Annotated in this window: 50 protein-coding genes and 1 riboswitch (2 of these 51 only partly in view); of the genes, 29 read left to right on the top strand and 21 right to left on the bottom strand. The window is 65.5% G+C overall.

The genetic code is table 11. From position 1 onward, the window contains the following. The 3 genes from BMY06_RS05575 to BMY06_RS05565 all read right to left on the bottom strand — a co-directional run. Positions 1-866 carry the 5' portion of an ATP-binding response regulator gene (locus BMY06_RS05575; protein ID WP_074981951.1) on the bottom strand. It extends 1,792 nt beyond the left edge of the window, so the window shows 866 of its 2,658 coding nt (coding positions 1-866); its start codon is at positions 864-866; its stop codon lies beyond the left edge, outside the window. Between the two features lie 28 nt (positions 867-894). Then, positions 895-1,911, bottom strand: coding sequence for a 3-oxoacyl-ACP synthase III family protein (locus BMY06_RS05570; protein ID WP_244144269.1), 1,017 nt, complete (start codon positions 1,909-1,911; stop codon positions 895-897). A gap of 393 nt (positions 1,912-2,304) precedes the next feature. Then, on the bottom strand, positions 2,305-2,712 hold the full coding sequence (locus BMY06_RS05565) for a hypothetical protein (RefSeq protein WP_124263105.1): 408 nt from the start codon (positions 2,710-2,712) through the stop codon (positions 2,305-2,307). 410 nt (positions 2,713-3,122) lie between these two features. Here BMY06_RS05565 and BMY06_RS05560 point away from each other — a divergent pair, with 410 nt between their 5' ends. The 4 genes from BMY06_RS05560 to BMY06_RS05545 are packed head-to-tail and all read left to right on the top strand — an operon-like array spanning position 3,123 to position 9,423. After that, the gene (locus BMY06_RS05560) at positions 3,123-6,683 is read left to right on the top strand and encodes a response regulator (RefSeq protein WP_074981946.1); all 3,561 of its coding nucleotides are present in this window, start codon (positions 3,123-3,125) and stop codon (positions 6,681-6,683) included. 3 nt (positions 6,684-6,686) lie between these two features. Then, on the top strand, positions 6,687-7,532 hold the full coding sequence (locus BMY06_RS05555; RefSeq protein ID WP_065060916.1) for a CheR family methyltransferase: 846 nt from the start codon (positions 6,687-6,689) through the stop codon (positions 7,530-7,532). A 14-nt stretch (positions 7,533-7,546) separates the two neighbouring features. Further along, positions 7,547-8,278, top strand: coding sequence for a chemotaxis protein CheB (locus tag BMY06_RS05550; protein ID WP_080180784.1), 732 nt, complete (start codon positions 7,547-7,549; stop codon positions 8,276-8,278). Positions 8,279-8,283: 5 nt separating this feature from the next. Next, entirely contained in the window at positions 8,284-9,423 is a 1,140-nt protein-coding gene (locus BMY06_RS05545; protein ID WP_065061034.1) for a hybrid sensor histidine kinase/response regulator, read from the top strand. 67 nt (positions 9,424-9,490) lie between these two features. Here BMY06_RS05545 and BMY06_RS05540 read toward each other — a convergent pair whose 3' ends face one another. Further along, positions 9,491-10,660, bottom strand: a complete 1,170-nt coding sequence (locus BMY06_RS05540) for a porin (protein WP_065060917.1) — start codon at positions 10,658-10,660, stop codon at positions 9,491-9,493. Positions 10,661-10,873: 213 nt separating this feature from the next. Between BMY06_RS05540 and BMY06_RS05535 the strand changes: the two genes are divergently transcribed. Both BMY06_RS05535 and BMY06_RS05530 read left to right on the top strand, forming a co-directional pair. After that, entirely contained in the window at positions 10,874-11,524 is a 651-nt protein-coding gene (locus BMY06_RS05535; protein ID WP_313903824.1) for a TetR/AcrR family transcriptional regulator, read from the top strand. Between the two features lie 93 nt (positions 11,525-11,617). Then, positions 11,618-12,580, top strand: coding sequence for an alpha/beta fold hydrolase (locus BMY06_RS05530; protein WP_074981944.1), 963 nt, complete (start codon positions 11,618-11,620; stop codon positions 12,578-12,580). Positions 12,581-12,585: 5 nt separating this feature from the next. Here BMY06_RS05530 and BMY06_RS05525 read toward each other — a convergent pair whose 3' ends face one another. The 5 genes from BMY06_RS05525 to BMY06_RS05505 all read right to left on the bottom strand — a co-directional run bounded on the left by BMY06_RS05525 (position 12,586) and on the right by BMY06_RS05505 (position 19,043). After that, positions 12,586-13,407, bottom strand: coding sequence for an ATP-binding cassette domain-containing protein (locus BMY06_RS05525; RefSeq protein ID WP_065060920.1), 822 nt, complete (start codon positions 13,405-13,407; stop codon positions 12,586-12,588). Between the two features lie 8 nt (positions 13,408-13,415). Then, positions 13,416-14,561, bottom strand: coding sequence for a FecCD family ABC transporter permease (locus BMY06_RS05520; RefSeq protein ID WP_065060921.1), 1,146 nt, complete (start codon positions 14,559-14,561; stop codon positions 13,416-13,418). Between the two features lie 64 nt (positions 14,562-14,625). After that, positions 14,626-15,543: a heme/hemin ABC transporter substrate-binding protein gene (locus BMY06_RS05515; protein ID WP_074981942.1), complete on the bottom strand. Its 918-nt coding sequence runs from the start codon at positions 15,541-15,543 to the stop codon at positions 14,626-14,628. Next, positions 15,540-16,643 carry a hemin-degrading factor gene (locus BMY06_RS05510; protein WP_074981940.1) on the bottom strand — a complete coding sequence of 368 codons (1,104 nt, stop codon included), beginning with the start codon at positions 16,641-16,643 and terminating at the stop codon, positions 15,540-15,542. The genes BMY06_RS05515 and BMY06_RS05510 overlap by 4 nt, the downstream gene beginning before the upstream one ends. 24 nt (positions 16,644-16,667) lie before the next feature. Then, positions 16,668-19,043 carry a TonB-dependent hemoglobin/transferrin/lactoferrin family receptor gene (locus tag BMY06_RS05505; protein WP_074981939.1) on the bottom strand — a complete coding sequence of 792 codons (2,376 nt, stop codon included), beginning with the start codon at positions 19,041-19,043 and terminating at the stop codon, positions 16,668-16,670. 748 nt (positions 19,044-19,791) lie between these two features. Between BMY06_RS05505 and BMY06_RS05500 the strand changes: the two genes are divergently transcribed. Then, complete coding sequence (locus BMY06_RS05500) at positions 19,792-21,579, top strand: tannase/feruloyl esterase family alpha/beta hydrolase (RefSeq protein ID WP_074981937.1); 1,788 nt, start codon at positions 19,792-19,794, stop codon at positions 21,577-21,579. Positions 21,580-21,672: 93 nt separating this feature from the next. Here the strand turns inward: BMY06_RS05500 and BMY06_RS05495 are convergent, their stop codons facing one another. Further along, positions 21,673-22,677, bottom strand: coding sequence for an AraC family transcriptional regulator (locus BMY06_RS05495; protein WP_080180783.1), 1,005 nt, complete (start codon positions 22,675-22,677; stop codon positions 21,673-21,675). A 94-nt stretch (positions 22,678-22,771) separates the two neighbouring features. Between BMY06_RS05495 and BMY06_RS05490 the strand changes: the two genes are divergently transcribed. After that, positions 22,772-23,611, top strand: a complete 840-nt coding sequence (locus BMY06_RS05490; protein WP_074981935.1) for an oxidoreductase — start codon at positions 22,772-22,774, stop codon at positions 23,609-23,611. Between the two features lie 16 nt (positions 23,612-23,627). On the opposite strand, the gene zigA is transcribed toward BMY06_RS05490, so the two are convergent. Continuing rightward, a complete protein-coding gene (zigA, locus tag BMY06_RS05485) occupies positions 23,628-24,881 on the bottom strand; it encodes a zinc metallochaperone GTPase ZigA (protein ID WP_080180782.1) in 1,254 nt (417 codons plus the stop codon). 115 nt (positions 24,882-24,996) lie between these two features. Further along, a riboswitch (adenosylcobalamin (AdoCbl) riboswitch) is annotated at positions 24,997-25,143 on the top strand. Between the two features lies 1 nt (position 25,144). On the opposite strand from zigA, the gene BMY06_RS40460 reads away from it, so the two are divergent. The 5 genes from BMY06_RS40460 to BMY06_RS05465 all read left to right on the top strand — a co-directional run bounded on the left by BMY06_RS40460 (position 25,145) and on the right by BMY06_RS05465 (position 30,468). After that, positions 25,145-25,267, top strand: a complete 123-nt coding sequence (locus tag BMY06_RS40460; protein WP_260696526.1) for a hypothetical protein — start codon at positions 25,145-25,147, stop codon at positions 25,265-25,267. Between the two features lie 139 nt (positions 25,268-25,406). Then, on the top strand, positions 25,407-27,611 hold the full coding sequence (locus tag BMY06_RS05480; protein ID WP_080180781.1) for a TonB-dependent receptor: 2,205 nt from the start codon (positions 25,407-25,409) through the stop codon (positions 27,609-27,611). A gap of 24 nt (positions 27,612-27,635) precedes the next feature. After that, positions 27,636-28,442, top strand: coding sequence for an ABC transporter ATP-binding protein (locus BMY06_RS05475; RefSeq protein ID WP_065060928.1), 807 nt, complete (start codon positions 27,636-27,638; stop codon positions 28,440-28,442). After that, positions 28,439-29,437, top strand: coding sequence for an ABC transporter substrate-binding protein (locus tag BMY06_RS05470; protein ID WP_074981933.1), 999 nt, complete (start codon positions 28,439-28,441; stop codon positions 29,435-29,437). Before BMY06_RS05475 ends, BMY06_RS05470 begins: the two co-directional genes overlap by 4 nt. After that, positions 29,434-30,468 carry a FecCD family ABC transporter permease gene (locus BMY06_RS05465; RefSeq protein ID WP_080180780.1) on the top strand — a complete coding sequence of 345 codons (1,035 nt, stop codon included), beginning with the start codon at positions 29,434-29,436 and terminating at the stop codon, positions 30,466-30,468. Before BMY06_RS05470 ends, BMY06_RS05465 begins: the two co-directional genes overlap by 4 nt. 48 nt (positions 30,469-30,516) lie before the next feature. On the opposite strand, the gene BMY06_RS05460 is transcribed toward BMY06_RS05465, so the two are convergent. Continuing rightward, positions 30,517-32,055, bottom strand: coding sequence for an amino acid permease (locus BMY06_RS05460; RefSeq protein ID WP_074981930.1), 1,539 nt, complete (start codon positions 32,053-32,055; stop codon positions 30,517-30,519). A 65-nt stretch (positions 32,056-32,120) separates the two neighbouring features. After that, on the bottom strand, positions 32,121-32,897 hold the full coding sequence (locus BMY06_RS05455; protein ID WP_074981929.1) for an SDR family NAD(P)-dependent oxidoreductase: 777 nt from the start codon (positions 32,895-32,897) through the stop codon (positions 32,121-32,123). Positions 32,898-33,130: 233 nt separating this feature from the next. On the opposite strand from BMY06_RS05455, the gene BMY06_RS05450 reads away from it, so the two are divergent. From BMY06_RS05450 to BMY06_RS05440, 3 genes are all read left to right on the top strand, one after another. Next, the gene (locus tag BMY06_RS05450) at positions 33,131-34,105 is read left to right on the top strand and encodes a helix-turn-helix domain-containing protein (RefSeq protein WP_065060933.1); all 975 of its coding nucleotides are present in this window, start codon (positions 33,131-33,133) and stop codon (positions 34,103-34,105) included. A gap of 170 nt (positions 34,106-34,275) precedes the next feature. Next, positions 34,276-35,181, top strand: coding sequence for an intradiol ring-cleavage dioxygenase (locus BMY06_RS05445; RefSeq protein ID WP_074981927.1), 906 nt, complete (start codon positions 34,276-34,278; stop codon positions 35,179-35,181). A 143-nt stretch (positions 35,182-35,324) separates the two neighbouring features. Beyond that, positions 35,325-36,137 (top strand): phosphodiesterase, encoded by an 813-nt coding sequence (locus tag BMY06_RS05440; RefSeq protein ID WP_080180846.1) that lies wholly within the window; start codon positions 35,325-35,327, stop codon positions 36,135-36,137. Between the two features lie 16 nt (positions 36,138-36,153). Here BMY06_RS05440 and BMY06_RS05435 read toward each other — a convergent pair whose 3' ends face one another. Next, the gene (locus BMY06_RS05435) at positions 36,154-37,914 is read right to left on the bottom strand and encodes a methyl-accepting chemotaxis protein (protein ID WP_074981923.1); all 1,761 of its coding nucleotides are present in this window, start codon (positions 37,912-37,914) and stop codon (positions 36,154-36,156) included. A 669-nt stretch (positions 37,915-38,583) separates the two neighbouring features. Between BMY06_RS05435 and BMY06_RS05430 the strand changes: the two genes are divergently transcribed. Further along, on the top strand, positions 38,584-39,168 hold the full coding sequence (locus BMY06_RS05430; RefSeq protein ID WP_065060937.1) for an ATP phosphoribosyltransferase regulatory subunit: 585 nt from the start codon (positions 38,584-38,586) through the stop codon (positions 39,166-39,168). 197 nt (positions 39,169-39,365) lie between these two features. Beyond that, positions 39,366-39,698, top strand: a complete 333-nt coding sequence (locus tag BMY06_RS05425; RefSeq protein ID WP_074981922.1) for an H-NS family nucleoid-associated regulatory protein — start codon at positions 39,366-39,368, stop codon at positions 39,696-39,698. 306 nt (positions 39,699-40,004) lie between these two features. Here the strand turns inward: BMY06_RS05425 and BMY06_RS05420 are convergent, their stop codons facing one another. Further along, complete coding sequence (locus BMY06_RS05420; RefSeq protein WP_065060938.1) at positions 40,005-41,189, bottom strand: GGDEF domain-containing protein; 1,185 nt, start codon at positions 41,187-41,189, stop codon at positions 40,005-40,007. A 420-nt stretch (positions 41,190-41,609) separates the two neighbouring features. On the opposite strand from BMY06_RS05420, the gene BMY06_RS05415 reads away from it, so the two are divergent. The 11 genes from BMY06_RS05415 (at position 41,610) to BMY06_RS05365 (ending at position 51,398) form a co-directional block, all read left to right on the top strand. Next, positions 41,610-42,221: a sigma-70 family RNA polymerase sigma factor gene (locus BMY06_RS05415; protein WP_074981920.1), complete on the top strand. Its 612-nt coding sequence runs from the start codon at positions 41,610-41,612 to the stop codon at positions 42,219-42,221. Further along, complete coding sequence (locus BMY06_RS05410) at positions 42,218-42,979, top strand: anti-sigma factor (RefSeq protein WP_074981918.1); 762 nt, start codon at positions 42,218-42,220, stop codon at positions 42,977-42,979. The genes BMY06_RS05415 and BMY06_RS05410 overlap by 4 nt, the downstream gene beginning before the upstream one ends. A gap of 121 nt (positions 42,980-43,100) precedes the next feature. After that, positions 43,101-43,925: a DUF1295 domain-containing protein gene (locus tag BMY06_RS05405; protein ID WP_074981916.1), complete on the top strand. Its 825-nt coding sequence runs from the start codon at positions 43,101-43,103 to the stop codon at positions 43,923-43,925. Continuing rightward, positions 43,922-45,067, top strand: a complete 1,146-nt coding sequence (locus BMY06_RS05400) for an SAM-dependent methyltransferase (protein ID WP_080180779.1) — start codon at positions 43,922-43,924, stop codon at positions 45,065-45,067. Before BMY06_RS05405 ends, BMY06_RS05400 begins: the two co-directional genes overlap by 4 nt. A gap of 47 nt (positions 45,068-45,114) precedes the next feature. Further along, the gene (locus BMY06_RS05395; protein ID WP_074982189.1) at positions 45,115-45,723 is read left to right on the top strand and encodes a lipocalin family protein; all 609 of its coding nucleotides are present in this window, start codon (positions 45,115-45,117) and stop codon (positions 45,721-45,723) included. A 129-nt stretch (positions 45,724-45,852) separates the two neighbouring features. Continuing rightward, on the top strand, positions 45,853-47,187 hold the full coding sequence (locus tag BMY06_RS05390; protein ID WP_074981915.1) for an NAD(P)/FAD-dependent oxidoreductase: 1,335 nt from the start codon (positions 45,853-45,855) through the stop codon (positions 47,185-47,187). After that, entirely contained in the window at positions 47,184-48,044 is an 861-nt protein-coding gene (locus tag BMY06_RS05385) for a DUF1365 domain-containing protein (RefSeq protein WP_065060944.1), read from the top strand. The genes BMY06_RS05390 and BMY06_RS05385 overlap by 4 nt, the downstream gene beginning before the upstream one ends. Beyond that, the gene (locus BMY06_RS05380) at positions 48,041-49,318 is read left to right on the top strand and encodes an SAM-dependent methyltransferase (RefSeq protein ID WP_074981913.1); all 1,278 of its coding nucleotides are present in this window, start codon (positions 48,041-48,043) and stop codon (positions 49,316-49,318) included. The genes BMY06_RS05385 and BMY06_RS05380 overlap by 4 nt, the downstream gene beginning before the upstream one ends. A gap of 142 nt (positions 49,319-49,460) precedes the next feature. Continuing rightward, the gene (locus BMY06_RS38475; protein ID WP_065060946.1) at positions 49,461-49,688 is read left to right on the top strand and encodes a hypothetical protein; all 228 of its coding nucleotides are present in this window, start codon (positions 49,461-49,463) and stop codon (positions 49,686-49,688) included. A gap of 224 nt (positions 49,689-49,912) precedes the next feature. Then, positions 49,913-50,977 carry a polyamine ABC transporter substrate-binding protein gene (locus tag BMY06_RS05370; protein WP_074982188.1) on the top strand — a complete coding sequence of 355 codons (1,065 nt, stop codon included), beginning with the start codon at positions 49,913-49,915 and terminating at the stop codon, positions 50,975-50,977. 58 nt (positions 50,978-51,035) lie between these two features. Continuing rightward, entirely contained in the window at positions 51,036-51,398 is a 363-nt protein-coding gene (locus BMY06_RS05365) for a cupin domain-containing protein (RefSeq protein WP_074981911.1), read from the top strand. Here BMY06_RS05365 and BMY06_RS05360 read toward each other — a convergent pair. From BMY06_RS05360 to BMY06_RS05335, 6 genes are all read right to left on the bottom strand, one after another. Continuing rightward, positions 51,388-52,902: an amidase gene (locus BMY06_RS05360; protein WP_074981909.1), complete on the bottom strand. Its 1,515-nt coding sequence runs from the start codon at positions 52,900-52,902 to the stop codon at positions 51,388-51,390. The two genes, BMY06_RS05365 and BMY06_RS05360, sit on opposite strands and share 11 nt — an antisense overlap. A gap of 12 nt (positions 52,903-52,914) precedes the next feature. Beyond that, a complete protein-coding gene (locus tag BMY06_RS05355) occupies positions 52,915-53,580 on the bottom strand; it encodes a GntR family transcriptional regulator (protein ID WP_074981907.1) in 666 nt (221 codons plus the stop codon). 46 nt (positions 53,581-53,626) lie between these two features. Beyond that, positions 53,627-54,952, bottom strand: a complete 1,326-nt coding sequence (locus tag BMY06_RS05350; RefSeq protein WP_074981906.1) for an amidase — start codon at positions 54,950-54,952, stop codon at positions 53,627-53,629. A 61-nt stretch (positions 54,953-55,013) separates the two neighbouring features. Continuing rightward, complete coding sequence (locus BMY06_RS05345; RefSeq protein ID WP_065061040.1) at positions 55,014-55,982, bottom strand: ABC transporter substrate-binding protein; 969 nt, start codon at positions 55,980-55,982, stop codon at positions 55,014-55,016. Then, the gene (locus BMY06_RS05340; RefSeq protein WP_074981903.1) at positions 55,979-56,797 is read right to left on the bottom strand and encodes an ABC transporter permease; all 819 of its coding nucleotides are present in this window, start codon (positions 56,795-56,797) and stop codon (positions 55,979-55,981) included. Before BMY06_RS05340 ends, BMY06_RS05345 begins: the two co-directional genes overlap by 4 nt. Continuing rightward, positions 56,794-57,432: the 3' portion of an ABC transporter ATP-binding protein gene (locus tag BMY06_RS05335; protein WP_065060952.1), read on the bottom strand. It continues 216 nt past the right edge of the window; 639 of the gene's 855 nt are visible here — the last part of the coding sequence; its start codon lies off the right edge, out of view — the gene reads right to left on this strand; it ends in the stop codon at positions 56,794-56,796. Before BMY06_RS05335 ends, BMY06_RS05340 begins: the two co-directional genes overlap by 4 nt.

The following is a 57,432-nucleotide window of genomic DNA, read 5'->3' as shown; positions in this document are numbered from 1 at the left end:
GCGGCCGCCGCGCTCGCGTAGGTGAGATTGTCGGAACGCACGGGCTTGGCGCTCACTTCGTCGAGCGTCATGGCGATGATGCGCAGACCGCGATCGATCGCGAGCTGGCCATGTTCGAGATGCTGCGAAAGCGAGCCCACGCCGCTCGACGACGACACGGCGGACGGCCGCGTTTCGGTCATCGTGGGCAGCGCTTCTTCCATGCGGTCGAGCACGTAGCGCAACTGACTCAGCGGATTGCGCATCTCGTGCGCGATGGTGCCCGCGAGCGCGCGCAGCGCCTCGTTTTTCGCCTGCGCGGTGATGCCCTTCATGTTGCTGTGGCTGAACGTGACACCCGCGCAAATACCGAACGCGAACACCGGCAGATACACGAACAGCAGCATGTGCGAATCGACCGCGAGCAGGCGCGGATCGACGATCCACGCGCACAGAATGGCCACGCCGACGCCAATGACCAGATTCGCCGCCAGCGCGACGAACGACGGAAAAATCGCGATCAGGAAAAACACCATGCCCACTTCGGCCATGGACCACAGCATCGAATAATGGCCGCTGAGCAGATACCAGGTGAAGAAAAACGGTAGCGTGTAGGCTACCGTCGCAAAGTAATACCACGGCAGGAAACGCGCGGCGCCGGCGGGCCAGAAGCGGCGCAGCAACAGCAGCACGCACGCGATCGAACCCACCACGCGCATCGGCAGATTCTCGTTGGGCTGCGGGTCGACGAACGTCCACCAGAACCAGTACAACGGATGACCGAGCGCGCCAATCACGCCAACGGCCAGCACGCTGTAATCGGACACGTGGTAGGCGTCAATCACCCGCTGCTTCAACACGCGGATGCCTCCTGCAATGGCTCTCATATTGTTCTCGATATGCGCTCAGTCAGTCTCAGAAGATGAAGCTGCTGACATTGAATGACATGCCCGCGCTGCCCACCCAGCAGAGCGCCCGGTCGCCGCGCTTGAGCGCGCCGCTTTCCTTCGCCAGCGAGATCGCCGCGGGAATGGAAGCGGATACCAGATTGCCCGTGTCGGGGTAGACGTGATACATCTTGTCGTCGATGCCGGCCTTCACGCCGTAACCGTGCCACGCCGCCTTCGACGAGGCATGCGTAAACACGATGTCGATGTCCTTGCGAGGCACCGCCAGTTTCGCGAACACGTCGATCAGTTCGTCCGAGTTCTTGTGCAGATCGTGACCGTACGATGTAAAACGCATGTCGCCGTTCTTGCCGATCCGTTCGGACGGGTGACAAAACCCTTCGTAGCCGGGAATGGGGATCGTGCACAAGTCGGAAACCTCGGGCTTGCCGCGAAATTCAAAACGGAAATTATCAGGCTCTTTCGCCACGACGAGGGTTGCGGTGGCGGCTTCGCCTATCGTGAACGATGGTAATGTATATTCGACCTGCGCGTGGTTCTTCAGTTCGAAGTTGGCGGGATAGAGCGGGCCGCCGTCGAGCATGTTGAATTCGGCGTTGACGATCATCGCATTGCGATACTGGCCCGCCTTGAACAGGCTGTCCGCAATCGACATGGCGCGCGTCCAGCTCATGCAGGCATCCACCACGTCGAAGCATTCCGCATTCACGAAGCCCAGCGCGCTCGCCATCATGTGGCTGTTGCCCGGCTCCAGAAAACCGCGGCCAATGCCGACGAAAATAAACAGCTCGATCTGCTCGGGCCGCAGATACGATTCCGAGAGCGCCTTGCGCGTGGCCATCGCCACATGATCGATCGGCGCCTCGTGCTTGCCGCACCAGCGCCGGTTCACCAGCCCGCTGCGGTCGAGCAGCGTCTTGATGGTCCGCAGCGTTCTGTCGACATCGCCTTCGAATCCCGAGGAGTGAAAGCGAATCAGATCGACGACTTCTTCATTTGAAACGACCCGTGACGGAAGGCTCACAGCGACATTCTTGATAAGCATAGAAAATCCGTGAAAGACGTAGATGGATGAACAAGAAAGATTGCGCGCGCAATGCACGCAGATATCGCAACGCGCGATCTCCGGCCTTGCGGCCCTCGTACATTAGCGCTTCCATCGTTATTCACGAATTGCCTGTGAGGCTGGCCAGTCACTTTCGAAAGGGCGATCTATTCGGTCGCCGCCCTCGACGCTTCATCGATTCAAATACTTTCCTTTCATTACAGCCACACCGGATAACGGCAAGCCGCATTTGAAACTTGAGCAGGTGAAATGCGGATGCCGGACAGCACGCCGCCGTCCGGGTCCCGCGGCGCAAAAGCTGATCGACGAAGCGAAGACGTAGTGGCGGATGTCGCGGCGCTTCCGGGCACTTCAGCACGAAGGCGCCGGGCCCGCCGTGCAATAGCCGAGCGGCGCGCGCCGGGTATCGACCAGGGGCAGCGCGGGCGCGCGCACGGGCAGCGCGATCGCACCGCACCATTCGGTATGGCTTTGCCCGGCGTGGCAGGGCATCGTGGCTTCGAGCCGTTCTTCGGCGTCCATCTCGCGGCGCTCGCGCGCGACCACGGCGGGCCGCAATTGCGCGTCGAGCCATGTCGCGAACCCCAGGACGCAACCGGCCACCACCATCAGCACGATCACGCGCGGCTTGTTGGCGCGCAGCAGCGCGAGCACGCGCGCCGCTCTGGTGTTGCCCGGCCGGCCCGCCGGATTGTCCGTATTGGCTTGCTTCTGGATGGCGGCCCGCTCGCCCGCCCCTTCGATCATTCTGGTTGCCACGCTTTCTTCGTCTTGCTGGGGTGCTTGCTGGAATTGTTGTGTGCGTCGTCGGGGCGACTGGCGATACGCCGCCCCACCTGGTTATCGGCACCACCGCGCATTACGAAAGGGCCAGAATGAAATATATTTTTTACAACGCGGCTCTGGCAGATCCGTCCCGCCGGGCGAAAACCCGCGCCGCCCCGGCCGGACACCGGCCGGGCATGCGGATTGCGCTCCCGCGCGAGCCGCATGCGCTCGGGATTCCCGAGACATTCACGCAATCCGCATCCTTTTTGTATGATTGCGTTTGTATCGATTTGACTTTCTCTTTATCCACGATGGGGCGGGGTTCCCACGCGCGGAATTCGCCATAAAAGCCGGTCGATATACCCGACGACCGTGCCTTCGCCCATAAAAATCGGAAAAAAATGCAAGCCGTGAACGCGATCGACCCGCTGCGCTTCAGACGCATCATTCAAAGAAACGTCGCGCTGCCACTATTGGCGGGGCTGGCGACCGCCGTCGCCTTCGTGGCGCTGATCGTCTACCTCGTTTCGACGATGAGTTGGGCCGAGCACTCGGAACGCGTGATCGGCGACGCCTACGAACTGCTGCGCATTCAGGCCGACCGCGAGTCGAGCGTGCGCGGCTTTCTGCTCAATGGCGACGAACCCTCGCTGTCGACCTACGAGGTCGGCAAGCCGCGTTTCGCCGCGCAGTTGCAGACGCTGAACGGGCTCGTCATCGACAACCCGCCGCAAATCGAGCGGCTCGCCCGCGTGCGCGCCATCGCCGCGCAATGGGACGCGTCCACGGCCGAGGCCATCCGTCTGCGCCGCAACCACGACAGCGTGCTCGCCACGGTCGAAAACGAACGCGGCAACGCCAGCGCCGACGCCATCCGCCGCGAATTCAGCGACTTCCTCACCGAGGAACTGCGTCTGCGCCAGGAGCGCACCGCGGCGGCGCGCCAGCTAACCGTCGTGACGGTCGCCGTCTTTCTGGCGCTCACGCTGCTCGTCAACGGCCTGCTCGCCTGGCTCGGGCGACGCGAAATGACCTCGCTGTCCTCGACTTACGACGACGCCCTGCGCGGTCAGGCCGAGCAGTCCCAGGCGCTCGCGGAACAGGTCTGGCTGCGTTCTGGCCAGCGTCTGCTGGCCGAGAGCGGCATGGGCAAGGAAGCGCTCGCCGAAGTGGGCGGCGCGATGCTCGATTGCCTCGCCGGTTATCTGAGCGCGAGCGTCGCGACGCTCTATGTGCGCGACACCCGCGAAGGCGCGCTGCGCCGCGTGGCCACCTTCGGTTTCGGCGACGAAAGCGCGTACAACGTGCCGCTGCTGCAGGACGGGCAGACGCTCGTCGGCCAGGCCGCCGCGTCGCGCCGCGTGATCGAACTGAAAGACGCGCCGGCCGGTTATCTGAAGGTCGAATCGGGACTCGGCTCGACCACGCCCGCCTCGCTGCTGATCGCGCCGATCGACGCCTCGGGCCGCATCAACGGCGTGGTCGAACTCGGCTTCATGCGCGCGCTGCTGCCGCGCGACAACGAGTTTCTCTCGCGCGTGAGCAGCACGATGGGCGACCTCGTGGAAGGCGCGGTGTCGCGCGAGCGCCTGCAGGAGTCGTATTCGCAGTCGCAGCAACTGAATCACGAATTGCAGGTGCAGCAGGAAGAACTGCGCGTCGCGAACGAAGGGCTCGAAGAACGCGGCCGCGCGCTGATGGATTCGCAAACGCGGCTCGAAGCGCAGCAGGTCGAACTCGAACAGACCAACGTGCAACTCGAGGAATACGCGCGCCGGCTCGAAACGCAAAAGAGCGAACTCGAACGCGCGCAGGGCGACCTCAAGCGCAACGCCGACCGCCTCGCGCAAGCGAGCCGCTACAAGTCGGAATTCCTCGCCAACATGTCGCACGAATTGCGCACGCCGCTCAACAGCTCGCTGATCCTCGCGAAGCTGCTGCAGCAGAATCGCAGCGGCAATCTGAGCGAGGAACAGGTGCGTTACGCGGCCACGATTCACGCGTCGAATACCGACCTGCTCTCGCTCATCAACGACATTCTCGATCTGTCGAAAGTCGAAGCCGGGCAGATTCAGCTCATGCTCGAAACCGTGCCGCTCGAAGGCCTGCTCGCGTCGCTGCGCGAAACCTTCACGCCGCTCGCGCGCGAAAAGCACGTGGCGCTTTCGATCGACCGTCTGCCCGGCGTCGCCGAGCAATTCACGACCGACGGCCAGCGCGTGCTGCAAATCCTGCGCAACCTGCTGTCGAACGCGCTGAAATTCACGTCGCAAGGCGAGGTATCGCTGACGGTGTCGCCGGTCGATGCGGGCTCCGTGCGCATCGACGTGCGCGACACCGGCATCGGCATCGCCGAAGACAAGCTCGACATGATCTTCGAGGCGTTCCAGCAAGCCGACGGTTCGACGAGCCGTCAATATGGCGGCAGCGGTCTGGGCCTGTCGATCTCGCGCGAACTGGCGCGTCTGCTCGGCGGGCGCATCGCCGTGGCGAGCGAGCCCGGCGTGGGCAGCGTCTTCACGCTGTGGCTGCCGCTCGACAGCACTGCCGCCGTCGACAGCGAAGCGCAAGCCGTGCAGGCGCTGGCCAACGCGAGCGCCTCGGCGGCGCAAGCGGGCGCGCAGGCGCGCCGCGACAGCGCCGTGCTCACCACCGCGGACACCTACACCACAACCGCCCCCGCACACGCGCCTGTCCACGCACGCGCCGCCACGCCGCCGACATCGGCGCCGTCCCACGGCGAAGGCGCGCAACCGATCGACGACGACCGCGACCAGCGCACGCACGGCAGCCGCGCGATCCTCGTGATCGAAGACGACCTGCCCTTCGCGGAAATCCTGCGCGACCTCGTGCACGAACTGCAATTCGATTTCCTGCACGCCGCCGACGCGGCCACCGGCTTCGCGATGGTCAAGGATCAGGCTCCCGTGGCCGTGCTGCTCGACGTGGGCCTGCCCGACCGCTCGGGTCTTTCGGTGCTCGAATGGCTCAAGAGCGACCCGGGCACGCGCCATATTCCCGTGCACATCGTCTCGGCCACCGACCACGCCGACAAGGCGCTGCATCTGGGCGCGATCGGCTACACGCTCAAGCCCACCGCGCGCAGCACGCTCGAAGCGGCGATTCGCCGGCTGGAGTCGCGGCTCGAACAACGCGTGAAGCGCGTGCTGGTGATCGAGGACGACCACGCGATGCGCGAAAGCATTCGCGCGCTGCTGGTCGGCGACGGCGTGGAGATCGTGGCCGTGGGCACACTTGCCGACGCGCACGCGCAGATCGCGCAAGGCGCGTTCGACTGCATCGTCACCGACCTCACGCTGCCCGACGGCACCGGCTACGACCTGCTGGAAACGCTCGCGGGCGAAGCGGGCGTCGCGCCGCTGCCGGTGATCGTCTACACGGGCCGCATGCTCTCCGACGACGACGAGCAGCGCCTGCGCCGCTATTCGAAGTCGATCATCATCAAGGGCGCGCGCTCGCCCGAGCGGCTGCTCGACGAAGTGACGCTGTTCCTGCATAGCGTGGAGTCGTCGCTCGCGCCGGAACAGCAGCGCATGCTGCGCGCCGTGCGCCAGCGCGACGACACCTTCGAAGGCAAGACCATCCTGCTCGCCGAAGACGACGTGCGCAACATCTTCGCGCTCTCGCACGTGATCGAACCGCTCGGCGCGAAGCTGCTGATCGCGCGCAACGGCCGCGAGGCGCTCGACCTGCTCGACGGCAAGGACGATGTCGATCTCGTGCTGATGGACGTGATGATGCCCGAGATGGACGGCCTCGCCGCCATGCGCGCGCTGCGCGCGAATCCGCGTCTCGCGCGCCTGCCCGTGATCGCGCTCACCGCGAAGGCAATGGCCGACGACCGCATGCGCTGCCTCGAAGCGGGCGCCGACGACTACGTTTCCAAACCCATCGACGTGGACAAGCTCGTGTCGCTGTGCCGCGTCTGGTTGCGCAAATAGCCCATGACCGACACCACGACCAGCGGCGCCCGGCAGACCAGCGTATTCGACATCGAATTGCGCCTGCTGCTCGAAGCGATCTATCTGCGCTATCAGCACGATTTCCGGCACTATTCGCTGCCGTCGCTGCGGCGCCGGCTCGAACAGGCGCGCCAGGATTTCGGCGTGGCGTCGCTGAGCCAGTTGCAGGATCGCGTGCTGCGCAGCGCCGACGACTTCTCGCGCCTGTTCGGCTACATGACGATCCAGGTCAGCGATATGTTTCGCGATCCTGAGTATTTTCTGGCGCTGCGCCAGCATGTGCTGCCGGTGCTGCAAACCTATCCGTCGCTCAAGGTCTGGGTCGCGGGCTGCAGCTCGGGCGAGGAATTGTGGTCGCTGAAAATTCTGTTCGAGGAAGAAGGGCTCGCCGAGCGCACGCTGTTCTACGCCACCGACATCAGCCCCGAAGCGCTCGAACGCGCCGAAGCCGCGATCTATCCGGTGGACCGCTTCGCAGGCTTCAGCCAGAACTATCTCGCGGCGGGCGGCAAGCGCACGCTCTCCGACTACTATCACGCGGCCTACGGCAGCGCGCGTCTGTCGAGCGCGCTCAAGGAACGCGTGGTGTTCGCCGATCACAGCCTCGCGACCGACGAAGTGTTTCTCGAAGCGCATCTGGTGTCGTGCCGCAACGTGCTGATCTATTTCGATCGCCCGTTGCAGGATCGCGCCATCGGCCTGTTCGAACGCGCGCTCGTGCGGCGTGGTTTTCTCGGTCTCGGCAGCAAGGAAAATCTGCGTTTCTCGAAGCGTCACGAAGCGTTCGAGGAATTCCGCGCCGCCGAGCGCATTTACCAGAAGCGTTGAGCGGATCACCCACCATGCCAGGCTCACGCGCTAAATCCGCCCTGCTCGCCGCCGCCAGCGCGGCGCTGCGCGCCACGCGCGGCGGCAAAGCACGCTCGGGGCAAACGGCGCAGGCATCGAGCGCTGCATCGACCCACGCATCGCCCCCCGCATCTTCCGATGCGAAATTCGACGCCGTGGTCATCGGCGCATCGGCGGGCGGCGTAGACGTGCTCGGCCAGTTGCTGCCGATGCTGCCTGCGCGTTTCGGCGCGGCCGTGCTGATCGTGCTGCATCTGCCGCCCGCCTCGCCGAGCTTTCTGGTCCAGGCGCTCGGCGTTCGCTGCGCGCTGCCCGTGAGCGAGCCCGACGCGGGCGAACCGATCCAGGGCGGGCGCGTCTATATCGCGCCGCCCGACTACCATATGCTCGTGGACAGCGACGCGAGCGTCGCGCTGTCGATCGAAGGCCCGGTGCGTTTTTCACGCCCCTCGATCGACGTGTTGATGGAATCCGCCGCCGCGGTCTACGGCGCGCGGCTGCTCGGCGTGCTGCTCTCGGGCGCGAACGACGACGGCGCGCGCGGCCTCGCCGCGATCCGCGCGGCGGGCGGCACGACCTGGGCGCAGGCGCCCGACACCGCCTACGCGCCGCAAATGCCGGAGGCGGCCATCGCCGCCGGCGCGGTCAACGAAACGCTGACACCCACCGCCCTCGGCGCGCGCCTTGCCGCGTGGCCGAGGCTGTTACCCGCTTCACCCGGATGAATCGCATGTCCCTGCCTACCGTAAATGTTCTGATCGTCGACGACATCGAGCACAATCTCACGGCGCTCGCGGCCCTGCTCGCGCGTCCCGAAGTGCATCTGCTCGTCGCCCGCTCGGGTGTGGAGGCGCTCGAACTGCTGCTCGAACACGACGTCGCAGTGGCGATTCTCGACGTCAACATGCCGGGCATGAGCGGCTTCGAACTGGCCTCGCTGATCCGCGGCAGCCCGCGCACCTCGCACGTACCGATCATCTTCCTCACCGCCACGTCGCAGGACGCGATCCGCACGTTTCAGGGCTACGAAGCGGGCGCGGTGGACTTTCTCTACAAGCCGATCGAGCCGCGCATCGTGCAGTCGAAAGTCGGCATCTTCGTGCAGATCGAACTGCAGAAGCGCCAGCTCGCCGATCAGCTCGCGGCCACGCGCCAGATGCTCGAAGCCAACGAAATGCTGATGGCCGTGCTGAGCCACGATCTGCGCACGCCGTTGTCGGCGGTGATGAGTTCGGCGGAATATCTGATGCGGGCGTCGAGCGACGAGAAGATCGTGTCGGTGGGCAAGCGTATCGAGCATTGCGGACGGCGCATGTCGCGCATGGTCGAGCAACTGCTCAATCTGGCGCGGCTGCAAGGCGGACGGCTGCCGTTACGGCGCACCGACGTGCAGCTCGACGCGCTCTGCCAGGCCGTGATCGAAGAGTTTTCCCCGCACGCCGCAAACGGACGGCTCGCCTATGCGCCGCACGGCGATCTCGGCGGTCAGTGGGATGCGGATCTGGTGGCGCAGGCCGTGTCGAATCTCGTCAGCAATGCGCTCACGCATGGCGAGCCGGGCATGCCGGTGCACGTGCGCGTGGACGGCGCGTCGCCGCATGAAGTGCTCGTGAGCGTGCACAATCGCGGCGCGATTCCCGCCGACGTCGTGCCGCTGCTGTTCTGCGCGTTCAGCACGGCGACGCGCGCGGGGCATCAGGGTTCGGGACTCGGTCTCGGGCTGCACATCGTGCGCCTGATCGCGCGCACGCATGGCGGCGACGTCAACGTGGTCTCGAACGAGCAGGACGGCACCGCGTTCACGATGCGTCTGCCGCGCGCGGCGCGTCGTCAGGTCGATCTCGACGAGAGCGAAGGCGCGCGCGCGTGAGTGAGTATGTGAGCGAGTGGATTCGCGCGGCGTGTCGCACCGCGCGAATCACACTTAAAAGCCCACCTTAGAAGCGGTGACGCAAGCCCGCCGCCACGACCACCTGATTGCTGTTCGACGACGGCGTGAGCGTATAGACCGACGCATCGAACGCCGCATTGCCGCGACCGCCGCTCACGCTCTGGAACACGCCTTCGAGATAGACATCGGTGCGCGGCGTGATGACCTTGTCGATCTGCGCCACCACCTGATTCCACTTCGGACGCGCCGAACGCGAACCCGCATCGAAACGCGCCTGCGTGTACGTATAAGCCGCCGACAGGTACAGCGAAGGCGTGACCGCGTAGCGGCCGTCGATCGAGAAGTTATCGAAAATCAGCGTATTGCCCTTGAGCGCCGTGGTCGAGCCGCCTTGCCACACGCCCGTGACGTCGTCGGTGGCCGAGTGCGTCCAGCTCACGCCCACCGAGTGCGGACCGAATGCGTAGCGCGCGCCCAGCGCCCAGATCAGCTCGTCGCCGCCCGTGATCGTGGCCGAGCCATCGGTGCTGCTGACTGCGCCATCGGCGTTCGCCACGTTGCCGTCGCGATTGATCTTGAGGATTGCCGCGCCCGCCTTGAACGGCCCGTTCGCATACGACAGACCCGCGCTGTACGCCGCGTTATTGCCGAAGCTGCCCGCCGTGTTCGAGAAGCCGTACATCGCGCCGGCCGTGAAACCGCGATAGGTCTCGCTCGTGTAGCGCACCGCGTTGTTGATGCGGATGTTCTGGATCGAATCGTCGTTGTCGTACGGGTGCATCGCCAGATTGCCGCCCCAGCCCGAACCCGCCGCGCCCAGCGGCGTCACGAAAGTCAGGATGAAGTCGTACTGGCGACCCATCGTGAACGTGCCGTAACCATTGGCGCGCAAGCCCACATACGATTGACGGCCGAACAGTTTGCCGCCGTTGCTGGTCTTGCCGTTGACCGACGAGAAGCCGCCTTCCAGCATGAAGATCGCCGACATGCCGCCGCCGAGATCTTCCGCGCCGCGCAGGCCCCAGCGCGACGCACTGAGATTGCCGCTATTCATCTGCACGCCACCGCTGCCCGGCGAATTCGCGCCATTGGTGCGCTGATTGCTTACGTAGGATATCGAAGTATCGACGAGACCGTAGAGCGTGACGCTACTCTGCGCGTGGGCTGCGCCTGCGCTGAGGCCGCCGAGACAGGCGATCAGGATTTTCTTGTTCATCGTGTGCTGGTCTGTTTGCGTTCGGACGCCGCATGACACCGCCGCGCGGCGCACCGGGGAACTCGTTGTAATTGGAGATGCACGAGCGCTCGTGCATCGCGCCGATTGTCGCGGGTGTCGCGTCGCGAATTAATAGGGCCATCGCGAAAGCACCATTCCATAAAACGCAAGGAATCGAGTCGCAACAAAGGTCGCGCACGGTTTCCGCTTGATTTGGAAACGAACATTCCCTATACTCCCGCCATGACATCCGAAACGTCTTCCAGAGCCCAGGCGCGCAGCCCCGGCCGCCCGCGCGAATTCGATATGGACAGCGTGCTGGACGGCGCCGTGCGGGTTTTTCGCGAGCGCGGCTATCACGCGACCTCGGTGGGCGACCTCGGCGACGCCACCGGCCTGACTGCGGGCAGCCTGTATAAAGCCTTCGGCGACAAGCGCGGCGTGTTTCTCGCGGCCTTCGAACGCTACGTGCAAACACGCAACGCCGATCTGCGTCAACAGCTGGATCGACAATCTAGCGGATTCGAAAAGATTCGCGCGGTGTTGCACTTCTATGCAGCGTCTTCGCATGGCCTCGAAGGACAGCGCGGCTGCCTCGTCATTTCCAGCGCCACGGCGCTCGCCACGCTCGACGAGGAAATGGCCACGCTCGTCGAATCCACCATTCGTCACACTGAAGCGATGCTGCGCCGTCTCCTGCAACAAGGGCAGGAAGACGGTTCGATCAGCCGCGAACTGCACGTCGCGGCCATGGCGCGCACGCTGCTCGCGCTTTTACAGGGTTTTCGTCTGCTCGGCAAATCGGGGCGTTCGGCGCACGACATGCATTCTGCCGCCGACGAAGCGCTGCGCCTGCTGACCTGAAAATTTTTCGCCAATTAGGAAACGATTATTTCCAATATAGACGATGACGATCATCGCCATTCATTTCATTATCGCAACGGGAAACTCGCCATCATGACGACACCCTCGCCCGCCGGCGCGCCGCGCATCGTGGACCCCGGTCCCGCTTCATCGCCGGATGCCGTGCTCGCCGGCTTCGAGCATCGTTACGCGACTGTCGACGGCATTCGTCTTCACTACGTAACAGGCGGCAAGTCGGACGGCGACGTGCTGGTTCTGCTCGCCGGTTTCCCCGAAAGCTGGTACGCGTGGCGCAAGGTCATGCCGATCCTCGGCGAGCGTTATCGCATCATCGCGCCGGATCTGCCCGGTCAGGGCGATTCGGATCGCCCGCTCGACGGTTACGACACGCAGTCGCTGGCGACCGTGCTGCACGCGTTACTCGGCAAGCTCGGCGTATCGCGCTATGACCTGGCGGCACACGACGTGGGCGCGTGGGTCGCGTATCCGTATGCCGCGCTGTTCGGCGACGAAATGAAACGGCTCGCACTGTTCGATGCGGGCATTCCCGGCATCACGCTGCCCGACGCCCTGCCGCTCGCGCCCGAGCGTGCGTGGCGCACGTGGCATTTCGCATTTCATGCGGTGGCAGACCTGCCCGAAGTGCTGATCGAAGGGAAAGAGCGCGCGTATCTGGACTGGTTCTTGCGCCGCAAAACCGCGAATCCGCAAACCTTCCTCGACACCGATCTCGACGAGTACGAACGCGTCTTCAAGAAAGATGGCGGCTTGCGCGCGGGGCTCGCCTACTATCGCGCCGCCGCCGAATCGGCGCGGCAGAACCGTGCATTGAGCGCGCGCGGCAAGCTCGGCATGCCCGTGCTCGCGCTCAGCGCCGATCACGGTTCGATCGCCGATATGGCCGCGCCGCTGCGTCCGTACGCCGAATCCGTGGAAGGCGTGATGATCGCGCAATGCGGCCACTTTCTGCCCGAGGAACAGCCCGTCGCGGTCGCCGCCGAGCTCATGCGCTTCTTCGCCTGGCGGCGGGATCGGCGCGCGAAAGACGGCCCATAACGCCGTTACGCCGGAAAAATCCCCGCCACCGAGCCGTCGAACGTGCCGAACACCTGCATCGGCGCACCGTAACAACGTTCGAGCAGATCGGTGCGCATGACGTCGCGCGGCGGGCCGTCGGCGATGGCGCGTCCATCGGCGAGCAATACGAGGCGGTCGGCATGACGCGCCGCGAGATTGCAGTCATGCGCAATCGCGAGCGCGCCAATATTCCATTCGCGCGTGAGACGGCGCGCCGTCGCGAACAGTCGGTGCTGCTGCACGAGATCGAGCGCCGCGGTTGGCTCGTCCATCAGCAGATAACGCGGCGGCATCCAGTGGCTGTCGAGCGTCCACAACTGTGCGAGCGCACGCGCGAATTGCACGCGCGCAAATTCGCCGCCCGACAGCGTCGTGACGTTGCGCTGCGCGAGCGGCGCGACGCCCGCGAGCGCGAGCATGTCGTAGGCGAGCACCTCGGGCGAATACGGCAGCGCCGGGCCGTCGAGATGCGGATAACGGCCGAGCTGCACCACGTCGCTGACCGGCACGGGATAGGTGTTCGGCACGCTCTGCGCGAGCACGGCGCGCAGTTGCGCGAGGCGGCGCGGCCCGATGCGGCGCACGTCCTCGCCATTGAGCGTGAGCGTCGCGCGGCTGTGCGAATCGGGGAAACCGTGCAGCGTGAAGTCGCCCGCGAGCGCCTTGAGCAAGGTGCTCTTGCCGACGCCGTTCTGCCCGAGCACCACCACGAACTCGCCCGGCGCGACCGTCAGCGAAAAATCTTCGAACAAGGGCTGACCGCCCTTGCCGCGATAGCCGATATGCAGGTTCTGAATCGAAAGCATCGCGTCCCTCACGCGCCGAACTGACGGCGGCTGCGCACGATCAGCAAGATGAAAAACGGGGCGCCGAGCAAGGCCGTCAACACGCCGAGCGGAATCTCGGCGGGCGCGACCAGCGTGCGCGCGGCGAGATCGGCGGTCACCGTGAGCAGCGCGCCGAGCAGCATCGAGCCCGGCAGCACCACGCGCTGATCGGGTCCGCATGCGAGGCGCACGCAATGCGGCGCAACGAGGCCGATGAACCCGATCTGCCCGGTCGTCGACACGAGCGCGCCCACCGCGAGCGCGCTCGCGAGCAGGATCGTGTGCTTCACGCGGCGCACGGGCACGCCGAGGTAATGCGCTTCCAGTTCGCCGAGTTGCATCGCGTTGAGCGAGCGCGTGTGCGCGGCGATCATCGCCATGCCCGCGAGCACGAAGGGCGCGATGGTCGCGAGCGTCGACCACTTCGCATCGGCCAGACTGCCGAGACTCCAGAAGGTCAGCGAACGCAGTTGCGCGTCGGTCGCGAGATAGGAGAGCGTGCCGATCACCGCGCCCGCGAGCGCGTTGGCGGCCACGCCCGCGAGCAGCAGGATCGGCAGCACGATGCGTCCGTTCGAGGTGGCGAGCCGGTACACCGCGAGCGTCACGACGAGCGCGCCCGCGAACGCGGCGCACGCCGTGAGGCGATCCGCGCCGAACAGCTCGGCCATGACGGGCGGCAGCGCAAGATGCGCGGCGAGATGCGGCATCAGCACCGCGCCGAACACGATCAGCAGCGACGCGCCGAGCGCCGCGCCGCTCGATACGCCGATCAGGCCCGGATCGGCCAGCGGGTTGCGCAGCAGCGCCTGCAACGCGCTGCCCGTCGCACCGAAACCCGCGCCGACGAGCAAGGCGAGCACGACGCGCGGCAAGCGCAGTTCGAACAGCACGAGCGCGGCGCGGTCGGTCTGCGCGTTCGTCGGCACGTCGGCGCTGATGAACGCGTGCCAGAGGGCTTGCGGCGAAACGGGATACGCGCCCATGCACACGCCGCCGAGCACGGCGAGTGCGAGCAGCGCCGCGAGCGCGCCGAGCACGTAGGGCGTGCGCGAGCGCGGCGCGCTCGCGGGAAGATGCGCGCCCGCGGAGGGCGGCGCGACGCTGAGCGTCTGGAAAGTCGGCCTGGACATGACGATTCGGGTGATTCGGGTAACGCGCTACGGCTGCTTTAAGTCAGTGAAAAAACGATGGCGATCAGGCTTGCGCCAGGCTGCGGTTGAGCGCATCCACGGCGTCGGGCAAACGCGGGCCGAAGCCGAGCAGGAACAGCGCATCGAGCGCGACCACGCGCGTCGCGCGGCCTGCGGGCGTCAGCGAGAACCCTGCGGAATCGAGCAGATGACGCTTGCTGCCGGCGGCTTTCAAGGCGTCGTCGGTGGTCAGCACGATGTCGGGTTGCGCGGCGACGAGCGCTTCGGGCGTGAGCGCGCGATAGCCGGAGAAGCCCTGCATCGCGTTGCGCACGCCCGCGTAGGCGAGCATCGCGTCGGCGGCCGTGTGCTGGCCCGCGACCATCGGCTGGTTGCCCGTGGGGCTCATCAGGAACAGCACGCTCGGCGGCGTTTTTGCGTCGCGCTTCGACGCGTCCTGCGCCGCGGCGATGCGCGTCGTGGTGGCCGTCCACGCACGGTCGAAGCGCGCAAGCAAGGTCTGCCCCGCGTTCTCCGCATCGAGCGCGCGCGCGACGCCGATGATCTTCTCGCGCACCGACGCCACGTCGTGGCCTTCCTCGAAGCTCACGAGCTTCACGCCCGCGCCCGCCACGCGTTGCAGCACGGAAGGCGGCCCGGCTTCCGCCGAGGCGAGAATCAGCGTGGGTTCGAGCGACAGCAGACCTTCGGCGGAGAGCGCGCGCTGATAACCCACCTTCGGCAGCGACTGCGCCTCGCGCGGATACGTGCAGGTCGTGTCGCTGCCCACCAGCGCGTCGGCGCGTCCGAGCGCGTAGACGATCTCCGCGAGCGCGCCGCCAATCACCACCACGCGTTGCGCCGTGGGCGCAGCGGCCTTCGCCAGCGTAACGCCCTGGATCGCGCCCGCCGCTGCGAGCAGCAGCCCGCCGGTGCCGATCAGCAGACGTCGGCGTTGCAAATCGAAACGATCGTCGCTCATGCTGCACCGCCTTGCTCGTTGCGCTCATTGCGCTCAATGCGTGCGAGCGCGCTCACCGCGTCGCGCCAGCCCGCGAGTTCCGGATTGCCGGGCTTGCGCGCGCCGAACAGCATGGCGACGTTCTCGCCATCGGCGTCGAACAGTTCGACCGAAGTCACGACGCCGTCGGTCGTGGGCTTGCGCACGATCCACGCCTGCGCGACGAGATTCGTGCGCAGATGCAGGCTGAAATCCGGATCGAGCACGTTGAGCCACGGCCCCATTCTGCGGATCGTCCGCACCGGCCCGGTATGAATCTGGATCATCCCGTGATTGCCGACGAACACCATGATCGGCAGGCGCGTGCGCGCGGCGCTTTCGAACAGCGCGTCGATCGCATCCGTCGCGATGGGCTCCGCGTACTGCGGATCGGCGAGACGCAGGGCCTGCACTCTCGTCACACCGAATTTCTTCAGGATATCGAAGAATTCGTGCGTATCCTGCATCGCGGCCCAGGCGGCGCGAAAGCCTTCCACGTCGATCTGCGCGTCGGCACGTTGCGGCGCGCGTGCGGTCGCGCGCACGACGCTCAACCCCGCGACTTGTGGCTGCGCCGTGTGGCGCTCGATCAGCGCGTCGAACGCGGCATGATCGCTCGCGTCTCGCAGATACACCTTCGTGACTGCCACGCCCTGCGCGTCGAAGAATTGGAGACTCTTGCGCACGCCGTCGTCATAGGTCTCGCGCACCGCGAACGCCGACGCCCACTTCCCGTAGAAAATTCGCAGATCGATCGCGCGGCCCACGGTGAGCCCGACCTGACCGCTGCGCGTCATCTTTTCGAAGCGGCCGGTTTTCTCGTGCACGGCGGCTTCGTTGCGCGTCAGCACCATCACTTCGCCGAGCGTGGGCATCGCTTCGAACAGCTCGACGAAGCGATCGTCGAGACGCACGACGTGCTCGCCGACGAAAGCCGCCAGCGCTTGTGCCTCACTCACGCCGAGTTCCGCCGCGGCCTCGCGGTGACGCAGCTTGCGCGCTGTGCGCAGCTCGTTGAAGGCGTCGCGCAGCAGCGCGAGCGACGCGGGATGGGACGCGGTGGGCGTCGTCGCTTGATTCATGATCTCGGTTGCCTTGTTCGGTTATCAAAAGTCGATTTTCATCGCCACGTTGAAGTTGCGGCCCGGCGCGGTGTAGGCGTCGATCTTCGCCGCGCCGTCGCTGTCGGCCAGACCGCGCACGTCGTTCCAGACCCAGTATTTGCGGTCGAACACGTTGTTGATGCCCGCCGTCACGCTCACGTGGCGCGTGATGTTGACGCCCGCGTGCAGGTCGAGAATCGTGTACGACGGCGTCGCGAAGTACGACGACGAGGACATCTGCGACTTGCTCTTGCGCGAGTTATAGGTGAGGTCCGCGCTCGCGAACCAGCGTTCGGTGGGCGCGTATTTCACGCCGAGCACGACCGCCAGCGGCGGCACGGTGTCGAGGCCGCTGGTCACGCCGTCCTTGGTCTCGGTGCCGTGAATCCACGCGAAGCCGCCCTTCACTTCGAGCGCGTCGTTCACATACCAGTCGGCCTTGCCTTCGAGGCCCTGGATCGACGCCTTCGAGTAGTTCACGTACTGCACGGTGTACGGATTCGTCGCCGAAGTGAGGCTGCCGCCCACCACCTTGCTGTCGATGAAGTTGCTGTAGCGGCCCGCGAATGCGGCGGCGCTGTAGTTCACCTGGCCGTGGCCCACGCCGAGCTTGCCGCGCAGACCCACTTCGACGGAGTTGCTCGTTTCCGGCTTCAGGTTCGGATTTCCGACCTGCTGGTAGTAGAGCCCGTACGAACCCGCCGGGTTATAGAAGCTGTTGACCTGATACGCGGACGGCGCGCGGAATCCATGCGCGTACTGCACGTAGGGCACGAACGCGGGCGAGACCTCGTAGAGAATCGCGAGGCGCGGCGAGACGGCGTTGCCCGTCGAGGTCGAGGTCGGCTTGGTCGAACTCGCGGACATCGACTCGTAGGTCGCGTCCGGATGCGGCGTCATGTCGTAATAGTCGAAGCGCACGCCCGGCACGACGCTCAGCTTGTTCCAGCGGATCTCGTCCTGGATGAACGCGCCCAGCGAGGTTTGCGTGGTCTTCGGGAACGCCTCGGGATAGCCGTCCGCGTTGCTCGTCCACTCGCTGCCCGCCGAGCTTGCCGTGCTGTAGTGCGAAACGCTCGCGTCGAAGCCGTAGGTCAGCTTGTGTTGCAGCACGCCGGTGTTGAACGCGCTGTCCGCCACCACGCTGCCGCCGAGAATGTTGTCGCCGTAGTCGTTGGTGCGCGAGCGCGAGGACGTCGCGCCGCTCGCGTTCGCGCCGGAAATATCGAGCGTCTGGCGCGTGGACGCATTGCGGTAATAGAGCGACGCGTGCAGTTGCTGGAAGTACGGATTGGTCGCGTCGCGATGGTCGTAATCGAGCTGCACGCGATTGCTGTTCACCTCGTTGCCGGTGACGTAACCGTTGGCCGTGTAGCCGCTCCACGTATACGCGCCGCCCAGTTGCGAAAGCCCGTCGCTTGAATTCGCATTACTAAGCGTTTCCGCGGTCAATTTGAGCGTGTCGTGCGGCGTCAATTTGAAAACGAGCTTGCCGAGCGCGCTGCGGTTGTTGTACGTGAGCGGGTCCGGCGTGGATCGCGATGCGCCCAGCGTGTTGCTATCGCCCTTGTTATCGGTCTCGTGACCGTGGCGGCCCGAGAGCGCGATCATGCCCTGCACGACGTCGCCGCCGAATGCGGCGGTGGCCGTCGAGCCCCAGCTGCGGTCGGTCGAGTCGTAGCCCGCCTTCAACGAGAAGTACGTCTTCTTGTTGTAGATCGCGAGCAGATCGCTCGGGTCCTTGGTCACGAAATTGACCGCGCCGGTGAGACCGTCGCTGCCGTACAGCGCCGAGGTGGGGCCGCGCAGCACTTCAATACGCTGATACAGATCCGTATTCAGATAGTCGCCGCGACCCGCCGAACCCGAGCCGAACGCATACGACTGCGGCAGCGGCACGCCGTCTTCGAGCAGCAGTACCTGGTTGCCTTCGAGCCCGCGAATATTGATGCCTTCATTGCCCGCGCGTCCCGTCGACCCGGTGATGCCCGCCGGACGATAGACCGAGCGGCGCACTTCCACGCCCGGCTCGTACTTGAGCGCGTCCTTGACGTCTTTCGCGTTGTTCTCGTCGATGTCGTCGCTGGTGATCACCGAGACGGTCGCCGCCGTACGGTTCGGGTCCGCCGTGCCGCCGCGCGTGGCCGTCACGGAAACGGCCTTGAGCGCCTCTTCGCGGCGCACGCGTTGCGGATTCGCGCTTTCGACGGCGTTCGCGGCGGCGTTCGCGGACGTGCTGGCATTCGTGGTCGCGCTCTGCTGCTCGGCGGGCTCGCCCGCCTGTGGATCGGCGGCGAGCGCATGGCCGGCGTGCATCGCACAGATCTCGGCGATCAGCGCAGGCAACAGGCGCCGCACCAGGCGTTGCTTCAAATGCATCGTTCTTCCCCGTAGTCAAAATCGAGGCTTTCGTTGTTCTTTACATGTCGAAAGCGGGCTCAATCCTACATTAGATGCGAATACTTCTCATTTACTTTTTAAAACCGGGATGGTCTGAGTGGGCAAAACGCATGGCGACGAAGGCGCGCACGGAGATGACGCGCCGCCTGTAAATCCACGATTTATCAATCAGTTAGCGAGATACAGAAAGGAAAAAGCGATGTAACTCGAAGTCATTTGAATGACATTCGAAAGCACATAGAAATGACCTTGTATGCGTTGTGGGTATGTGTCGCACTCATCCGCACAGCTTCTTGCGAGTTCTTTCTTTTCCTATCCGCTTTCCTTATCGTGCCGCGCGCCCGCCGCGATCTCGCGCGCGTGCTCGCGGCGTCGCGCGCGTCACGTGGCGTAGGGGCGGCGCGCCCCTTTTTCGCATCGACTAGCCGCCGCGCATCGTCGTGACCTTCGCTACAGACCGGCAGCGGCGCACGGCTCTATGGTTTACCCACCCTTTTTTGCGGGCATCGCTTCTCGCTATCGTTCGCCCCATTAGCGAATCCCGCGCGCCGTCGCGTTTTGCGAAGACGCATGCATGACGCAACGTCGTACGCCATTGCGCATCGCCACACGATCTCTCCAGACGATTTAAGCAGGATTGCTAATCGATAGAACGAACCCGACCGCGCCTCCAGAACGAACAGACAAACACCGGCTATCCAACGACGACAACACCAGGAGACGAAACATGAGAGCACGACACCGGCAGCGCCTGCTCCAACCTTTTCACCAGGCACGCACACGCATCGCGTCCTGGCTCACGCTCATCGCGATCGGCTTCGGCGCGGCTGTGCTCGCCGCGTGCGGCAGCGGCGGCAACGTCGATACCGGCTCGACCGCCACGGCCAACGCGCCGTTGGCGGTCGTCGCGCCGGTCACGGATTGCGCCAAACTCGCCACAGTCGATATCACCGATATCGGCGGCTCGGGCAGCACCATCACCTCGGCTGCCGTGACGACCGCCACCATCAACGGCGCGCAGGTCAACTTCTGCACCGTGAAGGGCACGCTCGCGCCGTCGAACAGCTTTGAAGTCGCGTTGCCGGTCAGCAGCTGGACGCAGCGTTTCGCGCAACTGGGTTGCGGCGGGCTCTGCGGCACGCTCAGCGATCCCACGCAGCAAAGCTCGTTCAGCTTCAGCTACACCTGCCCGCTCGTGCAGGAAGGCGGCTTCGTGACGGCGGCGACCGACATGGGCCACTCGGGCAACAGCACGACGTGGACGCAGAACGCGCAGCAACGCGCCGACTTCGCCTATCGCGGCCAGCACATCACCACGCTCACCGCTGAAAAGCTGATCAAGGCCTACTACGGCCAGGCGCAGAAGTACGCGTACTTCATCGGCTGCTCGGACGGCGGACGCGAAGCGCTGATGGCCGCGCAACGTTATCCGACCGACTACAACGGCATCGTCGCGGGCGCACCGGCGGCGCACTTCCAGATCCAGAATTCGCTGTATCACGGCTGGAGCGTGGAGTCGCAAAGCACGACCGGCGACAGCACCGGGAACGCCATCCTCTATGCCGACAAGGCGTTCGTGCTGCACAAGGCCGTCGTGGCCGCATGCGGCGGACAGGCAGGCGTGCCCGACGGCTTGATCGCCGATCCGCGCACCTGCAACTTCGACCCCGCATCGATTCAATGCGCGAGCGGCGCGACCAGCACCAGCAACTGCCTGACCGCCGCCGAAGTGAGCACCGCGAGCAAGATCTACGGCGGCCCCGTCGACGCCACCACGGGCGAGCGCATGCTGGCCGGTTCGCCACAACCTGGCTCGGAAGAAAACTGGGTGGGCGTCGAAGTGCCGACCACGAATTCGACGGATGCGCCCGTGCCCGTGACGAGCCTCTTCAGCTACATGATCGTGTCGGGTGCGTACAACCTGATCTTCACCGGCTCGCCGACGATGCCGACCGTCGACACCTTCGGCTACAAGGACGCGAGTTTCTACACGAACTATCTGCAGGCGAATCACCCGCTGAACGACGCGACGAATCCCGATCTCTCGGCCTTCAACAAGGCGGGCGGCAAGCTGATTCTGTGGCACGGCTGGGCCGATCAGCATATCTCGCCGCTGTTCACGATCCAGTATTACGAAGCGATGCAGAACACGATGGGCGCATCGACCGTGAACGATTTCGCGCGGCTGTATCTGGTGCCGGGCGTGGGTCATTGCGGCGGCGGCGAAGGCTTCCCGAACATCGACCTCGTTTCGCAGATCACGGCCTGGGCCGAGCACGGCACGGCGCCGAACGCGGTGATGACGTACCAGACCGATTCGTCGAACGCGGTCACGGCGAGCCGTCCGGTGTATCCGTATCCGGCCGTCGCGCAGTATGCGGGCAGCGGCGACTGGCACAACGGCGCGAACTGGACGCAAGGCACGGCGCTCTACAACGAGCCGACGCATAGCTGGGCCGGTTCGAGCTTCTACACCTCGTACACGCCGACGATGCTCGGAGTCGCGGCGCCGTAATTCTCGCGCTAAATCTTCGTAAATCGAATCGCCGGACCGGTGCGGTTGTGCCGGTCCGGCGACTCGTCGTTCAAGCCGTTGCGTGCGTCGGCTTCAATGCGACGACACGAACACCGCATCGTCGAACGCCTCGGGAATCGAGAAACTCTCGCGCATGCGCTTCGTTTCCGCGGCCGGCGACAAACCAAACAGGCGCTTGAATTCGCGACTGAACTGCGACGCGCTCGTATAACCGACCGCATGACACGCGGCTTCCGCGGTCAGATCCTGGCGCACCATCAGCAGACGCGCCTGATGCAGCCGCGTCGACTTCACATACTGCATCGGCGAAACCTGCGTGACGGCCTTGAAGTGACTGTGGAAGCTCGGCACGCTCATGCCCGCTTCCTCGGCCAGTTGCGTCACGTCGAGGTCCTGCGCATAACCGGCGTGGATCAGCCGCAGCGATTTGCCGATGCGCCCGAACTGCCCGCGCGTCGACAGCGCCTCGCGCATCGAGCTGCCTTGCGCGCCCGTGAGCACGCGGAAATACAGTTCGCGCAACAGGTTCGGCCCCAGCACGGCGGCTTCGAGCGGACGATGCAACGCTTCGAGAAACCGCAACACGGAGGATTGCATCGCATCGTCCATCGGCGTCGACATCATGCTTTGCGGCGGCTGCACCGGTTCGGCCGGGCCCGCGCGGTCGATCTGCATCGCCAGTTCCGCGGCCAGCGTGAAGTCGAGGTGCAGATACAGCGCGAGCAGCGGGCGCGCCTCGCTCGCCTCGGTTTCCATATTGAACGGCACCGGCACGGAGACGGCCAGGTAATGGCGTTCGTCGTAAAGATAAAGTTGATCGCCGAAATAGCCGCGCTTGCGGCCCTGGCAGACGATCACGATACCCGGATCGTAGAGCACCGGCGTGCGCGCGAGCGGCCGGTTCGAGCGCAGGACGCGCACACTCGGCAACGCGGTGAGGTTGTAGCCTTCGTCGGGCGCGAGGGCGCGCAGCAACGCGATCGTGCGTTTCTGGATGCGTTCCTGGGTGCGTTGCTCGCTGCATTCAGCCGCGCCGACCAGCTCGGTCTTGCGGGACGGGGTGCGCTTGGCATTCATAGTTTCAGGCAAGAATATTCGTGAATTTGGCCTTAGCCGGTCTCGGTATCAAGACTAGTATGCATGCATCAGTCACCAACCGGGAGAAACGGAAATGGCAGCCAGCAAAATTCTGCTCATCACGGGCGTTAGCAGCGGGTTCGGTCGCGCTCTGGCGCAAGAGGCGCTCGCGGCGGGTCACACCGTCGTCGGCACGGTGCGCAGCGCGCAGGCGCAGAGCGAGTTCGAGACGCTGCACGCACGGGCCGTGGCGCGCGTGCTCGACGTTACCCACTTCGACGCAATCGACGCCGTCGTCGCAGAGATCGAATCGGGCGTCGGCCCCATCGACGTGCTCGTCAACAACGCCGGTTACGGCCACGAGGGCGTGATGGAAGAATCGTCGCTCGAAGCAATGCGCCAGCAATTCGACGTCAACGTATTCGGCGCGGTCGCCATGATGAAGGCGGTGCTGCCCTTCATGCGCGCGCGTCGCCGCGGCCACATCCTGAACATCACGTCGATGGGCGGCCACATCACGATGCCGGGCATCACTTATTACTGCGGCAGCAAGTTCGCGCTCGAAGGCATTTCCGAGTCGCTGGGCAAGGAAGTCGCGCCGCTCGGCATCGCGGTCACGGCGGTCGCGCCGGGTTCGTTCCGCACGGATTGGGCGGGCCGCTCGATGCAGCGCACGCCGCGCGCAATCGCCGATTACGACGCGATCTTCGATCCGATCCGCCAGGCGCGCGTGGAAAAGAGCGGCAAGCAACTCGGCGATCCGCGCAAGGCGGCGCGTGCGATGCTCGTCGCGATCGAGTCCGAGACGCCGCCCGCGCATCTGTTGCTGGGCTCCGACGCGCTCGGTCTCGTGCGCGGCAAGCTCGCCGCGTTCGAAAAGGAGATCGCCGCGTGGGAAAACGTGACGATCTCGACGGACGCATCGGACAGTTAAACGAAACGCGCGCGATCTACGCGCGCAGTTCGTCTGCGTCTGCGTCTGCGTCGGCGGCGTCCGCTTCATCGGCGCCGTTGTCGCTCCATGCGGGGAACGGATCGCGATATGCGATCCACGCCTGCGGCCCTTCGGCCATTTCGGCGTCGGTGAGCAGACAGGCATCGAGGCGCGCGCGCAAGCCCGCTTCGTCCATCTCCATGCCGATCAGCACGAGTTCCTGGCGCGCGTCGCCCACTGTCTCGTCCCAGTTGCCTTCGATGAATTCGAGCGACTCCTCGTCGGTCGGCCAGCGATGCTTCGGCACCGCGGCCCACCACAACCCTGCCATGCCGTGCCGGCACACCGCGCCCGCCTGCGACCACGACGCCGCGTGCGTCGGCCGGCTCGCGAGCCAGAAAAAGCCTTTCGAGCGCACCACGCCCGGCCATTCCGAATTGATCAACGCCCAGAAACGCTGCGGATGCAGCGGCCTGCGCGCGCGCCACACGAAACTGGTGATGCCGTATTCCTCGGTTTCCGGCGTGTGCTCGCCGCGCAGCTCCGCGAGCCAGCCCGGCGCTTTCGACGCTTCCTCGAAATCGAACAGACGCGTATCGAGCACGCGATCGAGCGGCACACGGCCGAATTCCGCGACCTCGATGCGCGCACGCGGATTGAGCCGCCGCAGGATCGCCGTCAGCCGTTCGAGCCCCGCGTCGTCGATCAGATCGACCTTGTTGAGCACGATCGCATCGCAGAACTCGACCTGCTCGATCAGCAGATCGACGACCGTGCGCGTGTCCTCGTCGCCGAGCGATTCGCCGCGCGTCTGCAGGCTGTCCTGCGAGCCGTAATCGCGCAGGAAATTGAACGCATCGACCACCGTCACCATCGTGTCGAGACGCGCGACATCCGAAAGACTCTGGCCGCTTTCGTCCGCGAACGTGAAGGTTTCGGCCACCGGCAGCGGCTCCGAAATCCCCGTCGATTCGATCACGAGCTGATCGAAGCGCCCTTCGCGTGCGAGCCGGTTCACTTCGAGCAGCAGATCCTCGCGCAGCGTGCAGCAGATGCAGCCGTTGCTCATTTCCACGAGCTTTTCGTCGGTGCGCGAGAGTTCCGCGCCGCCGTTGCGCACGAGCGCGGCATCGATGTTCACCTCGCTCATATCGTTGACGATGACCGCGACGCGCCGTCCTTCGCGGTTGTTCAGGATGTGGTTGAGCAGCGTGGTCTTGCCCGCGCCCAGAAAACCGGACAGCACGGTGACCGGCAAGCGTGAATCCATCGGATGACTCCTTCGACGAGTGTGGGGATCGGGGCGCTGGCCCGAATAAATGTTATGTTATAACATTCTCAATGAAGCCAGCAACGACGGAATCGGGCCTCCGGGCGGGCCGCGTGCCTTACAATTCCGTTGCCATGTCCGGAAGCTGGTGCAAATCCAGCGCGGTCGCGCCACTGTGATCGGCCTTCGCGCCGAAAGTCAGACCTGGGCATCGGCGCACATCAATCGCATTTTCGGGGCGCGAAACCCCTGGAGAAATCAGCATGTCTGCACCGGACACCTCGCGGCGCGCGTTCGCTCGCCGCCCGTTCCTCGTCTCGAACGTTCATTCGCGCGCGTGTCGCCTGGGTTCGCGCATCGGCGTCGGCGTGACGTCGATCCGCTAGACGTTCGGCGCGCCGACGCGCTTCGTTTCGCTGACTGTTTCTCGCTTTCGCGTCGATCGCCTCGACGCGGGCCTGCGTACGCGCTCGCACGCCGTGCGCCCCGCACACCTCGCATAACAACAACGCACACCGTATAAGCATGGACGTATCCACACCGCTTTCGCGCGCGCGGCGCTTCGCCGTGCACGGCACCTTCGCCTGCTCCTGCCTCGCTCACGCCGCTCACGTTTTCGCGCAAGGCGACAGCGCTTCATCCGCCGACGCCGCGTCTCCAACCGCTTCGTCATCGACCTTGCTCGCCGTGCGCGTGAACGCCGCGTCGTCGCAAGCCGCGTCGTCCGGCAAGCCGGACCTCGCCACGCCGCTCACCACCGGCAGCCGCCTCGGCCTTTCCAGCCTCGACACGCCCGCAAGCGTCGACGCCATCGGCCGCGCGCAACTGAGCGCGCGCGGCGACAACAACGTGACCCAGGCCGTCACGCGCGCCGCCGGTTTCGCCACCGACGCCGCGCCCGGCAACGGCGGCACCTCGGTCTCGGTGCGCGGCTTCAGCGGCCCCGAATCGGTGACCACGCTTTACGACGGCCTGCGCATGTACGCGGGCGCGGGCACCGTGTCGTTCCCGTTCGACACGTGGTCGGCGGAACGCCTCGAAGTGCTGCGCGGCCCGGCCACCGTGCTCTACGGCGAAGGCGGCATCGGCGGCGTGATCAACGTCGTGCCCAAAGCGCCGCAACGCGACGATGCGACGACGATCCAGCTCGGCGCGGGCAGCTACGGCGAAAAACGCGTGGCGCTCGACACGACCGGCGCGCTCGGCCCGATGCTTTCCTACCGCTTCTATCTCGCCGACGACCGCAACAACGGCTGGCTGCCGCGCGGCGAATCGCACACGACCGCGCTCGGCGGCGCGCTGCGTCTGGACGTGAATCCGCGTCTCTCGTTCACGCTCGATTACGACTACGGCCGGCAAATGCCCGCGCGTTATTTCGGCGTGCCGGTGCCGGACGGTCAGCTCGATCCCGCGCTCGAACGCCAGAATTACAACGTCGGCAATGCGTCGATCGCGTACTTCGATCAGTGGACGCGCCTGAACACGCAATGGCGCGCCGCTCCCGGCATCACCGTGCGCAACCAGCTCTACTATCTGGTCACGAACCGTCACTGGCGCGACAGCGAAAGCTACACGCTGATGGGCGACGGCAACGTGCAGCGCAGCGATTACCTCGAAATCCTTCATCACGAACGGCAGGTCGGCGATACGCTCGACGCGACCTTCGACGGCCATCTGCTCGGCCGCCAGGACCGCCTCGTCGTCGGCGCGGATTTCAATCAGATTTCGTTTCTCGACACCAGCAATTCGCCCTACGACGGCTCGTCGATCGTGCCGCAATACGGCTTCGATCCGGACGTGTTTTCGAGCCCCGATCCGACCGTGCCGCAATATCGCACCAGCACGCGCCAGGCGTCCGTGTACGCCGAAAACCGCCTTGAACTAACCGACCGCCTCGCGTGGATCGCGGGCCTGCGCTACGACCATATCGACTATCACCGCGATACCTTCGCGACGGTCAGCGGTCCCGCGTCGTCGTTCGATCGCACCTTCGCGCACACGGGCTGGCGCACCGGCCTCGTGTTCTCGCTCACGCCGGATCTCTCGGTCTACGCGCAATACACCACGGGCGCCGAGGGCGTGGGCTCGCTCGTCACGCTCTCGAAGTCGAGCAGCAACTTCTCTCTCGCCAACGGCGAACAATGGGAAGCGGGCGTCAAGCAGCAGTTATGGGGCGGCCGCGCGTCGTGGACGCTCGCGTTCTATCAGATCGTCAAGCGCGATCTCCTGAGCACCGATCCGTCGAATCCCGATCTCACGCAGCAGGTCGGCAAGCAGTCGTCGCGCGGCGTGGAATGGACGGGCGCGCTGCAATTGGGCGGCGGCTGGTCGATCGACGCGAACGCCTCGTTCCTGCGCGCGCGTTACGACGATTTCAACGAAAGCGTGAATGGCCAGAGCGTGTCGCGCGCGGGCAACGTGCCGTACAACATTCCCGAGCAGACCGCGAACGTGTGGCTCGACTGGGCCTTCATGCCGGGCTGGCGCGCGGGCGCGGGCGTGCATTACGTGGGCCGCCGTTACGGCGATACGGCGAACACCGTGTCGATTCCGAGCTACACGCTAATCGACGCCTCGGCGTCGTGGCGCGCTACGCGCAACCTCACGCTCGCGCTCTATCTGCGCAATCTCACGAACCGCACCTACGCGGTGACGACGCAGAACGACGGCGGCCAATGGCTGCTGGGCGCGCCGCGTTCGGGCTGGGTCACGGCCACGTTGAGTTTCTGATTCATTTCCTCAGGATGCCGAATTATGACGTCATTGCAGATCGACGGACTCGACTGGTCGCCACACGATGAGCGCAGCGAACGCGGCGCGCGTGCCCTGCTGCGCGCCATCGACGTCGACGTGAAGCCCGGCGAATTCGTCGGTCTGATCGGGCCGAACGGCAGCGGCAAAACCAGCCTGCTGCGTTGCGCGTTTCGTTACGCGAAGCCGCAGCGCGGCGCGATCACGCTCGACGGCGACGACGTCTGGGCGCAGAGCGCGCGCTGGAGCGCGCAGCGCATCGCGGTGCTGCTGCAGGACGCGCCCGACGATTTCGGACTGAGCGTCGCGGAAGTCGTCGCGATGGGACGCACGCCGCATCAACGCGCGCTCGCGGGCGAAACGGCCGAGGACCGCGAACGCATCGAGCGCGCGCTGCTCGACGTCGGGCTCGCCCACGCACGCACACGGCCCTTCGCCACGCTGTCGGGCGGCGAGCGCCAGCGCGCGCTGCTCGCGCGTGCGCTCGTACAGGCGCCGCGCGTGCTGATGCTCGACGAACCCACCAACCATCTCGATCCGCGCCATCAGATCGATTTGCTCGCGCTCGTGAAGCGCCAGCGCATCACGACGCTCGCGACGATCCACGATCTCAATCTCGCGGCCGCGTTCTGCGACCGGCTGTTCGTGATCGACGCGGGCGAGATCGTCGCGCGCGGCACGCCGGACCAGGTGCTGACCGAAGCGCTGCTCAAGCGCGTTTATGGCGTCGATGCGATCGTCGATCGCCATCCGGTGACGGGCGGGCCGCGCGTCACGTTGATCACCACGCATTCGGAGTCGAACGCATGAAAATGAACCGAGGTTTGCGCGCCGCTGTCGCGCTGCTGCTCGCGTGCGCGAGCGCCGCCGCGCACGCGGGCCACTATCCCGTCACGGTGCGCAGTTGCAATCGCGACGTGACGTTCACGCAGACGCCCGCGCGCGCCGTGAGCAACGACGTGAATCTCACGGAGATGATGCTCGCGCTCGGCCTGCGCACGCGCATGGCGGGCTACACCGGCATCAGCGGCTGGAAGACGGCGGACCCCGCGTTGCAGGCCGCGCTGCTCGGTGTGCCCGAACTCGCGCGCCGCTATCCGTCGCTCGAAACGCTCGCCGCCGCGCACGCCGATCTCTACGTGGCGGGCTGGAATTACGGCATGCGCGTGGGCGGCCCGATCACGCCGCAAACGCTCGCGCGCTTCGACATCGCCACCTATGAACTCACGGAATCGTGCTCGCATGTGATGCCGCGACCGGCCGCTTCGCTCGACGATGTCTATAACGATCTGCGCAATCTCGGCGCGATTTTCGATGTCGAGGCGCGCGCACGGATGCTGATCGCGTCGATGCAATCGCGCGTCGCCGATGTGCGCCGCGTGCTGAATGCCAACACGCAGACGACGCCGCGCGTATTCGTCTACGACAGCGGCGAGGACAAGCCCTTCACGGCGGGCGCGCTCGCGATGCCCACGGCATTGATCCGCGCAGCGGGCGGCCGCAACGTGATGGACGACGTCGCGCAAAGCTGGACCCAGGTGAGTTGGGAAAGCGTGGTCGAGCGCGATCCGCAGGTGATCGTGATCGTCGATTACGGCGCGGTGACGGCGGCGCAGAAGGAAGCGTTTCTGCTCGGCTCGCCCGCGCTTGCGAACGTCGCGGCGATTCGCGCGCGTCGCTTCGTCGCGGTGCCGTACGACGCGGCGACGCCGGGCGTGCGCAACGCGCAAGCCGTCGAAACGATCGCGCGCGGTTTGCATCCGGAAGCCTTTGCGGCGCACAACAACACACCAGGCACGCCATGAACGCACGCCCTTCGCACACATCCGCGCCATTGACGCTGACGTTCACGGCGATCGTGTCGCTCGCGTGCGCGCTCGCCGTTTCCATCGTGCTCGCGGTCGGCTTCGGGCCGGCGCACATCGCGCCGCTCGACGTCGTGCGCACGGTGGCTTCGCACATCGGCGACGGCGTGCGGATCAACACGATGATCGACGATATCGTCTGGCAAATCCGCCTGCCGCGCGTGCTGCTGGGCGCGCTCGTGGGCGCCGCGCTCGCGCTGTCCGGCGCGGTCCTGCAAGCCGCCACGTCGAACCGTCTCGCCGATCCGCATCTGCTCGGCGTGAGCGCGGGGGCAAGCGTCGGCGCGGTCGCGGCGACGCTGTGGCTCGGCGCGGCATGGGGCGCGCTGACCTTGCCCGCGTGCGCCTTCGTCGGCGCGCTCGCGGCTACTGCGCTTGTGATCGGTTGCGGCACGCGCGGCGCGCGGCTCGATGCGCAGCGCCTCCTGCTCGCGGGCGTCGCCATGTCGTTCGTGCTGATGGCGCTCGCGAATCTGCTGCTCTATATGGGCGATCAGCGCGCGTCCGCCTCGGTGCTGTTCTGGATGCTCGGCGGCCTCGGCCTCGCGCGCTGGAGTCTGCTCGGAATCCCCGCCGCGTTCGTCGCCGGCGGCCTGCTTCTGCTGATCGCGCGCCGTCGCGAACTCAATGCACTGATGAGCGGCGACATCGTGGCCGCCACGCTCGGCCTCAATGTGGCGCGCGTGCGCCGCGAGTTGTTCGTCGTGTGTTCGTTGCTGACGGCGGCCATGGTGGCCGTGAGCGGCGCGATTGGCTTCGTGGGACTGGTGGCGCCGCATATCGCGCGGCGACTCGTCGGCACCGATCATGCGCGCGTGCTGCCCGCCTCGGCGCTCGTCGGCGCGTTGCTGCTCGTATGGGCCGACGTGACCGCGCGCACGCTGATCGCGCCCGACGATTTGCCGGTTGGCGTGGTGACGGGATTATTCGGCGGCGCGTTTTTCGTGCTGTTGATCGGGCGCGGAAAATAAGCTGCATCGCCATTCACACGACTTCGGCGATGCAGCGTCATTCACGATTTATTTAGCGCCGATCTCATGTTCCGCGAGACTCAATTCGCGTTCGCGCTCGCTCGACGTTTTCGCAATCGGCGGACCGGAAAAGCGGTGACGCACGCCGCCCACATACCAGATCGCGAGCAGCACGAGCAGCAGGCTGACGATCAGATACAGCACTTTCTCGTTCGGCGGTTGAATGCCGACATAGGCGAGAATCAGCGCGCCGCCCACCGCCGCAATCGCAAACGGCTTCGAGAATTTGCCCAGTTGAAACGGTCCTTTCTCGGTCCACGTGCGGCCTTCGGCGAAAATGCCGGCGGCAATCGGCATCGCATACGAAACGAACAGAAACACCGCACTGCCCGCGCTGAGTACCGTGAAGGCATCGCCATAGAGCGTCGCGGCAATCGCGAGCACCGCCGACGTCCAGATCGCCGCGCCCGGCGTGCGATGCGCGGGATTGACCTTGCGTAGCCATTTCGATCCCGGCAGACCGCCGTCACGCGCAAAGGCGAACATCATGCGCGAGGTCGAGGTGACCGCGGCCAGCCCGCACGCGTAGTTGATAAAGAACATCAGCAATTCGATGCTGAGGCGCAGCGGCGTGGGAATCGGCGCGAGAATGGCCTGGAAAAAGCCCGTTCCCTGTTTGACCGCCGCGCCGAGACTCGGCATCACGAGCACGAATGCGCACACCATCACGTAGCCGAACGTCGTCGACCAGAACACCGAACCGACAATACCGCGCGGCACGTTGCGCGCCGCCTGATGCGTTTCTTCGGACGTATGCGCGGACGCGTCGAAGCCCGTGATCGTATAGGCGGTCAGCAGCAGACCCGAGAGAAACGCCATCGCGATCGTCTGTTTCGGCCACGCGCTGCCGTCGGTGCCGGTGAAATTCGTGAACGTATAGAGCCGCGAGAGATCGATCTTGACCGGCGAATACGCCAGCAGCGACACCACGAGCACGACCGTCACGACGAAAATCAGGTAGCCGGACAGATCGGTAATCTTGCTCGTAATGCGAATGCCGCGATGATTCAGAAACGCCTGCGAAGCGGTAATCAGCGTGAGGAAAATCGTTTGATCCCACCAGCCGAGCGAATCGGGATTGACGCCGAACATTGGCGCAATCAAGGTGCGAAAGAACGGATCGTAGGTGCCGTAATTGATCGCGGCGACCACGAACACCAGACCGAGCAGATTCAGCCACGCGGTGAGCCAGCCCCAGGTCTTGCCGCCGAGAATCGAGCCCCAGTGATAGAGACCGCCCGCCGTGGGATACGACGAGGCGATCTGCGCCATCGCCGCCGCCACGACCAGCGCGAACAGCGAGCCGAGCGGCCAGCCGAGCCCGATCGATGCGCCGCCCGCCGCCGAAAATCCCATCTGAAACGACGTAATGCCGCCGGACAAAATGCAGATCAGCGAAAACGACACCGCGAAGTTGGAAAACGCGCCCATGCGGCGCGAAAGCTCCTGCGCGTAACCCATCTTGTGCAACAGCGAGACATCATGATCGGCGGATTCGGCCGCCGGTTCGATTGCATTCGCGTCCATATGACGATCCTTCAAGCGAGAGGGTGGAAACGTCGAACTGGTGATGATTTAATCCGTATTCCGTATCAAGCAGCCGTAAAACAGTTATCGACGAACAGATGCGCGCCGTTAATGAAACTCGCGTCGTCGCTGGCGAGGAACAGCGCGGCCTGCGCCACTTCCTCGGGCTTGCACAAGCGTCCCTGCTGAAGCGAGAGCGCCGCTTCGCTGGCGTCGAAACCATATTGCGCGAGTGCGCTGATTTCGCGCTGGCCGTGGGGCGTGTTGATGAAGCCCGGGCACACCGCGTTGCAGCGGATGCCGCGATCGCGATACTCGACCGCAATCGCGCGCGCGAACATCGCGCACGCGCCCTTGGTCGTGCAATAAAGCACTTCGAGCGGCGTGGCCGCGACCGACGAGATCGACGCCGTGCAGACGATCGAGCCCTTGCCCGCTTCGAGCATGTGAGGCAGCACCGCGCGCGTCATCATGAACATGCTTTTCACGTTGACGTTCATGAGCCAGTCGTAGTCGTCGTCGCTGGTGTCGAGAAACGGCTTCACGACAATACTGCCCGCGTGGTTGAACAGCGTGTCGATACGGCCAAAACGCCCGATCACGCCCGCCACGGCGGCGTCCACGGCGGCGCGCTGCGAGACGTCCGCCACGAACAACTCCGCCACGCCGCCTTCGGCGCGGATGCGCGCGACGATTTCCTCGCCCGCGCCGCGATTGACGTCCACCACGGCCACCTGCGCGCCTTCGCGGTGAAACAGCAGCGACGCCGCGCCGCCTGCGCCCGTCGACCCGCCCGATACGATAGCGACCTTGCCCGCCAGCTTCCCTGCCCTTTCCGTCATTCCCGGCTCCTATGCGTATTCACGGTACGCACAAGTTAGGTGCACCGAAAATCGGCCACTATCCAAATTTGGCAAAAAAATAAAATTGCCGTAAAAATCAGGAATCGCGAAGATCGGCAACGCATTGCTGCGATGCACGAGCGCCGGGCGCGGATCGTGCGCAGCCGCGTCCGCGCGTTGCTCCGGTCGATCGCCATTTTGCGGCGCCAGCCGAGGCCGCCCCGGGAGACTCCATGGAAGCGGGCTACTCGCCGAACGAGGCCATCCAGTTTCGGAACTGTCACAGCGTCGACGAACAGGCGGCGCTGCTCGACGCATGGAACCAGAGCTATTGCCAGCTTTCGCGCGGCACGTTCAACGGTTCGGTGACGTCGTTCATGGCGGGCGGCGTGAAAGTGCTGGTCGAGCGGCTGAACCGCACGGTTTATCAGCGGGGCGACGTGGTCGGCCATAAATTCGCGCTGGGCATTCCGTTTCAGCTCGAAGGGCATGCGCTGCTTTCGGGACAGACGAGTCACCTCGACGCGCTGCACGTGTTTTCCGGCCGCGACGGCTTCGAGTTTCTCTCGCCGGACCGCCATGTGTTCGTCAACCTCGAAATGGAGCCCGCCGCCGTGACGGATTTCGCCACGCGCGCGCAGCTCGAATCGATCATCGCGCGCATCGGCGCGAAGGCGGGCGTGGTGAATATCGCGCCCGCGCGGCTCCAGCAATTCCGCGACGTGTTGAGCGTGCTGCTCGACGACGTGGTTCGCGCGCCGCGTTTGCTCCACGACCGCGAGAGCGTGAGCGCGCTGGAAAAAGCCATTATTTTCGGTCTGAGCGAAACACTGCATGATTTCCCCGATATCGCGCAGCACGAACGCGGCGAAGCGCGCATCGCGCGAAACTGGCAACTGGTGCGCAGCGTGCGCGATATCGTCGAAGGGTCGCCCGATTGCCCGCTCTCCGTCGCCGAGCTGTGCGCGCGTATGCACGCGAGCCGACGCACGGTGCAGTATGCGTTCGAAGAGACGACCGGCATCAGTCCGCTCGCGTATATGCGCGCCGTGCGTCTTGCGCGCGTGCGCAAGGAACTCGTGCATGCGGCCACGGTGACCGAGGTCGCCACGCGCTGGGGATTCTGGCATTTCGGCAATTTCGCCAGCGAATACCGCGAGCAATTCGGCGAGTTGCCGAGCGAGACGTGGCGCAGGAATCGCGCGTGAAGTCCATGCCGATTGGGCGGCACGCGAATTCGATGCGTGCGCAACCAATATGGGGCGCACCCCAACCTTTCCGGGCAGGAAGAATCAGCAATAAAACGTAATGCCGGATGTAATCGCCAGGCGACTTCGCTCCGGTAGAGTGCGGACATTCCGCACCTTGCAGCACAATAATGACCTCACGCCTGTCACGACGGGAATTCATCAAACTGACCATCGCCGTGGGCACCACCGCTTCGGTCTTCGACGCGAATTCCCTCGCCCTCGCCAACCCCGCGCCCTGCCAGCTCACGCCCGAACAGGAAGTCGGTCCTTACTGGATCGACGGCGCGCTGATGCGCAGCGACATCCGCGAAGGCAAGCCCGGCGTGGCGCTGACGCTCGATATCGTGCTGACCGACAAGCGCACCTGCGCGCCGCTCGTGGGCGCCGCCGTCGACATCTGGCAATGCGACGCGATGGGCATCTATTCCGGCTACACGAAAACGGCGGCCATGCCGCCGCCGCCCGATTTCGCCTCGGGCGCGCCGGGCCGTCCGCCTGCGGGGATGCCGTTCGGCGTGCCGCCCGGCGGTTTCCAGGGTCAGCCCGGCCGGCCGCCCGGTCCGCCGCCGCCCACCGATCACCTCACCTTCCTGCGCGGCATGCAGCACACCGACCGCAGCGGCGCGGTCAGGTTCGAAACCATCGTGCCGGGCGTGTATCCCGGGCGCACGAATCACATCCACTTCAAGGTCCGCACGCCGGATGCGCAGCACGCGAAAGGCACGCACGTCTCGCACGTCGGCCAGCTCTTTCTGCCCGAAGCGCTGATGGTGCAGCTGATGCAAACCGATCCATATCGCGCGCACTCGATCCGGCGCACGACGTCGCGCGAGGACCCGGTGTTCACGGACCAGCACGGTTCGAGCATGATCGCCAGCGTGAATCCGTTCACCGTGGATGGTCGCGTCAAGCCTCTGCGCGCGCGCGTGGAAGCGGTCGTCGATCCCGACGCCACGCCGCAACCGGTCGAACCGCGGTTTGATCCGAACTTCGGTCCGCGCGCCGATTCGCACTTCGGTCCGCCGCCGCGCTAACGCGCCGCGCGTCCTCCCCGATCGCTCACGGAAAAAGCGGCCAATCAAACTCAACGGTTTTTGGCCGCTTATTTTTGGCCGCTTAATCTCGTCTCGTTGCCGATATGTTCAACACGCGCGAGCCGATACGGCAGGAGGAATGCGTGAGCGTCATTGCCCAGATTTCGGATATTCATGTGCGGCCGCACGGCCGGCGCTATCAGGATCTCGTCGATTCGAACGCGATGTTCGCGCAAGCGGTCGCCACGCTCAACCGACTCGATCCCGCGCCCGATTTCGTCCTTATCAGCGGCGATCTGACCGACGAAGGCCGGCCCGACGAATACGCCATGCTGCGCGAATTGCTCGCGCCGTTGCGGCTGCCGTATGCGGTGATGCCGGGCAATCACGATCATCGCCGGTTTCTGCGCGAGGCGTTTGCCGATCACGCGTGGCTGCCGCGCGAAGGCGAACTGCATTTCGGCATCGACGCAGGCGCGATTCGTCTGCTCGCGCTCGACTCGACCGTGCCCGGTTTTCACCACGGCGAATTGAGTCCGGCTTCGCTCGACTGGCTCGAACGCGAACTCGTCGAACATGCGCGGCGGCGCGTGATGATCGCGTTGCATCACCCGCCGTTCGCGACCGGCATTCCCTATCTCGACCTGTACGGCATGACGAATGTGAAGCCGCTGCGCGATCTCGTCGCGCGTCACGCCAACGTCGATCGCATCGTTGCGGGCCACGTGCATCGTTCGATGCACGCGCGTCTTGGCAACGTGCCGGTGTTGACGTGCCCGAGCACAACGACGCAAATCGCGTTGCGGCTCCAACCCGACGCCGATCCGGCGTCATACATGGAACCGCCCGCCTTCATGCTGCATCGCTGGAGCGACGACGATCGCGACGGTGAAAGCAGCGCGGTCTCGCATCTTTGCTATATCGGTCAGTTCGACGGACCGCTGCCGTTCGCGTGAGCGTCGCGCGGCTTGATCAGAACGTGTCCCAGCCGTCGTTGTCGATCAGCGCAGGAGCGGAAGCGGGAGCCGGCGCGGCCGCAGGTTTCGCGGGCGCGGCGGTCTTGCGCACCGCCGGCGCGGGCGCGCGCGTGCTCACTTTGCGCGGCGCAACGCCCGCAGCACGAATCGGCGCGGCCGCCACGCTCACCGCCTGAAACCCCGCCTCGGCGTCCAGATGGAAAAACGCAATCGCCTGATTCAACTTCACGCCCTGATCCTCGAGCGATTTCGACGCGGCCGCCGCTTCCTCCACCAGCGCCGCGTTCTGTTGCGTGACGTCGTCCATCTGCGTGATCGCCTGATTGACCTGCTCGATCCCGCGGCTCTGCTCGGTCGACGCGGCGGCGATTTCGCCCATGATGTCGGTCACGCGCGCGACGGCCTGCGTAACTTCCGCCATCGTCCGGCCCGCCTCATCCGCCAGCGACGAACCGTCCTGAATCTTCTGCACCGACGCGTTGATCAGTTCCTTGATCTCCTTCGCCGCGCTCGACGAGCGTTGCGCGAGGCTGCGCACTTCGCTCGCGACCACCGCGAAACCGCGCCCCTGCTCGCCCGCGCGGGCCGCTTCCACCGCCGCATTCAGCGCGAGAATGTTGGTCTGGAACGCGATCCCTTCGATGATGCCGGTGATGTCGGCGATCCGCGTGGAGCTCGTGCTGATCTCGCCCATCGTCTCGACCACCTGGCCGACCACCTGATTGCCGCGCCCCGCCACTTCCGATGCGTTGTGCGAGAGCGCGCTCGCCTGCTGGGCGTTTTCGGCGTTCTGCTTCACGGTCGAGGTCAACTCCTCCATGCTCGCCGCGGTTTCCTGCAACGACGCCGCCTGCTGTTCCGTGCGCGACGACAGTTCCGTGTTGCCCGACGCAATCTGGCTCGCACCGGTGCCGATGCTGTTCGCGGATGTGCGGACCTGCCCGATCAGGCTCACGAGGCTCGCCTGCATCTCGCCCATCGAGGCAAGCACGCTACCCGCGGGCGCGCGCTGCGCACCCGGCACCGGACGCAGATCGCCCGACGCCACGCGCTGCGTGACTTCGCCGAGTTCGGCCGGTTCGGCGCCCAGCGCGCGCAACAGCCCGCGCGTGATGAGCACGCCCGCCAGCACCGCCAGCGCGACGGCGGCGAGGCAAATCGCGATCAGCAGCATGCGTTGCCGCGCGAATTGCTCCGCCGATTCCTGGACCTGTTGCGCCGCGCGCTCCTGGGTGAAATCGGCGAAATCGTTCGACGCCTTGATCAGCGCCGCGAGCAAAGGCCGGCATTTCGTGTCGATTTCGGCGATCGCGGCGTCGCGTTGATTGTTCAGCGCCAGCCGGTCGATATCGAGCGCGACCGGACGATACAGCGCTTCGATGCGCGGCAGTTCGGCGGCCAGGCGGCGGCCTTTTTCGTTCATGTCGGACGCGCTCGCAACGAGGGCGTTGAAGGTGTCGAGATTGGTTTCGACGCGCCGTTCGGCGTCCTCGACCGCGGCTTTTTCGAGCGCGACGTCCTCGGGCGTGGTGACCAGCACCAGATTGCGCACCGCCATCGCGCGATCGTCGACTGCCGTGCGGACCGCGACCGCCGCCCTGGCGCGCGCGTCGATCCCGCTGACGTAGCCCGCGAAGCGGTTATTCGCGGCGTTCAATTCGTGCAACGACAACGCGGACACGATCAACACGATAAAGGCCAAAATCCCGAACGCACCCGTGAGCTTTGCCTTCACCGACAATCGATTCAGATTCATATTTTTTGTTTTCCATTTCTATGAAGGGGCAAATAAGGCGGACGGTCGCTTTTACGATGCCCAATTCACGCAACGGAACGATATGCGTCTGCGCCCCCGGCAGACGTATGCGCAGAGCATATGATTTTACTGAGTCCGCGTGAATAAACCGCAGAAAAACCGTCGTGAAATCAACGCGCAAACGTTAGCGGAATATTGTATTTTTCTATGAGGCATATTTACCGTATAGAATGCCGGCTCCAATAAAATGTGCCATACGTGCGCATCTTTAATCCCGAAACGAATCAATCGGAAAATATTGCCGGATTAATACCGGAGCGCGCCGCTAAAACCCACGACCCGATACCGCTGGCAATAAGTGGTAATAAAAAGTGGATACGAACGCCGCCATTCACAGACGCAATTCGCTGTGTCATTATCGGAGCATGGAACGCCGTCACGAACTCGCCCGGTTTCATCATCATCGCGGTCGCAACACCTTGCGCCGGGGTTCGTTACGTCCATCGCTCTGAAGCCGCCGGCTTCGGACACCAGGAACCAGGCGCCAGATGGCGCCTTTTTTATTGCCTACGGAGAAAAACATGACTATGCTTCGCGGAACCCGTTTCGTCACCGGCCAGTCGGCCGCCGTCATGCGCTCGCTCGAAAGCCGCTTCCGGAGCTACCTTCATTGATCGTGGCGCTGAAGAAGCGATCGTCCCGGCGTTGTGGTCGCAAGACACCTTCGTCGAGAAAGCCGGCGGCAGCGAAATCCTCCAGCAGATGTGGACGTTCACCGATAAATCCGGTCGGCCATGCTGTCTGATTCCGGAAGCCACCGCGCTCTTTCAGGAACAGGCGGTCAATCTGCTCGGCGGTGCGCGCGAACGGATGCTCTTTTATATTGCACGGTGTTACAGGTACGAGCGGCCGCAAGCCGGTCGATACCGCGAATTTACGCAACTCGGCTTTGAATATCTATGCGCGGAACCTGAACGCGCGGCGGCATTCAGCGTCGATGTCGCAACGGGGTTTCTGGATTCATTGGGTGTCCGATATGATCTCGACCGTGCCGCGCGCCGGGGCTTGAGCTATTACCTCGGCGGCCAGGGTTTTGAAATGCGCTGCGCGGCGCTCGGCGCCCAGCAGCAGATCGCGGGCGGTGGCGCGTATCGCGAAGGCGCGGGTTTCGGCATCGGTCTCGAACGCCTGGTGCTCGCGATGTCGTCATCGTCTTTGGGCGAGTTAAACGCGCCGGATGATCAATCGTCTTAAAGTAAACGTTCGGCGCGAGTTGGCGGTCTGGCGCATGTCGGTCAATCGACGCGCTCGCCTGCTCGCGCCGGCTCTCTCTGATTGAAAAATGCTGCGTGCATCCCGCACCCCGGGCGCGCAGCCGTGCTATCGTTGCGGCATGCGATTTGCGACCTGCAAAGTGCAGCACAGTCCCTCGCATGAAGGAGTTTTTAAACGTGGATGAACGTAAACGGGAAAGCATCGTTGCTTACCTTCGCCGCAGAATGGAAGAGTTCGGCATCGAGCCGGACGACATCGCGGCCTCGATCGCTGCCGATCAGCTTCGAATTCGCGCCGCGCGTTATCAAAACGCGGCGGGCGACACCTGGGACGGTCAGGGTGAAATGCCGCAATGGCTCGTACAAGTGACTAGCGCCGGTCAGGCGCTGGAGCACTTCGCCATTCGCAAACCGGAAGAGCGCGCCGAAGCGCCGCGCCCGCGCGTCGACTGGGCCAACGACCCTTTCGCCGGCAGCCGCCTCGCGACCGTCAGCGCCGAACGCCTGTAAATCACCCATTCACCGTCAATCAGCAAGCGAGCCGCGCCGGCGCTGAATCGCACCGCGCGGGGATGTTGCGCGCCCCTGTCATTCGCCGCTGTTCAATCGCGTTTGGGTTGTATTTGGGCTTTTCCCCAGGCGGGTTTTCGCTGATTGGTTTTATCGCTCGTTTTTGTCTTTTTCGTCTATTGAGCATTGCTCCATTCGCCATGATTCGCCGACCATGAATCATCGGGAATAACGCATCGAGTGTTTCCGCCGGGCGCCAACCTGCCCGCCATGGCATGTGGCCGCCATGAATCCAGCCGCATCCTTTCAGCGCAATGCGGCCAGATAACCGGTTTCGCGATTGCCTTCGTGCGTGCCCGCGGCCACCGCCACCCGATTACGCCCCGCCGCTTTCGCAACGTAAAGCGCGGCGTCCACGCGCGCGATGGCGCTCTCCAGGCTTTCGGTTGCGCCGATGCTGTCCACGCCCGCGCTGAGCGTGCAGGACACGCCGTCCGTGGACGAACACTCGACGGCCACTCTCAGCGCATTGGTCGACGCCTCCGCCTCGCGTCTCGTGACATCGACGAACGCGACGGCGAACTCCTCGCCGCCCAGCCGCCCGAACAGATCGCACGGCCGGATCTGCGCAGCGACGATCCGCGAAATATGCGCGAGCAGCCGGTCGCCTGCCGCATGGCCGAAGCTGTCGTTGACCGTCTTGAACTTGTCGATGTCGAGAATGGCGATCGCCATCGTGCCGCCGCGCGCGCGCCGGTGCGCGAGCAACGCCTGCGCCCGCTCCATGAATGCGCGTCGCGTGAGCGCGCCCGTCAATTCGTCGACGGTGGCGAGCTTTTCCATTCTGCGCAGAATGCGTTCGTGCGCGAGCATCACCATGCCCGTCGACATGCACGGCAGCGAGACGATTGCGAGCCCGAGCAGCGCGATATTCCACGGCGACGGTTGCAAAAACGACAATGCCGGCGCGAGGCCCAGCACGATCGCGACGATACGCGCGAGATAAACCAGCGCGCCCAGCCAGGCGGCCACCGCAATCAGGCGGCAGGCGTAGCTCGCGCCGTCACGCGCGGCGTGACGCAACGCGAGGCTGCCCACCACGAAGCGGCCATACACGAAACCCAGCGAGACGATCACGCCGCGCGCGTTCGCACTGGGCGCAACACGGGTGAAGTAGACCAGCGCGGCCACGGCGAAGACGAGCGCCGCGCATTCGTCGCGACGCACGGGCGGCACGTCGAAGAATCGCCGCGTGCCCTGCACGAGCAGCAGCACCGCGCCCAGCGTCAGCGAACTCACCCCGACGATCGTCATCGCGCCCGCCTGCATTCCGCCGATCAGAATCCACGTCGCCGCCACGCCGAGCAGCGCATAACCCACGCACCAGCGGCCCACGCCCGGCACCGACGCGCGCACGAGCGAACCCAGCACGGCCACGCTCATCAGACACGAAACGATCAGGATCGCCAAAAGAGCGAAAGCGCTGGGCATGAGAACGAATTCAGGCGGCGATAAAAATCAGAGGAAAAAGCGATCAGGGAAAACCACGTGTTATGCCGGATCGCGAAAGACAATCGAAATCTTTTTAAAAGCTGTTTAAAACCCGCGCGGCGACATCTGCCGCTCGGGCTGCACCCGTTTGATGCGGGACGCCTATCGTATCGCACGTCACGTCTGAAAAAATGACGATCGAAGCCAGGCGGTTCAATTCGTGCACGCGAATGCGCGGATGCAATGCGCGTCCGCCGCGCGCACGCATCCGTATATCGTGAAACCCTTCGCTTCACGCTCATGACGCCAGCCGACTTTCGCCACGCTCGTTGTCCGTACCGCCCGCCGCCGCGCATCGGGCGGTCGATGCTATATTCGGGCCCATGTCCTCCAGCGGGTGCGCCAGCGCGCCCTCCTCGCATGAGTGATCCGTCCGGCGGCCTCGACGACAACGCAGCCTCGCCATCCGCACGCGCCGAGGCGTCCGACGCGGCGCGCCGCGCGCGTCTGAACCAGCTGCTCGACGCCACGGCGCGCGGCGAGCAGCGCGCTTTCGCCGAGCTTTACCGGCTCGCCTCCGGCCATGTCTTCGCCGTGCTCGTGCGCATGGTTCACGACCGCGCCGAAGCCGAAGATCTGCTTCAGGAAGTGTTCACGGCCGCATGGCGTCGCGCCGATACGTTCGATGCCGCGCGCGGCGGCGCGATGACCTGGCTCGTGACGCTCGCGCGCAACCGCGCGATCGACCGCCTGCGCCAGCATCACGAAAGTCCGCTCGACGACGCCGTCGCGCACGCCATCGCCGACGACGATCCCACGCCCGCCGCCCGCGCCGAAGCCAGCGAGGAGCGCCAGCGGCTCGAACGCTGCATGGCGCAACTCGAACCCACGCAGCGCGGCGCGGTCCGCGAAGCGTTTTTCAGCGGCGCGACTTACAGCGAACTGGCGGAGCGTCTGAGCGTGCCGCTCGGCACGCTGAAAAGCTGGATCCGGCGCAGCCTCATGCAACTCAAATCGTGTCTGGAATCATGAGCACGCCCGCCGATCACGATCCCGACCTGCTCGGCGCCGAATACGCGCTCGGCGTGCTCGACGCGAACGAGCGGCGCGCGCTCGAACACGCCGCCGAAACCGATCCCGTCCTGCTCGCCGCCATCGAACGCTGGCAGCGCCGCCTCGCGCCGCTCGCCGAGGAACTGCGTCCGCTGGCCGTGCCCGCGCGCGTGTGGACCCGCATCGAGCGCGATCTCGGCTTCCTGCCGCCGCGCCGCACGCCGACGCAAGATGCGGGACCGTGGTGGAACAGCTTGCGCCTGTGGCGCTTCGTGGGCGTCGGTGCGAGCGTCGCGGCGCTCGCGCTCGCGCTGGTCAACGTGGTCGTGCTGCGCGAGATGCAGGCGATACACGAGGCCGCGGGCCCGGCGCCGGTGGCCGTCGCGCCCGGCGGCGCCTATATGGTCGCGACGATCGCCCGCCCCGACGGCATCGCCCACTGGACCGCGACCGTCGATCTGCGCCGCAGCGAAATGGTCGTCGTGCCCGCCGTGAAGCCGACCGTGCCGGCCGGACGCGCCACCGAACTCTGGCTGATTGCGCCCGGCGAAAAGCCGGTCGCGCTCGGCGTGTTCCCAGCCGATGCGCCCGCACACATGAACCTGCCCGCCAGCGTGGTCGCGAAGCTCAGCGCGCGCGCCGTGCTGGCCGTCTCGATCGAACCGACCGGCGGCTCGCCGACGGGCCAGCCGACCGGCCCCGTCGTCGCTACCGGCACGATGCACGCCACGGCCTGAGCCCCCCGCCGCGCGTCGGCGCGGCGCGTTCGTCCCTCGCGACGATTCCGCTGCACTGGCGCTGCATCCAAACGCCGCGCTCGTCCGTATCTCCCGGCATCAGCCTCCTCACGGAGTCTCCATGCCGATCACCACCGCCGTTCTTGCCGCGTTTGGCGCGCTCGTCGTCGCGTTCGGCGTCGTCTGGCTCGTGCAATTGCGCACCGGCAACGCGGGCATGATCGACCCGGTCTGGGCGCTGTCGCTCGGCGCCGTGGCCGTCTTCGCCGCCCTCGCCGGTCCGGGCGCGACGCTGAACCGCGTGGCGGTCGCGTTCGGCGGCGGCGTGTGGGGTCTGCGGCTCGGCGCGCATCTCTGGCGACGCAACCGTCGCGGCCCGGAAGACCCGCGCTACGCCGCGCTGCGCACGCGCTGGGGGCGCCACGCGCCGGCGCGCATGCTCGGCTTCTTCATGCTCCAGGCAGTGATCTCGCTGCTGCTGTCGATCGCGTTCTTCGTGCCCGCCTGGCAGGCGCACACGCCGTCGATTCCGGCCATCGTCATCGCCTTGTCCATCGGCTTCGCGGCGCTCGCGGGCGAAGCCGCCGCCGACCGCCAGTTGCGCGGCCATCTCGCCGATCCCGCCGCGCGCGGCCAGGTCTGCACGCGCGGCTGGTGGCGTTACTCGCGCCATCCGAATTACTTCTTCGAATCGCTGCACTGGTGCGCCTACACGGTCTGGTCGATCGGCCAGCCCTGGGGTTGGGCGACGCTCGTGCCGCCGTTCGCGATGGCGTGGCTGCTGCTCAAGCTCTCCGGCGTGCCACTGCTCGAAGCGCGGCTCGTGCAGACGCGTGACGGCTATCGCGACTACATGGCGACCACGCACGCGTTCATTCCGTGGCCGCCGCGCCACGCGCACGCCGACGACGCCTCACATCGCCCTTCGAGGAGCCCGCGATCATGACCGTGACCGTTCCGCCGTTGCAGGATTCGCACGACCGTCCGCACGACACACCGCACGACACGCCGCCGCCATCGAGCACTTACGACACCTCGCTTGCGATCCGCCTGTGCGAACGCGGCTGGCTGCCCGATGCGTTGATCCGCATGGGCATGCGCACGCTGCTGCGCCGCCGTCTCGCCGACGCACACGCGCACGACGGCACGCGACGCGCCGAAGCGTTCGAAACGCTGATCGACGAACTGCGCGCCAGCCCGATCGCCATCGAAACGCAGGCGGCCAACGCGCAGCACTACGAGATTCCGGGCGCGTTCTTCGCGGCGCATCTCGGGCCGCGCCTGAAGTATTCGTGCGGCTACTATCCGCGCGGCGACGAAACGCTCGCGCAGGCCGAGGACGCCATGCTTGCGCTCTATGCAGCGCGCGCGGAACTCGCCGACGGTCAGCGCATCCTCGACCTCGGCTGCGGCTGGGGCGCGCTCACGCTCTGGCTCGCGCAACGTTATCCGCATGCGAGCATCGTCGGGCTGTCGAATTCGCACGGGCAGCGCGCGTTCATCGAGCGCCGCGCCAACGAGCTGGGGCTCGCGAATCTGCGCATCGTGACCGGCGATGTCGCGCGCTTTGAGTTCGCGCCCGGCGAGCCGCGTTTCGACCGCGTGCTGTCGATCGAAATGTTCGAGCACATGAAGCACTACGGCCTGCTGCTCGCGAAGATTGCGCGCTGGCTCGACGACGACGGCCGCCTCTTCGTGCATCTGTTCGCGCATCGGCTGCTCGCGTATCACTTCGAGGTGCGCGACGGCAGCGACTGGATGTCCCGTCATTTCTTCACGGGCGGCACGATGCCCTCGGCGCATCTGCTGCTGCGTTTTCAGGACGATCTGCGCGTCGAGCGGCAATGGTGGATCGACGGCACGCATTACGCGCGCACCGCGAACCAGTGGCTCGCCGCGCTCGATGCCGCGCGCGCCCAGGCGCTGCCGCTGCTCGACGCGAGCGGCAACCCGCGTCTCGCGTTCCAGCGCTGGCGCATGTTCTATCTGGCCGTGGCCGAACTGTTCGGCTATGCGCGCGGCGAGGAGTGGGGCGTCGCGCATTATCTGCTGCGCAAGCGCGCGGCGCGGCCTGGCACCAGCGAGTAAGCGCGATGCCGACGATGCTTTTCATGCCTGATTTCAGGCGCGATTTCATGCGTGATTTCATGCGATCCCTGCGGCGTGTAACGTTCTTCGCGCCGCTATCGCTCGTGGCATGCATCGCGCTCGGCGGCTGCACGAACGGGCCGCCCAATCCGAATCCTCGCGCCGACCAGCCGCTCGAACCGGTCAGCGTCGACCTGCCGCGCTACATGGGCCGCTGGTACGTGATCGCCAACATTCCGTATTTCGCGGAACGCGGTTTCGTGGCGAGCCGCGCCGAGTGGACGCTGCGCGCGGACGGCCGCATCGACGACGCCTTCTTCGGTCGCAAAGGCGGCTTCGACGCGCCCGAAAAGCACTACCGCTTCGTCGATGCGGTCGTGCCCGGCAGCGGCGGCGGGCGCTGGCGCGTGCGCCTGTTCTGGCCGATCCACGTCACACAGCTCACGCTCTATGTCGACCCGGATTATCGCGTGACGATCCTCGGTTATCCGGGCAAATCGCTCGGCTGGATTTTCTCGCGCGAGCCCGAGATGGACGACGCGACCTATCACGCACTGCTCGCGCGTCTCGATGCGATGGGCTACGACAGCACGCGTTTTCGACGCGTGCCGCAGTTTCCCGCGCAATTGGGTCAGCCGGGATTTGCTTCGCCGTAGTTTCGCGCGATTTTCGCGCGCATCGCGTGCATCCGCGCGCGCCTTCCGTCCGTATCTGCACACAAGGAAGTCTGCACGCAGCAGTCACCGATTCCATGACGACAACGCACGAATCAGGGAGAAAAACGCATGGAACCCGCCCAGATCGCCGACGCCACGAGCGCCGCCTTGCCGCCGGGCCGCCGCGTGGCGGTCGTCGGCGGGGGTATCGCCGGGCTGGCGAGCGCGTGGCTGCTCGCGCGTCGCCATCGCGTCACGCTGTTCGAGGCGGCCGCGACGGCGGGCGGCCACGCGCATACCGTCGACGTCGCGCTCGACGGACAGCGTCATCCCGTCGACACCGGTTTTCTGGTGTTCAACGAGCGCACCTATCCGAACCTCGTGGCGCTGTTCGCCGAACTCGGCGTGCGCGTGCATCGCAGCGAGATGTCGTTTTCGGTGTCGATGGACGGCGGCGCGCTGGAGTGGGCGGGCACGAATCTGAACACCGTGTTCGCGCAGCGCCGCAACCTCTTTTCGCCGACGTTCATCGGTATGCTGCGCGACATTCTGCGTTTCAACGCCGCCGCCGAACATCATCTGGAAACAGCGCGGCGCGAGCGGCTTTCGGTGGGCGAACTGCTGACGGCGGGCGGCTACGGCGCACCGTTCCAGCGCCACTATCTGTTGCCGATGGCCGCCGCCATCTGGTCGAGCGCCGCGCGCGACGTGCTGCGCTTTCCGGCCGCGACCTTTCTGCGCTTCTGCCTCAATCACGCCTTGCTACAGGTGAACAACCGGCCGCCGTGGCAAACCGTGGCGGGCGGCTCGCGCGAATACGTCGCGCGCCTGCTCGCCACGCTCGACGACGTGCGCCTGAACACGCCCGTGCGCGCGGTGCGCCGCGACGCGTCGGGCGTCATGATCGCGACCGATGACGCGGGCGCGGAACGTTTCGACGCCATCGTGTTCGCGAGCCACGCGCCCACGACGCTGGCCTTGCTCGCCGATGCCGACGACGCCGAACGCGACGTGCTCGGGGCCGTGCGCTATCAACGCAACGTGGCGCTGCTGCACACCGACACGGCGCTGCTGCCGCGCCGCCGACGCGTGTGGTCGGCGTGGAATTACCTCAGCCGTGCGTCGGCGCATCATGCGGGCAGCGACGCCGATGCGCAGCCCGTCTGCGTGAGCTACCTCATCAACCAGTTGCAGCCGCTGCCGTTTCGCACGCCCGTGGTGGTCACGCTCAATCCGGTGAGCGAACCCGCGCCGCATGCCGTGCTCGGCCGCTACGTCTACGAACATCCGCTGCTCGACCTCGCGGCCATCGACGCGCAACAGCGCCTGCCCGATCTGCAAGGGCGGCGCGCGACGTGGTTCGCGGGCGCGTGGACCGGCTACGGCTTTCACGAAGACGGCCTCAAGTCGGCGCTGCGCGTGGCGCGCGACTTCGGCCTGATGCCTGCGTGGGGCCGCCCATGAGCCCACGCGCCGATCTCGCGCGCGGCGCGCCGCCGTTCGCCCGCACCGCACGCCCAGGCGAGGATGCGCACGCGGCCTGTCTGCTCACGGGCCGCGTGGTGCACGAACGCCTGCGCCCCGCACATCACGCGTTCGCGTATCCGCTGTTCCAGATCTGCTGCGATCTCGACCGCCTCGACGCGCTGCAATGCGGGTGGTTCGGCATCGACCGTCGGCGCGTGTTCTCGCTCGATCCGCGCGACTACGGTCCGCGCGATGGACGCGCGCTCGCGCCGTGGATGCGCGCGCGTCTCGCCGACGCGGGCATTCCCGCCGATGGCGCGATCTGGTTGCAAACGCTGCCGCGCATCTTCGGTCACGCGTTCAATCCGGTGAGCTTCTGGTATTGCTACGACCGCGCGGGCCGCCTGCGCGCGCTCTACGCCGACGTACGCAACACCTTCGGCGCGCATCACGGCTATCTATTGAGCGCGCCCGATCACGCGCCGATCGGCAATACGACCGAGCTGCAGTGCCGCAAGACCTTTCACGTTTCGCCGTTTTGCCGCGTCGAGGGCCACTATCGGTTTCGCGTGCGCCAGCACGGCGCGCGGCTTGTCACCGCGATCGATTACGTCGATAGTCTCGGCGTGCTGCTGCGCACCGCCATCGCCATGCGCGCCGAACCGCTCGACGCACGCCGCGCATTCGGCGCGCTCCTGCGTCAGCCGCTCCTCACGCCCGGCGTCGTGCTGCGGATTCACTGGCAGGCGCTGCGCCTCTGGCTCAAACGCGTGCCGTTTTTCGGCAAACACCCGCCTACACCCCACGCATCCGACGCATCCTTGCGCCCCACCGATCACGAGGCCCGCTCATGACGCTGCTCCGCCTGCCCACGGCCGCGCACCCGCCGATGCCGCTTGCGGCCCGTCTCTTTCTTGCCTTGCTGCGCAGGATCCGTCATGGCCATCTGACGCTGACGACGCCCGACGGCGCGCAGCAGGTGTTCGGCGATGCACGCGACGTCCCGGCCGCCGCGCTGCGCATTCACGACTGGCGCGCGTGCCGGGCAATCCTTCGCGCGGGCGATATCGGTTTCGCCGAGGCGTTGCGCGCGCAATGGCTCGACGCGCCCGATCTCACCGCGCTGATGCGCCTCGCGATCCGCAACGAAGACGCCGTCGCCACGACCCTGCACGGCGGCCCGCTCGCGCGCATGTGGTACGCGCTGCGCCATCGGCTGCGCCGCAACACGCGCGCCGGCAGCCGACGCAATATCCACGCGCATTACGATCTGGGCAACGCGTTCTACGCGGCGTGGCTCGATGAAACGATGACCTATTCGAGCGCCTGTTTCGACGACGACGCACACCGTCCGCTCGACGAAGCGCAGTGCGCGAAGTATCAGCGCATCATCGATACGCTCGCGCTCGCGCCCGGCATGCGCGTGCTCGAAATCGGCTGCGGCTGGGGCGGTTTCGCGTTGTATGCGGCGCGGCAAGGCATCCATGTGCGCGGCGTGACGATTTCGCAGGAACAACACGCGTGGGCCAGCGAACGCGTGAACGCGGCGCAGCTTGCGCATCTCGCGGAGATCGAACTGCGCGACTATCGTGATCTCTGTGATGTTCACGATCTTCACGAAAACGACGGCCAGTACGATGCGATCGTCTCCATCGAAATGTTCGAAGCCGTGGGCGAAGCGTGGTGGCCGACGTATTTCGACACGCTTTCGCGTCTGCTGAAACCGGGCGCGCGGGCGCTCGTGCAAACCATCACCATCGACGATGCGCATGTCGAACGTTATCGCACGTCGAGCGACTTTATCCGCGAGATGATTTTTCCGGGCGGCATGTTGCCCGGTCCGCAGCAATTCGTGCGCGCCGCGCAGCAGGCGCAACTCGAAGCACGCGCCGTCTTTGCATTCGGACGCGATTATGCGCAGACCTTGCGTCTGTGGCGCGCAAGTTTCGAAAGCCGACTCGACACCCTGCGCGCGCTCGGTTTCGACGATGCGTTCATTCGCATCTGGACGCTCTATTTCGGCTATTGCGAAGCCGCGTTCGACGAAGGACGCACGGATGTGATGCATTTCGTCGTGCAACGCTGTGACGGACATCCTCGCGCTCATCCCCGCGCACATCCCCATTGACACGCTTTTTGGCGCGGGTACCATGAATCCACCGGTTAAAGCGTGCGTGGCGCTGCGCATTTCCAGGCCACCGCTTCGCTATTCAACCGGCATCCGCTCAACAGTCCGACGCTCCTGTGCTTCGACCCGTGCGCCTTAGATCATGAAAATTCGTGGCCCCTTGATACAGTACGATCGAGGACGTGGCGGCTTTCTCGCCATGCGCAGCACGATTGTTTCAGGCGCCAGCCACGTCGCCCGGCCGTGCAGCTATTGCTCGATCGACACGGTCATCTCCATTCGCTCCGTGCGCCGCCATCATTCGGCCATGAGCTGCGATTTCATCGGCGTTCGTAAAGACGAAATCGCCTCCCTGCTGCCCAAGCCCTAGCCTGCTGTCCGCCCCGTTCGTCTGATATCGCGCCGCTTCGCGTTGTGCGGCCTTGCTGCGCGCCACGCGATCGCACGCGATGCCGGTCATCACGTACGCCTCGTCCGTTCACGCGGATGCCGGGCGCGAAGACGCGCATGCCGTCTTCGAATCAACTCCAGGGAAGCAGGATGAAACTTCACGACACGCTCCAACGCACCGTCCCCGTGACGTGCGCCGCCACGATGCTCGCGCTCGCCGCCGTCCAGCCCGCCATGGCGGACGACGCACAGGTCAACGTCTACAACTGGTCCGACTACATTGCGCAGGACACGGTGCCCACGTTCGAGAAACAGACCGGCATCAAGGTGCGTTACGACAGCTACGACAGCGACGACACGCTGCAAGCCAAACTGCTCGCCGGCAGTTCCGGTTACGACGTGGTCGTGCCATCGTCGGCGTATATGGCGCGGCAGATCGAGGCCGGCGTGTATCAGAAGCTCGATAAATCGCAATTGCCGAATCTCGCGAATCTCGACCCGCATCTGATGAAAATGGTCAGCGACGCCGACCCCGGCAATCAATACGGCGTGCCGTGGGCGTGGGGCACGGACGGCGTCGCGTACAACGCACAGGAAGTGCAAAAGGCGTTCGGCGGCGCGACGCCGCCCGATTCATGGGCGCTGGTTTTCGATCCCGAGAATCTCTCGAAACTCAAAAACTGTGGCGTGTCGTTTCTCGATTCGGCATCGGACGTATTTCCCGCCGTGCTGCAATATCTGCATCGCAATCCGAACAGCACGAATCCCGCCGATTACACCGCGGCCTACGAAGTGCTGAAGAAAGTGCGCCCCTATATCACGCAGTTCAATTCGTCGGGCTATATCAACGACCTCGCGAATAACGACGTGTGCATCGCCGTGGCATATTCGGGCGATGCCGGTATCGCACGTCGGCGCGCCATCGAGGCGAAGCGCCACTATCAGATTCAGTTCGTGAATCCGCAGGAAGGCGGTCTGCTCTGGTTCGACATGATGGCGATTCCGAAAGACGCGCCGCATCCCGAAGCGGCGCTCAAATGGATCAATTACATCGAAGATCCGAAAACGAGCGCCGGCATCACCAACGAAGTGTTTTATCCGACCGCGAATCGTGCGTCGTATCCGCTGGTTCAAACGGCGATCATGAAAGATGCCAGCACGTTTCCTTCCGACGAAGTCATCGACAAGATGACCGTCATGCGTCCGCAACCGGCAGCGATCATGCGGCTGCAAAACCGTTTGTGGGCGCAATTGAAATCGGGCACGTAAGGACTTGATTCGCCGCCGCGCGCCGCTTTGTTTCTCTCACCTTTTTATTGCCAACATCATGCGCATTCTGGATATCGTCGATTACTCGCACCCCGCGAAAGAAACGCTCGAATGGGAGCCGAAGCCCGAAGTCGTGCTTTCCGGCCGACCGCGTCAATCGGCCGACATGCATTTCACGAGCCCGTGCGGACAACTGTCGACGGGCATCTGGACCAGCGAACGCGGTTGCTGGCGCGTGAATTTCACGGAGAACGAGTATTGCGAAATTCTCGAAGGCGTCTCGGTGCTGCGCGATGAATCGGGTGCGGAAAAAACCGTGCGCGCGGGCGACCGCTTCCTGATACCCGCCGGTTTTCAGGGGACGTGGGAAGTGGTCGAGCCGTGCCGCAAAGTGTTCGTCTCGGTCGAGTTCAAAGGTTGAGCGATGCGTCGCGCAAGCGAGGCGGATCGGTGACGATCGAACGCAGCGCGGCGCGCGCCTGATGGGGCGTGCCGCGCAACGCGGCGAGATCCGGCACCGGGCGCGCGAGCGTGGGTTCGCGCGCGAACGCGACTTCGAGCGCCTGCGCCGCGTCGAGCAGGCGCGCGTCGCCGCGCATCGGCCCGATCAGTTGCAGACCGAACGGCATGCCCGCGTGATCGATGCCGCAAGGCAGCGACATCGATGGATTCGTCAACACCGTCACAACATAAGTGAGCGCGACCCATCGATAATAATTTTCGAGCGGCGTGCCGTCGATCGACTCGCAATGCGAGGTCGTCCACGCAAACGGCGTGACCGGCGAGACCGGCGAAACAATCACGTCGTAGCGCGAGAAATGCGCCTGAAATTGCCGATACAACGCCGTGCGCTGCGTCTCGGCGCGCGCGACGTCGGCGAGTGTGAGCGCCCCGCCCATTTCGTAATTCGTGCGCGTATTCGCGCCGAGCAGCGACGGATCGCGCTCATAGGTTTCGCGCAGGCTCGCGACGAATTCCTGCGCGCGGACGACGTCGAACACGCGATGCGCTTCGCGCAAATCAAGGTCGATCGGCTCGCACTGCGCCACGATGCGCGAGAGGCGTTCGATCTTCGCGCGGAACGTGGCGCGAATCGACGCATCGACGGCGCACGCGCCAAAATCTTCGGTATAGCCGATGCGCAGCGTCGAAGGGTCGAGGCGCGGTTCGCGCGCGAAGGCGTCGAGCGTTGCGGGATAGCTAAGCGGATCGGCGCTCGCATGACCGGCCACGGCGGCCAGTTGCAGCCGCACGTCGGCGACGTTGCGCCCCATCGGGCCGCTGACCCAGTTCGGCGCCCAGCCCAGCACGCGGCGTTCGGAGGGCACGAGCCCCGGCGACGCGCGATAGCCCACCACGCCGCAGAGCGCGGCCGGAATGCGCAGCGAGCCGCCGAGATCCGAACCCGTGGCGAGCGGCAGCATACCGGTGGCGAGCGCGACCGCCGAGCCGCCCGACGACCCGCCCGCGTTCAGCCGCGTGTCGAACGGATTGCCCGTCGCGCCCCAGACCGCGTTGCGCGTGTTCGCGCCCGCACCCATTTCCGGCACATTGGTTTTGGCCGCGACGATGGCGCCCGCCGCGCGCAAACGCGCGACGAAAGCGTTATCGCTGACCGGCACATGATCGCGATACAGCGGCGAGCCGTAAGTGGTCAGCAAGCCGCCCGTCTCTTCGAGATCCTTCACACCGATCGGCAAACCGTGCAGCACGCCCAGCGCCTCGCCGCGCACGACAGCCTGTTCGGCACGACGCGCTTCGTCGCGTGCGCGTTCGAACGCCGTGGCCGCGAGCGCGTTGACGGCAGGCTCGATCGATTCGATGCGCGCGAGACACGCGTCGAGCAATTCGACCGGCGACAGCTCGCCGTTGCCGATCAGACGCCGCGCGTCGACGGCGGATAAATCAGCCAGTGAAACAGACATTCGAACCTTCCATCAAGCCGCCAGCGCGCGCGCCGATTGATCGACGCAGGCGACGATCGCATCGCGCGTGTTGAGCAGATGCACGCGCGTCTGCTCCTGCACGGCGGCGGCGTCGCGCGCGCGCCAGGCCGCGAGCAGATGCGCGTGCTCGTCGTTATTGCTCGCCATGATATCCGGCTGCACGTACATCGACAGCGACACATACGGACGCGCCAGCAACGACAGCCCGCGCACGACTTCGAACAGCCGCGTGTGCGCCTCGCACTGCATCAGATGCTGATGAAAATCCTCGTTGAGCAAGGCCCATTGCTCGGAACTGGGCGCGGCCTGGCTCATGGCATCGTGGCTCGCCTGCGCCGCGTCGAGTTGCGCGGCGCTCGCGCGCAGACACGCACGCGCCGCGAGCATCGGTTCGAGCAGCATGCGCAGCTCGTAGATTTCGCTGACGTCGTCGGCGGTGAGGCCGCGCACTTCCACGCCCTTGTTCGGATCGATCGCCACCAGCCCTTCGGCGCGCAGATCGCGGAACGCTTCGCGCACGGGCGTCGTGCTCACGCCGAGCCGCTTTGCCACTTCCTCCTGGCGCATGCGCGTGCCCGCCTTGTAGACGCCCTGCAAAATCTCCGCGCGCAGCGTGCCGAGTACGTATTCCTGAATCGTGCGATACGGCTTGCCCATGCTGTCTCCCTGGTCGCTTTGGTCGCTTTGGTCGCTATCGTCGACGCTACGCGATCGCCTCGGTGCTCGCCGCGGCAAGCTCAAGCTCGCGCCGCGCGCCGATCACCTGCTCGATCCACGCCGCCACGCGCAGCGTCTCAAGATCCTCGCCAAACGCGCCGATGGTCTGAAAACCCAGCGGCAAACCCGCATCGGTCCAACCCGACGGCACCGTCACGGCCGGCATGCCGAGCAGACTCCACGGCGCGCAGAACGTGGGGTCGCCGGTGTCGTCGAGACCTTGCGGCGCGACGCCCGTGGCGGGCACGCTCACGAGTGCATCGCAGCCCGCGAGCAGTTGCGCCGAGCGCGCGCGCCATTGCGCCTGCAATTCGAGCGCGGCCTGATAACGCGCCTCGGGCATCGCCGCGCCCTCATCGACGAGCGCACGCATATGCGCGCTCAACTGCTCGCGATGCGCGCGCGCCTCGGGCCCGACCGCGTGCCACGCTTCCACGCGCAGAATCACCTGCAACGCGTCGACGATCTGTTCGAAATCGGCCTCGAATTCGATCTCGACGATCTCCGCGCCCGCCGCGCGCAACTGCGCGAGCGCGGCGTCGAAATTCACTTTCTGCATGTCCTGCAAACGCGCGTCGAACGGCGTGCGTACGACACCGAGACGCGGCGGCGCAGCGAGCGGCGCGAACCACGCCTGCCAGGCGTCGACGCTGTCGATCGCTTCCACGCGCTGCGCGACGAACAGCGCGTGCGCGAGCGCCGCCACTTCCACGTCGCGCGCGAAGAAGCCGATGTGATCGAGCGACGCGGCGAGCGCATGCACGCCCTCGCGCGAGATCGTGCCGTAGCTCGGCTTGTAGCCCACCACGCCACAGTACGCGGCGGGCCGGATCACCGATCCCACCGTCTGCGTGCCGAGCGCAAGCGGCACGATGCCCGCGCCCACAGCCGCCGCCGATCCGCTCGATGATCCGCCGGGCGTATGATCGCGACGCCAAGGATTCACGGTCGGCCCCGGCTGACGCCAGGCGAATTCGGTCGTCACGGTCTTGCCGAACACCAGCGCGCCGAGTTCGCGCAGTTGCGTCACGATCGGCGCATCGGCTTGCGGACGATGGCCGCGCCAGATCGGCGAGCCGTAGCACGTCGGCATATCGACGGTGTCGATCAGGTCCTTCACGCCCACGGGCAGACCCGCGAGCGGCGCATACGCGTCGGGCTCGACGTACGCATCCGGACGATGCGTGAAAACGTGCAGCGATTCGAGCGCCTCGGCGCGCGCCACGGCTTCGTCGAGCCGCGCGCGACTCGCGGCCGGATTGCCGCGCTGCGCGATCAGCGCCGTCACGAACGACGGGTTGGCTTCGTTCATCCTGTCCTTCCATTCGAAGCGTCGGCGCAGCGCGCCGACGCGATAACGGGCATCGCGGCGCTTACTTCTTCGCGGCGGCCGCGGCAAACGAATTGTCGACGGCACTTGCATAGCTCACGCTGCCAGGCTTGATATTGCCGATCGACTCCTGCAGATCGAGCGCATTGCGAAACGCCTGCTCGGAAATCTCGGGCGTCGGCGCGTAAATGTTTTGATCGATCAGGCGGCCCACGGCCGCGTCGACGATCTTCGCGTCGAGCGAGGGAAATTCCGTCTTCGCGACCGCCTTCGCCGTGTCCGGCGATTGATGAATCAGCGCCTCGGCCTCGCCGATCGACTTCACGAACGCCGCCACCATCTGCGGCTTGTCCTTGATGGTCGACGCCGCCGTGTCGATGGTCGAGAACGCATAGCCGCCCGGATAGGCCTTCGGGAAACCGTACACGACCTTGTAGCCCTGCGCGATGCCGGTGTCCGCCTGCGGTTCGTAGACTGCCGCCGCCTGGCTGCGGCCCGCGCTCACGGGCGCGAGTTCGGTGCCCAGTTGCACCGTGTTCAGCGACACCTTCTCGATCTTCTGATCCTTGATGAGCCGTTGCAGCAGATACGTGCTGGTCGACGGCGGCAACGCCGTGGCGACGCTCTTGCTCGACATGTCGCCGGGCTGATGCACGCCCGCGTCCGGCGGCGCGATCACCCACACCGGCACGCCCGCCACCACGTTCGCGACGGCCATCACGTTCGCGCCCTTGAGGTTCGCGAGCACGGCCGTCATCGGATCCTGCAGCGAGAAGTCCGCATGGCCGCCGATCACCGCCGCCACGCCCGCCGCGCCGCTGCCCGCCGTGACCTTCTTCACGTCGAGACCGTTCTTCGCGAAGATCCCCTTGTCGATCGCCACGTAAAGCGGCAGATACTGAATCGACTGAAAAGCCTGATACACCGTAACCGGTTCCGCCGCCCGCGCGGACACCTGAACGCTCAACCCCGTCACTGCCGCCGCAATGGCAATCGCGCTTACTCGTTTCATCGTGTTGACTTCCATGAAATGACCTTTGCTTCCGTGAATTGAACGATCCAGCCCAGCAGCGTCGCCATCAGCGTGAGCACGATAATGCCGAGCCACACCGTATTCAGATCGAACAGCGATCCGGCGACGAACACCTCATGCCCGAGTCCTGCCTGCGAAGCGATGTACTCGCCCACCACCGCGCCGATCAGCGCGAAGCCGATGTTCACGCGCAGCGTCGAGAACACCCACGGCAGCGCGCCCGGCACGATCAGCTTCGTGAAGATCATCGAAGGCTTCGCGTTGAACGAGCGGAACAGGTTGAGCAGATCCTTGTCGACTTCGCGCGCCGCCGCACACGACGAGATCATCGCCACGGCGAAGGTGGAAATGCCCGCGAGCCAGACTTTCGACGTCATGTCCGAGCCGAACCAGATGACGATCAGCGGACCGAGCGCGATCTTCGGAATACTGTTCAGGATGACTGATAATCCTTCAGCGACGCCTGACACGCGCGGCACGAACCACAGCAGCAGCCCGAGGCCGATCCCGAGCCCGCTGCCCACCACGAGGCCCACCACCGTTTCGTAGAGCGTGACGAGCGTGTCGGGTATCAGCGTGCCGCCGTTCAGGCCTTGTTGCGCGGCCTGCCAGATGCCCGCGGGCGAGCCGAGCAGCTTGCCGTTGATCCAGCCCGCCGTGACCGCCACCTGCCACAGCGCGATCAGCGCCACGACGATGAGCGCGACCGCGCCCGTGGTGCCGAGCTTCGCCGCGCGGCGCGGCTTCGCGCGCCGCCGTGCGGGCCCGTTGGAGGAGATCGCAATATCGCTCATGCCGTGGCTCCCGCGTGCTGGATGGTATGGCTGCGCAGTCCGTTCCAGACGCGCGAATGGTAGGTGCGGAACTCGGGCGCCTCGCGCGCCGAGACCGCTGTGCGCGCGCCCTGCGTGGTCAGGCGCACGTCGATGTCGTCTTCGATACGCGCCGGGCGGCCGCCCAGCAGGATCACGCGGTCGCTCATCGCAATCGCTTCCTCGATGTCATGCGTGACGAGCACGACGCTCGTGCCGCTCTGCTGGCGCAACGCCATCACATCGTCTTCGAGCGCGAGACGCGTCTCGTAGTCGAGCGCGGAAAACGGTTCGTCGAGCAGCACCAGCGTGGGATCGACCAGCAGCGTGCGCGTGAGCGCCACGCGCTGGCGCATGCCGCCCGAGAGCGAATGCGGATACGCGTCGGCCACCGCGCCGAGGCCGTAACGCGCGAGCATCTGGCGCGCGCGTTCGAGGTCGGCGCGCTTGACCTTGCGATACAGCTCGATGCCGAGCACGGCGTTTTGCAGCACCGTGCGCCACGGCATCAGCAGGTCTTTTTGCAGCATGTAGGCGATGCGCCCGGCGCTGCCGTCGTCGCGCTTGCCCACGCTGATCTGCCCCGACTGCGGCTTGATGAGCCCCGAGACGAGATT

It is taken from the genome of Paraburkholderia tropica (assembly GCF_900109265.1).
GTDB classification, from domain to species: Bacteria; Pseudomonadota; Gammaproteobacteria; order Burkholderiales; family Burkholderiaceae; genus Paraburkholderia; species Paraburkholderia tropica.
Note: the sequence above shows the minus strand (reverse complement) of the source record. Positions and strands in the feature narration are given on the sequence as shown.

What these genes read in the sequence shown, in the direction of transcription:
- BMY06_RS05555 (WP_065060916.1), top strand. Translation starts at nt 6,687, where the DNA reads ATGACCGACACCACGACCAGCGGCGCCCGGCAGACCAGCGTATTCGAC.
- BMY06_RS05415 (WP_074981920.1), top strand. Translation starts at nt 41,610, where the DNA reads ATGAGTGATCCGTCCGGCGGCCTCGACGACAACGCAGCCTCGCCATCC.
- BMY06_RS40460 (WP_260696526.1), top strand. Translation starts at nt 25,145, where the DNA reads ATGTCTGCACCGGACACCTCGCGGCGCGCGTTCGCTCGCCGCCCGTTC.
- BMY06_RS05350 (WP_074981906.1), bottom strand. Translation starts at nt 54,952, where the DNA reads ATGAACGAAGCCAACCCGTCGTTCGTGACGGCGCTGATCGCGCAGCGC.
- BMY06_RS05460 (WP_074981930.1), bottom strand. Translation starts at nt 32,055, where the DNA reads ATGGACGCGAATGCAATCGAACCGGCGGCCGAATCCGCCGATCATGAT.
- BMY06_RS05500 (WP_074981937.1), top strand. Translation starts at nt 19,792, where the DNA reads ATGAGAGCACGACACCGGCAGCGCCTGCTCCAACCTTTTCACCAGGCA.
- BMY06_RS05550 (WP_080180784.1), top strand. Translation starts at nt 7,547, where the DNA reads ATGCCAGGCTCACGCGCTAAATCCGCCCTGCTCGCCGCCGCCAGCGCG.
- BMY06_RS05450 (WP_065060933.1), top strand. Translation starts at nt 33,131, where the DNA reads ATGGAAGCGGGCTACTCGCCGAACGAGGCCATCCAGTTTCGGAACTGT.
- BMY06_RS05510 (WP_074981940.1), bottom strand. Translation starts at nt 16,643, where the DNA reads ATGAATCAAGCGACGACGCCCACCGCGTCCCATCCCGCGTCGCTCGCG.
- BMY06_RS05545 (WP_065061034.1), top strand. Translation starts at nt 8,284, where the DNA reads ATGTCCCTGCCTACCGTAAATGTTCTGATCGTCGACGACATCGAGCAC.
- BMY06_RS05400 (WP_080180779.1), top strand. Translation starts at nt 43,922, where the DNA reads ATGACCGTGACCGTTCCGCCGTTGCAGGATTCGCACGACCGTCCGCAC.
- BMY06_RS05480 (WP_080180781.1), top strand. Translation starts at nt 25,407, where the DNA reads ATGGACGTATCCACACCGCTTTCGCGCGCGCGGCGCTTCGCCGTGCAC.
- BMY06_RS05340 (WP_074981903.1), bottom strand. Translation starts at nt 56,797, where the DNA reads ATGAGCGATATTGCGATCTCCTCCAACGGGCCCGCACGGCGGCGCGCG.
- BMY06_RS05445 (WP_074981927.1), top strand. Translation starts at nt 34,276, where the DNA reads ATGACCTCACGCCTGTCACGACGGGAATTCATCAAACTGACCATCGCC.
- BMY06_RS05470 (WP_074981933.1), top strand. Translation starts at nt 28,439, where the DNA reads ATGAAAATGAACCGAGGTTTGCGCGCCGCTGTCGCGCTGCTGCTCGCG.
- BMY06_RS38475 (WP_065060946.1), top strand. Translation starts at nt 49,461, where the DNA reads ATGAAAATTCGTGGCCCCTTGATACAGTACGATCGAGGACGTGGCGGC.
- BMY06_RS05540 (WP_065060917.1), bottom strand. Translation starts at nt 10,660, where the DNA reads ATGAACAAGAAAATCCTGATCGCCTGTCTCGGCGGCCTCAGCGCAGGC.
- BMY06_RS05495 (WP_080180783.1), bottom strand. Translation starts at nt 22,677, where the DNA reads ATGAATGCCAAGCGCACCCCGTCCCGCAAGACCGAGCTGGTCGGCGCG.
- BMY06_RS05475 (WP_065060928.1), top strand. Translation starts at nt 27,636, where the DNA reads ATGACGTCATTGCAGATCGACGGACTCGACTGGTCGCCACACGATGAG.
- BMY06_RS05345 (WP_065061040.1), bottom strand. Translation starts at nt 55,982, where the DNA reads ATGAAACGAGTAAGCGCGATTGCCATTGCGGCGGCAGTGACGGGGTTG.
- zigA (WP_080180782.1), bottom strand. Translation starts at nt 24,881, where the DNA reads ATGGATTCACGCTTGCCGGTCACCGTGCTGTCCGGTTTTCTGGGCGCG.
- BMY06_RS05530 (WP_074981944.1), top strand. Translation starts at nt 11,618, where the DNA reads ATGACGACACCCTCGCCCGCCGGCGCGCCGCGCATCGTGGACCCCGGT.
- BMY06_RS05490 (WP_074981935.1), top strand. Translation starts at nt 22,772, where the DNA reads ATGGCAGCCAGCAAAATTCTGCTCATCACGGGCGTTAGCAGCGGGTTC.
- BMY06_RS05390 (WP_074981915.1), top strand. Translation starts at nt 45,853, where the DNA reads ATGGAACCCGCCCAGATCGCCGACGCCACGAGCGCCGCCTTGCCGCCG.
- BMY06_RS05515 (WP_074981942.1), bottom strand. Translation starts at nt 15,543, where the DNA reads ATGAGCGACGATCGTTTCGATTTGCAACGCCGACGTCTGCTGATCGGC.
- BMY06_RS05365 (WP_074981911.1), top strand. Translation starts at nt 51,036, where the DNA reads ATGCGCATTCTGGATATCGTCGATTACTCGCACCCCGCGAAAGAAACG.
- BMY06_RS05355 (WP_074981907.1), bottom strand. Translation starts at nt 53,580, where the DNA reads ATGGGCAAGCCGTATCGCACGATTCAGGAATACGTACTCGGCACGCTG.
- BMY06_RS05370 (WP_074982188.1), top strand. Translation starts at nt 49,913, where the DNA reads ATGCTCGCGCTCGCCGCCGTCCAGCCCGCCATGGCGGACGACGCACAG.
- BMY06_RS05420 (WP_065060938.1), bottom strand. Translation starts at nt 41,189, where the DNA reads ATGCCCAGCGCTTTCGCTCTTTTGGCGATCCTGATCGTTTCGTGTCTG.
- BMY06_RS05405 (WP_074981916.1), top strand. Translation starts at nt 43,101, where the DNA reads ATGCCGATCACCACCGCCGTTCTTGCCGCGTTTGGCGCGCTCGTCGTC.
- BMY06_RS05560 (WP_074981946.1), top strand. Translation starts at nt 3,123, where the DNA reads ATGCAAGCCGTGAACGCGATCGACCCGCTGCGCTTCAGACGCATCATT.
- BMY06_RS05520 (WP_065060921.1), bottom strand. Translation starts at nt 14,561, where the DNA reads ATGTCCAGGCCGACTTTCCAGACGCTCAGCGTCGCGCCGCCCTCCGCG.
- BMY06_RS05410 (WP_074981918.1), top strand. Translation starts at nt 42,218, where the DNA reads ATGAGCACGCCCGCCGATCACGATCCCGACCTGCTCGGCGCCGAATAC.
- BMY06_RS05395 (WP_074982189.1), top strand. Translation starts at nt 45,115, where the DNA reads ATGCGTGATTTCATGCGATCCCTGCGGCGTGTAACGTTCTTCGCGCCG.
- BMY06_RS05505 (WP_074981939.1), bottom strand. Translation starts at nt 19,043, where the DNA reads ATGCATTTGAAGCAACGCCTGGTGCGGCGCCTGTTGCCTGCGCTGATC.
- BMY06_RS05455 (WP_074981929.1), bottom strand. Translation starts at nt 32,897, where the DNA reads ATGACGGAAAGGGCAGGGAAGCTGGCGGGCAAGGTCGCTATCGTATCG.
- BMY06_RS05465 (WP_080180780.1), top strand. Translation starts at nt 29,434, where the DNA reads ATGAACGCACGCCCTTCGCACACATCCGCGCCATTGACGCTGACGTTC.
- BMY06_RS05435 (WP_074981923.1), bottom strand. Translation starts at nt 37,914, where the DNA reads ATGAATCTGAATCGATTGTCGGTGAAGGCAAAGCTCACGGGTGCGTTC.
- BMY06_RS05360 (WP_074981909.1), bottom strand. Translation starts at nt 52,902, where the DNA reads ATGTCTGTTTCACTGGCTGATTTATCCGCCGTCGACGCGCGGCGTCTG.
- BMY06_RS05385 (WP_065060944.1), top strand. Translation starts at nt 47,184, where the DNA reads ATGAGCCCACGCGCCGATCTCGCGCGCGGCGCGCCGCCGTTCGCCCGC.
- BMY06_RS05525 (WP_065060920.1), bottom strand. Translation starts at nt 13,407, where the DNA reads ATGCTTTCGATTCAGAACCTGCATATCGGCTATCGCGGCAAGGGCGGT.
- BMY06_RS05380 (WP_074981913.1), top strand. Translation starts at nt 48,041, where the DNA reads ATGACGCTGCTCCGCCTGCCCACGGCCGCGCACCCGCCGATGCCGCTT.